Here is a 57,671-nt window from a genome sequence, read left to right on the forward strand (position 1 = left end):
CAGGCAAGCGTAAACAGACCGACAGAATAAACAGACACCATGACAACATTATCTGAAAATATTAGCCAATTAATAAGTTTGACAACAGACGAAAAAGCAATTGTTGAAAAGGCTTTTAAGCACATTAAAATTTCTAAAGGTGATCTTTGGGTGAAGGAAGGTAAGGTGTGCGACCATGTTGCATTTGTGCAAACTGGGAAGCTTAGAGTATTTTATAATGACGACTCAGGCAATGAAGTGACTTGTTACTTTGTAATGCCCGACAATTTTATTTCTTCATTCACAAGTTTTTTAACTAACACCCCGACAACGGAAAACATTTCAGCCATTGAAGACACTAATTTAATGACCATTTCTAAGAAAGAATTAGAATCATTATCGGACAGCATATCGAAAATTCATATTTGGCGGAGAATTATAGCAGAAAATCTTTTTATCACCATGGAAAAAAGAATTGCCATGCTTCAATCTCAAACAGCGAATGAACGCTATGAACGCATGATAAAAGAAAATCCTGATATTATCCTTAGCGTTCCATTGCAATACACAGCATCATTTTTAGGTATAACACCTCAACACCTGAGCAGACTAAGAAAAGAATCCTTAAAGTGATTTCTTAACATTTGTTCAGTAGTTTAGAAAATTACTGGCGGACTTTTGTAGCGTAAATATTAATAAATAAAACGCAACAAAATGAAGCAAATAATCTTAATTACAGCAATGCTGATTTCTGCAGCATCTATTAACGCACAGACAAGTCCCGAAAAGCCTAAAAAGACAAAAGAACTTGTCTTTTTAGCAGGAACAATTCAACCACTTTTACTACAAGGCGGGAATTTTGAAGTGGACTTTTATACGCCAAAAATGGTGTTCAATTATTCCCATGGTTTCTCCCTAGAATTGGAAAGTAGTGCAGGCACAACTGTAGGTGAAGCCAAAGAACAGTCAGTAGCTTATCACCTTCCTTATTCAACAGGTTTTGGCGTAGGATATCGATTGAATAAATACTTCGATATTCGCTTTGAACCAAAACTTCATAAGTTTGAAGCTTACTACGATGGCACCGACAGAAAGGAATCCATTAACCAAATTGTAGATTACAACACAGTTACTTTAGGTGTTGGAGCATACTTTAGATGGAAACCTTTCGAAAAACAAAATAATTTTCTCAAAGGTATTTTCACTTCAACCAGCATTAGATATTGGCAAAATGTGTGGTCATCTCTCGACAACAATGAGTACAAATATTTTAACACCATAACAAACCAAAATGAAACATTAAAAGCCTCTAATATTGGAATTGCTAATACGCCATTTTTATTCAATGTTGCATTGGGCTATAGTATTATGTTCTAATTCTTAAAAAATAAAATCATGGAACGCAGAGACTTCATCGTAAAAAGCGGAACCGTTTTGACCGCAGCAGCATTCTTTGGAATGTTCGGAAATTCAAACAATTTATTTAGTGCCACAACCAATTCAATCGATAAACAAGACAATAAAAAACGTCCAGACCCAAATGCTTTTAGCCAACCAATTTTAAAAGCAATTGCTATCGGGATAAATGCTCCAAGTCCTCATAACACACAATCATGGAAATTCAAAGTAATCAATGACACAACCATGTATTTGTATGTGAATGAAAATATATTGTTACCTGCAACTGATCCACCAAGCAGACAAATACATATGGGAGCAGGCTGCTTTATTGAAACATTAGTCATTGGAGCTACTACTTTGGGCTACAAATCTAACGTTACTTATTTTCCTGAAGGTTACGAATCTCAAAAGGACTTTGGCGTAAAACCTGTTGCAAAAATTGAATTGCTGAAAGATTTAGAAAGTATAGATTCACTTTCAAGTTACATTAACAAAAGGCAAACAAACAGAAGAGAATATAAAGGCGATTTGATTTCAAAACAGGAATTTGTAACATTGAAAGAAATTGCAGGCAATTCACATTCTCAGTTGATTTTTATCAATGAAAATTTCAAACCTTACTTTGAAATTTTTAACAAAGGCTTTGAAATTGAATCAAGAACTTTCAGAACAAATGAAGAAACCAGAAATCTATTTCGTTTTTCCGAAAAGCAAAGAGCAGAAAAGGGAGATGGAATAAGTATTCCGCAAATGGGATATCACGGCATTATGAAATATCTTGCGGAAAGTTCATTAGACAATGGAAACAAGGAAAAATGGCACAGCGACAAATCCATAAGCTTGTCAATGAAAAATGTAGCCAAAGGAATTGAGAGTAGTAAGGGCATTGTAATTTGGGTAACCGAAGCTAATACATTCGAAGACTGGATTAAATCCGGGAGAGATTATGTTCGCTTTAGCCTTGCATTGACAAAACAAAATCTGTATGCTCATCCTTACAATCAAGCTATACAAGAGTATAACGAGATGAAAGCAATTCGTGACGAACTTGATAAGTTATTGAACATTCAAGGAAATCAAAAAATACAAATGGTTGTTAGAATTGGTCGAAGTTCAGAACCATATCTTTCATACAGACGACCGCTTGACACTTATATTATTAAGTAATATTGACCTGAATAATTGCACGACCGACACTAGCGCCAGCCTGTAACAAGGGCTTGGCGTAATGGCGGGTGAAGTGCTTCGTATGAACATTATTGCTAAATTTGAACTTTGGTGCTTCGTATCAACGGCAGTGCTATAATGCCGCCACTACGCCAAGCCCCGAACCGTTATAGGCAACCCCACTATTGAAATTTGAGATTAAATATAATTACTGATAAAAACTTAATATATTGAAAGTAATTGACTTAATTTGACATAAATCGGAACATAAAAAAATAAAGCATGAAAATAATACTAAGTCGTAAGGGATTTGATTCTTCGAGTGGAGGAATACCGAGTCCAATTCTTCCAGATGGAACGCTGTTGTCGTTGCCAATTCCAAATGATGTAAATAGATATGAAGATTTAGAATATAAAGGGAAAAATTATTTTGAAATCATATATGAGTTAAGTAATGGAAAAATTAGGAATAAAGAATGCCATTATGACCCTGATATTAGAGAAAATGCAATAAAGGCAAATCTGAGACCCAAAAATTGGAGAGCAGCTTTTGGACAAGTGGGGGCATCCTTAACACATTTACAAAATTATGAAATACAAAAAGGAGATTTATTTTTATTCTTTGGGTTATTTCGGGAATGTGAAATTAAAAATGGAAAATACCAATTTATCAGGGGTACTAAACCCAAACATATTATTTGGGGCTATTTACAAATTGACGAAATATTACAAAATCCTACTGAAAAGGAATTTCCTTGGTTAGTGGAAAAAGGAAAAAACAAACACCCACACATTGATAGAGAGAACAAAAATAATGCAATTTTTATAGGAGCTAAAACACTATCTTGGGATAAAAGTATGAAAGGTGCCGATTGCCTAGAATTTAATCATATGCGTGTTTTGACAAGAGAAGGGATGAGTACATCTCGTTGGGAACTACCCGATTTTTTCAAAGAAATAGATATATCTCATCACAAACGTTCCGACTGGAAAGATAATTATTTTCAATCTACTGGTAGAGGGCAAGAATTTGTTTTCTCTACAGAAAATCGTTTGGATGTTATGAATTGGGTAAGTGATTTAATTGGTGCTGAACGAATACACGATAAAAGAGGTCAAATTTCTTCAGATAATATTACGTCTTTAATGTATGATGAGATTTTTGTTTTTGGTAGTAATAAGGAGGGAAACCATGCAGGAGGAGCAGCTAAGCAGGCTTTAAAATGGGGTGCCATACAAGGACAAGGTGAAGGCATTCAAGGAAAAACTTATGCTATTCCAACAATGTTCGATTCAGTAGAGGAAATAAAACCTTATGTTGATAGATTTATTGAATATGCAAAGGCAAATCCATATAAAAGATTTTTAGTTACCAGCATAGGCTGTGGCATTGCAAATTTCACACCGGATCAAATTGCTCCACTTTTTATTGAGGTTGTAAGACAAAGCATAACTAATATTTGTTTACCAGAGGAATTTGCAATTATAAATATTAGTTTTGAAGCCTACGGAAAAGATTAAATTACTGCCTATAACATGCTATTACTCGCAAGCCGAAATAATCGCTTCGATTAACATTTCTCTTTAGAAAAAAGTCTTATCTTCGTATCTAAGTTAAATGCTAAAAATCGGCCAGCGAGTAGTAGCTTCCCGTTATGAGAGAGTTAAGAGAAACGCTTCGTAACGGATTCAGGCAAGGACGTGAACCACCGTTACATTATTTAAACAGTCAAATTCGAGGTCAATTTCTGACTTCGAGTAATCAATCATTTTATCAAAAAATTAAAATGGAGTTCAGAAACCATTTTAAAAAACGGAGCGGAATCCGAAAAGCTAACGAGTAGGAAAATTTTAATTTTTAAGAATATGAAAGTAATGAAATACTTAACAATGGGATTATTGTTTATTGGAATTACAGCTTTAGTGAGTTGTAAGAAAGAAGATATGTCAAAATATGTCACAAAAGATGAATTGAGTCAAGGACAAGTTTCAAGTGATCCGAAAATTGAAAATATTGACTTGACAATCAAACCCTATGAATGGACATGGAATAGTTTGTATAAATGTTGGGAATATAAATATCCCCACTCTTCTATTTATCAAGGAGTTCTGGTAGGTTATGTTATGAATGGTCAAGGAAAACAATTCATGCCATATTATGATGCACAGACAGGAGTAACTTATGGTCTTGCTGATGAGACCTTCAGTGGTAATATACGGATTACATATTATGATGGTACCACTTCTTTACAAAAACCTTCTTATGATAAATACGTATATCTTAAAATTATTCCTTCAGCTGGTTTGAAAACCCATCCTAATTTAGATTTAACAAATTACGAAGAGGTGTCAAAAGTATTTAAGGTAGAATAACAAAAAACTCTCTCTTTAACTTTAAAGATGGGCTATTTAAAATTGGATAGTCCATCTTATTTTAATAACTTAGCATGACAAATTAAAAAAAATGAAAATGAATAAAAACTTACCTATATATGTTTTAAGTTTTGCGATATTGGCATTATTAGTTGCCTTAATTATTCAAAACAATAATATCTCTCAATTGATTACTAATTTAAAAAAGAGCAATCAAGATGATGAGTTAGCATTAGAGAAAATACATGAAAAAGAGCTCGAAAATAATATCCACAACTCCAAAAGAATCCCAATTGGCTATCAATTAAATACCAATACCCTCTCATAACCTGTCGTTTTGCGTCAGGCGGGTAAATCGCTTCGTACTTGGGTTTTACATTAAAGAAAAAGTCTTATCTTCGTATCTAAATTTAACGTAAAATCCGCCCGAACGCCAAGCCCCGAACCGTTAGCAAACATGCAAAAACGGGTACTATGAGGATTTATACTACACTACGAACAAAAATTAGAAGAATTGAGCCTCCTTAAAATTGATTATCGAACAAACAATAATTCAATAATTACTTTAAAAAAAAATCTAAATGAAAACAAAAATTATAATTCTATTCTTTATTGCCCTGACCAAATTAACTTTTGGGCAATATCAACAGTACATACAATATGTATCACCTTACCTCTCTGACTCGATTCAGAGCGGTTTCTTCTATTTTAACACACCTAACAATTTTCAGGCGGGTCAACTTTATCAACTTTATAGACAGAATGCTCCTGATTTAAACAACAATATGGTGCTTATCGATCAACATGTAGATAGCTTAGCTGGATTAACACATTTTAAATATCAGCAAACTTTTATGAATATACCGATTGAAGGTGCTGGCTGCATTGAGCATTATGATAAATATGGCTCGCTTCAATTTATAAATGCAAAAATAGCTGATTCAATAAAAAAAGACCATAGACCAAGATTAAGTGGTGATGAAGCAATCAATATTCTAATTGAATATTTGAAAAAGGATGAAAAGCTCATTTTTGCATGGAATGATGAAGATTGGGAACAGCAAATAAGACTTGATTATGCTGATAGCAATGCAACATGGTATCCAAATTCCGAACTTATCTGGGCTATAGATACCGTCAAGAACATTCAATTAATTAACTCTGGAAACAGATATAATCTTGCGTACAAAATCTCAATTACAGTTATCCAGCCTGAATTTGAAACATTTATTTATTATGTTGACGCTAATACTGGTATAGTATTAAAATTCAACTCTACTCACATCAATGATGGACCTGCTGGAGTTTATGGCTATGGTTCTAAAATCATTGATACTCAATGGAAAGGTGGTTTTACTCAAAAGTACATTTTACAAACAAATGATGCAACTAGAGTTGTACACACCAAAAAGAATCCAAATGGAAGTACTGCTTGGGGATTGTTAGACAATACCAAAGACGATGACGATAATTGGGGGAATACGTATTTAACGGAGACATCAACACACTACCATGTTTCAACTTGTTGGGATTATTACAGAAATGTTTTCGGAAGAACAGGTCAGAATAATGCTAGTAGAGAAGTGCGCGTCAGAACGCAATGGAATGCTTATAATGCTCAATTTATTCCAGGCGGAAGTGATCACAACGATTTAAGATTTGGAAAAGATAATGGTTGGGATTTCGGTTTAGAGCCGTCGATTGTAGCTCATGAATTTGCTCATGGTGTTACTCATCATTCATCAAATTTAACCTATTCTTATGAATCAGGCGCATTAAACGAAGCATTTAGCGATATATTTGGAGTAGTTATACAGGCAGTAATGCTTGATGGAGGTTCTACAGATTGGGTTATAGGAAATTTTATTCCAAATATGCCTTTAAGATCTTTGAAAGACCCCAATCTTTACAATCAACCTGATACATACTTAGGCTTAAATTGGTATACTGGTGCAGGAGATAATGGTGGTGTACATGTCAACTCTGGAGTTCTTAACAAGTGGTTTTATGTTTTAGCGCATGGTGATAATGGAACAAATGATTTGTCGAATTATTATGATGTTGATGGAATTGGTATAAATAAGGCTTCAAGAATTGCTTATTATGCACAAACATCATTATTATTAAGTTCTTCTCAATATTCAGATGCCAGACAGGCTACAATTCAAGCAGCAAAAATTCTTTACGGTGAATGCTCTGTCGAACATCAAGCAACAATTGATTCTTGGTACGCAGTTGGAATTGGTAATTTGAATAATTGTACTTACACTGCATCTGTTGAAGACTTATCAAATCAAAACATTCTAATATATCCAAATCCTGCTAATAATTCAATTTCAATTGAACTGCCAATGTCAACAGCTAGTCCGATTAGAATAATTGATTTATCTGGAAATTTGATTAAAGAATTTGAAACCAATCAGGTGTTTTTTCAGACTGATATTTCAAACCTTTCGAATGGAGTTTACTTGATAAATTTCGATTTTAATGGTAGTCAAATTGTGAAACGAATAATTGTTCAGAACTAATGACTTGTCGTTTGTATATGTTAATTATAATGGTACTTGGGGCTTTCACCCCAAGTACCATTTTTGCTCAGAATAATAGAATTTCTATCCATTCGGGACTTTTTCATAGTTTTTTCGATGAATCTCCGGTTCTAAACACAAATCACCCGAACAAAGCAGTTAAGCCTTTTAGTGGTTTGTTTTACAATTCGCTTGGTATTCAATATGATCGAAAACTCAATTCAAAATCAAGATTTTCTGTTGAATACAACTATTATTATGAAATTTATCAAAACGTTTATAGTGAATTAGTTAAAAACGTTGTTTCTGAAAGACAATCTAACATTTTCAACCTAAATTACTCTCAATTGATTTACTCTAAACCGAAAATTAATGTTCCGATAGGTATTGGTTTAAATTATCGACATGGAGCAGAATTTATTGTTGTTAATTATGGATATTTCCAATATTTAGATATATATGAACCACTAATCGAAACAAGAATACAACGAGACTTAGGATTGAATTTACGGGCTGGTATAGAATATAGTCCTATAAGATGGTTAACATTATATTCAAATTTTGATTTAATTGGATTTGTTTATTTGCATGATAAAAATGCAATAGAACGAATACAAGATACTTACGGCTATAACAAATATCCACATCGCTTTGATTTGTCATGGAGATTTGGAATAGGATTTAATTTTTAAGGGTGGCTCTAAAAGGAAAAACGCACGATTTGCTAACAACAAACAAGCGCAAGCGGCAAATGTACACACGTGTTAGCCGCCTAGCGCCTGTTTGTGGGCCGTTATGAGGGAATAGTCCACCACAGATAGGAACGTCCCCACGTTATTGTACGTGGATTTTTTATTTTTTTCAACATTTCATCCGTTTTGTAGTAAGTTATTAGCAGAAAATATTTTATCATTTTTCTGCTCTAAAATCTGTGCGGGTAAACCGTGCAAATATCTCTTTTAGAGTATTTGTGACGTTGACACGTCCACAGATTTTAGTTTAAATTAACGAAAATAAACTAGAAAGTCAATAGTTTACTAAAAATAAAAAGTACATCATTGATTATTTTTCTTGTTCTATCCTTCGTTAATTAATCACTTACCAAAACGGATGAAAGTTGTTTTTATTAATCGGTAAAATCCCCTACCGAGTTCAAACAGACTCCTATGTCAAACATAAGAGCAATTCGACCTCGGAACAATAGCGTGAGGTCGGCTGTATTTATTTCTGGGTGAACTACTACGTACAATTCAATAGATGGATTTCATTTTATCAAAGACTATAGAATTGTACTCCCCATAACTGGCTGTTTCGCACCATTCTGGATAAATCAAATCAATTATTATATATCCTAGGAAAATATTTATTACATTTATATTGAATTATCAAAAGGATCAGAACGGATGCGAAGCAGCCGCAACGTTAGCGGGCAGGTAAATAAAATCAGTAAATGAAACAATGTTAAAAAAATATTTTAATTCACATAGCTTTTTGAAAATGGAGGAAATAGAATCTGCTTTACCTTTATTTAAAGAAGTACAATTAAATAAAGGAGAATATTTTATTACTGACACTATAATTTGTAATCAAATAGCATTTGTTGTAAAAGGCTCTTTTCGGGGCTTTGTAGTTGACGATAAAGGGAATGAGGTAAATATCTGTTTAAAGTTAGAAAATCAATTTATTACCTCATATGAAAGTTTTTTAAATCAACAACCATCTAAAAAGAATATTCAAGCAATGGAAAAATGCGATTTATTAATCATAAACAGAGATTCTTTAATAAATCTATTAGATAAATTCCCTTCATTTAATTTTCTAATTAAAGCCGTTGCAGAACAAGAATTGATAGAAAAAGAAAACTTTTTGATTCATTTAAATAATAAATCAGGAAAGGAAAAATATCTGTTCATTTTAAACTATTATCCCGATTTTATTCGAAGAGTTAAACTTAGTGATTTAGCCTCCTTTATAGGTGTTACCCCTCGAACGGTTTCAAGGATTAGAAAAAATTTATCCGGCAATTAATTATAGGACAAATGTCCTCTTTTGCGATTAGAAGTGTGTTTAGTTTTGCATAATAAAATAAGAAGAATATGCAACAAATTGCAAAAGACATATATCACATACCTTTAATGCCAAGAAATAGTATTAACTGTTACATTGCTGAAGGTGTTTTGATAGATGCAGGAATTAGAAGTTCGTATAAAAATATTTCCAAACATCTGCAAGAAATTCCTGTTCACCTACACATTCTAACACACGCCCACGCAGACCATCAAGGTAGTAGCGACAAAATTTGTAACGATTTCAACTTACCTCTATATTGTCATCAAAAGGAAGTCTATCGTGCAGAAACAGGGTTTGTAACCAAAGATTATCCGTCAAACAAAAACATTATTGCCCGATTGCAACAAAAATATTGGGCAGGTCGAGGACACAAAATTGATAAAACAATCAAAGAAAATGATATGATTGGTAACTTTAGGGTAATAGAAACACCGGGACACTCTGATGGTCATATTTCACTTTTCAGAGAAAAAGATGGTGTTTTGATAATCGGAGATGTCGCAACAAATATGAACTTATTGACCACCATAAAAGGGTTACATCTTCCACCCCATATTTTTACAACCAACAAAATTGAGAACATCAATTCATTGCAAAAATTATCTGAATTAAGTCCGAAAATTATTTGTTTTGGACACGGTCCCGTTCTCCTAAATAAGAATAAAGAGTTTGAAAAATTTGTTGAGAGACAAAAGAACTACGGCTAACACTTAAGACTTAAACGCCCTGTAGCGCAGCGGAATGGCGACTTAAGTCGGGGTTGACATTTCTATTGGCAATGGACTAAAAATTAAAAAACTCGAATAAAAATAAAATGAATAATAAAGGCATATATCTAATTCAATTAAACTTATGAATTATACAGTATTGGTTACCGGAGGAACAGGTTATATTGGTTCTTGGGTTGTTAAAAATTTATTAGAAAGAGGATACAATGTTCGTCTAACAACAAGAAATAAAAATAATCTTTCCAAAATCCAATTTTTAGTAAACTATGCGGAATCTTCAAAGGGTAAACTTGAAATATGGGAAGCAGATTTATTAAAAATGGGTTCGTTTGATGAGGTTGTAATGGGTTGCGATTATGTTATTCATATGGCTTCGCCATTTCAAACCAAGATAAAAAATGCACAAAAGGAACTTATAGAACCAGCTCTAATAGGAACAAGAAATGTTCTTCGTGCAGTTAATCTCTCACTATCTGTTAAAAAAGTCGTTATGACTTCAAGTGTAGCGGCTGTTTTTGGAGATAATATAGATATGAAAAATTTGAACCTCTCAGAATTTGATGAAAATCAATTTAATACAACTAGTTCTATTAAGCATCAACCCTATGCTTATTCCAAATTATTAGCTGAAAAAGAAGCTTGGAAAATATATGAATCTCAACAAAGATGGCAATTAATTACTATAAACCCCTCATTTGTTATGGGACCTCCTCTGTCTAAATATGCAGATTCTGGGAGTATTATATTGATGAAAGAGTTTTTAAAAGGGAGTTATTGTTTTGGCGTACCCAATTTAGAATTTGGTTTTGTTGATGTTCGAGACATAGCTAAAGTTCATATACAAGCTATGGAAGACATAAATGCAAAAGGAAGATATATTATATCAGAGAGAGTAGCTTCTTTATTGAATTTTGCTAAAATAATTCAAATCGAATTTAAAAATAAATACCAACTACCTAAGAAAGAGGCTCCTAAATTATTACTTTATCTGTTTGCGCCTATTTTTAATTTAACAAGACAATTTGTAGAAAAAAATGTTGGTTATTCTATAAAAATTAATTCTCAAAAAGTCATAAATGATTTTAACCTTCAACTCACTCCTCTCGAAAAGACTTTAAAAGATATGATAATTGAAATGGAGGAACTGAAAATGTTATAGAACATTACCCGACCCGCTAACAAGCGGTTTGAACGCAAGGCGGGCAAAGTGCTCCGATTGAACATTTTCGGTAAGAAAAAAGTATTATCTTCGTATCAACATTTGTCGGTAAAATCCGCCCTGCGTCAAGCCGCCAAAACGTCAAACTGTCTAAAAACCCCCAACCTATTAACATTCTAATTGTCAATAACTTACATCCTTAAATATTTATCATCTAATTGATTTTCAGTATATTCATCCTATGAAATACATCATCGGAAAAGACAGAACTCAATTCGAGTTATTTTGCTTAGAGGAGCGAATTGATGAAAACAATGAAGTTCGGTTGATTGAGCTTTTTGTGGATAGTTTACCCTTGGCAGACTTTGGTTTTGTAGAAGACAAAGTCAATCCACAGGGAGGAAGACCTGCTTATCATCCAAGTGTTTTATTGAAGTTATTTTTATATGGCTACATGAATCGCATCCGCTCCTCTCGACTTTTGGAAAAAGAGTGTAACCGAAACTTGGAAGTAATGTGGCTTATGCGAGGACTCGCCCCCGACCACAATACCATCTCTAATTTCAGGAAGGACAATCCTTTAGCAATCAAAAAAGTGTTTCGAGCTACTGTGGAGCTTGCCAAAAACTTTGATTTGATTGGCGGAAAACTACTTGCTGGCGACGGCACAAAATTACGTGCCCAAAATTCTAAAAAGAACAACTACAACCAAGCAAAAATTGATAGACATCTTGCTTATATTGAAACAAAACTAGAGGAATACAATGCAGTTCTTGCAAGTGAAGATGGGGATGTTGAACAAAAGTTAAAAGCAAAACAAAAGATAGAGCAACACCTCCAACACCAACAGAAATATAAGGATTTAGAAAAACAACTAGAAGAAACAGGAGAGGTTCAAATCTCTACATCTGATCCTGAGAGTAGGCAGTTAATTATTCGAAATGTCATTACAGAGGTAGCCTATAATGTTCAGTCAACAGTGGATGAAAAACACAGCATTCCAATCAATTACGAAGTAACCAATGAAAACGATTCCAAAGCAATGGGCGGAATGCTTGAACAAGCTGTGGAAGTTTTAGGTCACAATGAATTTACAGCCATATTTGATAAAGGATATTACACCGGAACAGAGTTTGAAAAAGCAGAAGAATTAGGAGTTGATGTATTGGTTGCTGTTCCCGATTTACCCACCTCTTCCATGGCACCTGATCCTGCTTATAACATTTCCGAATTTACCTATAACCAAGAAACTAACTCTTACACCTGTCCACAGGGAAACACATTAAAATCCAATGGGAAATGGTATTCCAAAAGTAGAAATCATCCAGGAAGAAAGAAGCAAGAATCCATCCGAATGAAGCAGTACAAAACAGATGCCTGTAAAACGTGTCCCGTTTACGATTTATGCACCAAAGCAGCCAATAAACGTGGGCGAGTCATTGAACGATTAATCTATGCCCATTTGCTAGAAAAAAACAAGAAGCGAGTAAGAGAAAATTATGAAATCTATAAAAAACGACAGGCAATCGTGGAGCACCCCTTTGGAATCATAAAGAGACAATGGGATTTTTATTATATCGTAACAAAAAAAGGCAAAGAAAGGGCTTCGGCAGACGTAGGACTCATCTTTACAGCTTTCAATTTACGTAGAATATTCAATCTTCTTAACCAAAATGCACTCAAAAAGTATCTAAGAGAGCTTGATTTGAATTTTTCGTATTATATAAAGCATTTAGATGCGTTTTACAGGTTTTTGTTTTCTTATTTAACGATTGGTGTTTTTAAAAAAGAGTATTCTAAAGTGGTTTAAAATGAAAATAAATGAGTAGTTTAGTAGAGAGTATATAGATAAAGACGGTATTTAGACAGACTGCCGTTATTTGCAAGTTAAAACACCACTCAACAACATTATCTTCTTCAAATCTTAAACTTCTCTTAACCAGCTCGTAACATCTCTTTCTGACTTTTGCATCATCAAAAAAAACAATAAAAATGATGAACACAAAAGTAAAGAGACAAACTCCAAAAACATTATTAATCTGTGGATTGGGATTGTTAAATTTCATCCCAACTTATGCCCAGGAATCGGACTCCATCCGTTTGGAACGATTGGAAAGTAAAGTAAGTAAATTAGAAGTTCTAAACGGATTAAAAATTTCAGGATACATTCAAGGGCAATTTCAATACGGACAGGAAAATGCTTCTTTGAAAGTGGGTGCTCCCAACACCGATATTACCGAAGATTTTAACCGTATGGGCATTCGCAGAGGTCGGCTGAAATTCACCTATGAAAAGAGTATAGCCACTGCTGTTTTCCAAATGGACATGACCGAAAAAGGCTTTGGAATTAAAGATGTCTATCTCCAAGTCAAGGATTCCGAATGGAGTGCAAGTTCACTTAAAATCGGAGTTTTTAACCGACCATTTGGCTATGAGATTGAGAGGTCTTCATCTTCAAGAGAGTCTCCTGAAAGGGCAACAATTATCACTACCCTATTCCCGGAAGAAAGAGATTTGGGTGCGATAATGACCTTGCAGGCAAAGAAATCATCACCTTGGCATTTCCTAAAATTGGATGCAGGATTATTTGCAGGAAATGGTATTAAATCAGATATTAAAAACAAAAAGGACTTTATCAGTCATTTATCAGCCAATAAAACCATTAAAAAAGGAATTAAGCTCAGTGGCGGAATATCCTACTACCGGGGGACAGTTTATCAGGGGTCAGAAAACAGATATACATTTTCCGGTAATGCGTTTATACTCAATAACAATCCCACCAATATCGGTGCATTTGCCAAAAGAGAATACTTCGGAGTAGATGCACAGTTTAGTTTTACCAGCAATCTCGGGTTGACTTCATTATCAGGTGAGTTTATCACGGGAACTCAACCGGGTGAAAAAGGTGGAAGTAAAAGTCCGAACAGTTCATCTGTAGGAAACTCCGATATGTATATCCGCAATTTCAGCGGTGGCTATATTTCTTTTGTTCAGGATTTTGGAAAAATTCCACTCTCAACGGTGATTAAGTACGATTGGTATGATCCCAATACCAAAATGTCAAAAGATGACATTGGACTTAATCAAACCGGAAAAGGCGATATCGCTTATCAGACAATTGGTTTCGGATTGCTTTGGAAAATTAACGATGTCCTGAGAATGACAGCCTATTACGATTTGGTGAAAAACGAAACTTCAGTAAATCTTACTGGATATGAAAAAAATATTAAAGACGATGTTTTTACACTTCGACTTCAATACAAATTTTAAAATTGTAACCAAATTGTAACCAAACCTAAAAAAGTACTTAACAATCTATCAGCAATTTTGCATCAAATAAATAAAAAGAGAAAATAATGAAAAAACACATTTTAATACTATTGACTGGAATATCCTTGCTATCGTGCAATTCCAAAAGCGAAGAAACAAATTCCACAGGCATTGAGCCAAAAACAAAAGTTGAAACTGTCCAAATAAAAGGTTCGGAAACCGTTTTACCTCTAACCCAAAAGGCGGTGGAAGAATTTGCAAACGTGGATTCCCAACTGAAATTAATTGTCACGGGGGGTGGCAGTGGTGTCGGAATAGCGGCCTTGCTAAATAATACGACAGACATTGCACAAACCTCCAGAGCCATCAAATTTGGCGAGAAACAAAAAATCGAAGAAGGCGGAAATACTGTCAAAGAAATCATTGTAGCTTATGATGCCTTGGCGATTATCGTCCATCCGGAAAACAAAGTTTCCAACCTTACGAGAGAGCAATTGGAAGATATTTTCACAGGAAAAATCACAAATTGGAAAGAAGTAGGTGGCGAGGATTTGAAAATTGTACCTTATGCAAGGGAAACTTCATCTGGGACTTATGAGTTCTTTAAGGAAAGTGTTTTGTTGAACAAAAACTATCTGTCCGGCATTATGAGTATGCCTGCCAATGGGGCGATTATTCAGTCCATCAAACAAACCAAAGGTGCAATTGCTTATGTGGGATTGGCATATCTCAACAAAGATGTGAAAGCTGTACATGTTTCTTATGACGGTGGAAAAACATTTATAGAACCTTCTTTTGCCAATGCGAAAAATAAAACCTATCCTGTTGTCAGACCTTTGTTTTACTACTATCTCGGCAACTCTGAATCCAAAGTGAAACCGTTTATTGACTTCCTTCTTTCTCCTACCGGGCAGGAAATTGTGGACGAAGTGGGTTATGTGGATTTAAGATAATTTTTTCAAAAACAATTTCAAAAAACAGAGATGTTTCGAAAACTTTCAAATCGGTTTATCAAACAACTATTGACTTTTAGCGGTGCGGTTACGGGTATCGCTATCCTGTTTATCTCTTTTTTCCTTTTTAAAGAAGGTGCAGGACTTTTTAAGACTTCAACCATCGAAAAAGGATATGTTTTGATTGTTCATTCGGCAAATCCTGTTGGTAAATTAAGCTCTCATCAAATCAAAGAAATTTTTGATACTGAAATTACAAACTGGAAAGCTGTTGGCGGTAAAAATCAGGAAATCCGTATTTTTAGAATTGACGATATTTTTAACGAATATTCCAAAACAGAAATCGGTGAAAACTACGAGCATCTTTCCGAAAAATTGGCGGAGGTAATCCAAAAAAACGAAGGCATCATTGCCTTTCTTCCTCATCAATACGCTCCGATTAACAGTCCAAGCGTAAAAGAATTACCGGCAGGAAACATCTCGGTTTCGGATTATTTTCTCGGAAAAGAGTATTTACCAACCGCAACACCAGCTCCTTTGTTTGGCGTATTGCCATTGCTATTCGGCACACTTCTGGTCAGCATCATGGCAATCGCATTGGCTTTGCCATTGGGATTGGGTGTTGCCATTTATATATCTGAATTAGCAGACGAGCGGATTCGGAAATTTTTAAAACCCGTCATCGAATTATTAGCCGGAATTCCATCCGTAGTTTATGGTTTCTTCGGATTGGTGGTATTGGCACCGATTGTACAGAAAACATTTCATTTATCCGTTGGAGAAACAGCATTTACGGGAAGTATAATTTTAGCCATCATGGCATTGCCAACGATTATTTCGGTAGCGGAAGATGCCATGCGAAACACGCCACGAGCCATGCGGGAAGCGAGTTTAGCTTTGGGTGCAACTCAATGGCAAACGATTTATAAAGTCGTTATTCCTTATGCAAAATCGGGCATTTCCGCTGCGGTGGTTTTGGGTATGGGTCGGGCAATCGGTGAAACCATGGCGGTGTTGATGGTAACGGGAAATGCGGCAGTGATACCCACTTCGATTTTCAATTCCGTCAGAACCATTCCTGCAACGATAGCAGCAGAATTAGGCGAAGCACCCGCAGGTGAAGCCCATTATCAGGCTTTGTTTTTATTGGGATGTATTTTGTTTCTGATCACCATGGTGATTTCCGTTGCGGCAGAAATGATTTCGAAGAAGAAAAATTTTAAACCGGTTTAAAAATGAATAAAAAAATAAAACAACAAATTGCATTTTGGATTTTTCGCTTGTTCAGCGTGTTGATTGTCGGGATTTTGTTAAGCATTCTCGGGTTTATAATTTTCAACGGAATTCAGGTCATCAATTGGGAATTTCTAACGACTGCACCGAGAGAAGGAATGACAGCCGGAGGGATTTTTCCTGCGATCGTGGGAACATTTTATTTAGTGATTGGTAGTTTGATTTTTGCAGTTCCGCTCGGGGTAATGTCTGCTATTTACACCATCGAATATGCAGGGAACGGCAAAGTCGTTCGCTTTATTCGAATGATGACCAATAACTTGGCAAGTATCCCGTCCATTGTATTTGGATTGTTTGGAATGGCATTGTTTGTCAATAAATTAGGCTTTGGCGATTCTATTCTGGCAGGTTCATTGACTTTGGGATTATTGACCTTACCCATTATTATCAGAACATCGGAAGAAGCATTAAAAGCCGTTCCTGAATCGTACCGAAGTGGCAGTTATGCTTTAGGAGCGAGCAAATTAATGACCATCAGAAAGGTCGTTTTACCGAGTGCGATGCCCAATATCTTAACTGGAATTATTCTTTCCGTGGGTAGAGTTTCGGGAGAAACTGCACCGATTCTGTTTACGGTGGCTGCTTATTTTCTGCCCAATCTTCCCGACAGCATTTTTAGTCAGGCAATGGCTCTGCCCTATCATTTGTATGTATTGGCGACCAGCGGAACGGACATTGAAGCGTCCCGTCCCATGGCGTACGGAACCGCATTGGTATTGATTGTAATTGTGCTTTTCTTCAATTTATCGGCAACGATTTTACGACAACGAATGAATAAAAAATTGAGACATAATTAAACCAAATTGAAAATGATTGAAACAAAAAATATAAACTTTTACTACGGCAATTTCCACGCACTGAAAAACATCAGCATGAAAATGGAAACCAATACCGTAACTGCATTTATCGGCCCGTCCGGTTGTGGGAAATCGACATTTTTGAGATTATTCAACCGAATGAATGACCTGATTGATGATACAAAATTGGAAGGAGAATGTTTGATAGGCGGGAAAAATATTTATCACAAATCGATTGATGTAGATGCACTGAGAAAAAATGTCGGAATGGTCTTTCAAAAACCAAATCCGTTTCCCAAAACCATCTTTGAGAATGTCGCTTATGGATTAAGGGTAAATGGGGTGAACGACAAAAAGAAAATCGCCCAAAGAGTAGAAGAATCGCTTATTGCGTCTGCTTTGTGGGATGAAGTAAAGGATAAACTTCACAAATCTGCTTTTGAATTATCGGGCGGACAACAGCAACGATTGTGCATTGCAAGAGCCCTGGCGATAGCACCGACCGTTTTGCTGATGGATGAACCTGCATCGGCATTGGATCCTATTTCAACTTCAAAAATAGAAGAGTTGATTCATCAATTGAAAAAAGAGTACACCATCGTCATCGTTACGCACAATATGCAACAGGCAGCAAGGGTTAGCGACAAAACAGGATTTTTTATGTTGGGGGAATTGATAGAATACAGCGATACCAAAAAGATGTTCCTGAACCCTGACAAAGAAACCACTCAAAACTATATAACAGGAAGGTTTGGGTAAAACTAAAAGTGAAAAATGAAAAGTGAAAAATGATGAAGAAAAAAACTTAGAGCATTCGTGTCTTCGTGCCTTTGTGGCAATTAAAAAAATAAAAAAATATGAAAAAAAGAAAAAGAATCGCATTGGTTGCACATGACAACTGTAAACAAAAACTACTCGAATGGGTAGAACTTCATTGGGAAATATTTGCCCGGGAAGACTTGATTTGTACAGGAACAACAGGTCAGTTAGTAGAGAAAAAACTAAACGAATGTATGGAGCAAAATGCAAAAGAATTTCCAATACATATTACCAAATTGAAATCGGGACCTTTAGGCGGAGACCAGCAATTGGGAGCCATGATTTGTAATGGCAAAGTGGATGTTTTGATTTTCTTTTGGGACGCCATGGAACCACAACCACACGATGTGGACATCAAAGCATTATTGCGGATAGCAACTTTGTACAATATCGTTTATGCTTGTTCTCGTTCTACGGCTGATTTCATCATTACATCTCCTTTGTTTGATGAAAATTACAATTCCGTACTTTCCGAACAAATCGATCAATACCAAAACAGAGTATTGTTATAGAACAGAATTTCTAAAAAACAAAAAAACTTTGTGCCTTCGTGTCTTCGTGGCAAACAAAAAATAAAAAAATATGAAACAAAACGAAATAGAAATCCAATTTCTAAAAGATGAAATCAACGAAATGTGGCGTTTGGTCATTTCTCAGGTAGAAAAAGCCAAAAAATCCTTGCTAAACAACGATGTTGAGCTGGCTTTGGAAATTATCAGTTTGGAAAAAAGAGTGGATGCTTTTGAATTGAAAATCGACAGCAACTGCGAACATTATATTGCGTTATATAGTCCGGTGGCCATTGATTTGCGCTTGGTTTTATCCATTATGAAAATCAGTATCACTTTGGAACGAATTGCAGATTACGCAGCCGGAATTGCCCGGTATGTCGTGGAAAGAGATTGTCATGCATTTACATCCAAAATGAAAGAAGTTTTGGAACTGGAAAAAATGTTTGATGTTTTACTGAATATGCTGACCGACAGTTTGGTTTCTTTAAATTCAGAAAACGCCAAAAATGCAGGTAAAATCATGGCGAAAGACAAAGAAGTAAACGAAATTTATCTCAATGCCTTCAACCTGCTTTCCGAACATTTAAGAAAAGAAAGTGCCGATGTAAGATGCGGATTGGAAATGATGATGTTGATACGAAAAATGGAACGAATTGGCGACCATTGCAAAAATATCGTAGAAGAAATTGCTTTCTTTATTGAAGCAAAAGTATTGAAACATAAAGGCAAAAAAGAGTAATAACAGAAAGGTTTTTATCTTTGTGTTGAGAAATCGGATGATATGAGCGAACGCATTTTAATCGTAGATGATGACAACAGCATTTCAGAAATTTTAGAGTTTAATCTGAAAAATGAAGGTTATGAAGTAGATACTGCTGTTTCTGCCGAAGAAGGATTGAAAAAATCGCTTCATGAATTTGATTTGATGTTATTAGATGTGATGATGGGCGGAATGTCCGGCTATAAAATGGCAGAAAAAATCAGAAAAAACGGAGTTTTGATTCCAATCATTTTTTTGACTGCAAAAGACACTGAAAACGATATGCTTACAGGCTTTTCTGTCGGTGGTGATGATTATATTTCTAAGCCGTTTTCTATCAAAGAAGTAATTGCGAGAGTGAAAGCAGTATTGAAAAGGGCAGAAAAACAAGGAATATCTTCTGCACAAGATGAAAAACTGATTTTTGGTAATCTCGTTCTGGACTTTAATTTGAAAGAATTATTCATTGATGAACAAAAAATAAAACTGACAAAAACAGAATTTGAACTCCTAGGTTTGCTCGCCAAAAACCCCAACCGAATGTTTTCAAGGGAAAGTATTATCGATAAGTTATGGAGTGAAACGCCCTATATCACAGAACGAACGGTAGATGTACATATTACCCGACTAAGAAAAAAAATGGGAAGCTATGCTACTGCAATTTCCAATAAAATGGGTTATGGTTATTGGTTTAATACCGAAGAATTATGAAATTAAGCTACCGACAGAAACTGTTTTTATATTTCGGGTTGTTATTTACGCTCTTTACGATTGGTATTATCATATTTGACCAAATCCGGGAAAGAAATGACAAAACCTTGGCACTGGAAGAAAAGTTGGAAGCTTACACGGATATTATCCAATCCGGTTTATCCGAAAGTCAGGACAGTATAGATTTAACAATTATTCGGTTACAAAAATTATTACCCAAAGATCTGAGAATTACTATCATTAATCAAGTAGGTCAAGTTCTGTATGACAACTCAATTGAGGATTTCACACACCTTACCAATCATAAAAACAGACCGGAAATAGCAAAAGCACAACAAATCGGAAAAGGCTCGGACATTCGGCTATCAAATTCGAATCAACAGAAATATCTCTATTTTGCAAAAGTTGCCGATGATAAATTCATTCGGGTAGCCTTGCCTTATAATATTCAACTGCAACAAATTCTAAAGCCAGACAACATTTCGCTCTATTTTATGATTTTGTTTTTTGGTATTTTCCTTTACTTCATCCACATTACGACCAAAAGATTCGGAAACACCATCAAACAATTGCGTGATTATGTTTTAAATTCGGATAAAATGAATGTTGCTCAATTAAAATTTTCAAATGATGAATTAGGCGAAATTAGCAGCAAAATAGCCGATAATTATCATCAGCTCAAGGAAAGTCAGGAAACAATCTTGTTGGAAAAACAAAAACTTTTGCAACATATTCATGTTTTGGAAGAAGGAATTTGCTTTTTATCGTCCAATCAAAAGGTAGAGTTTTACAACGGCTTGTTTATTCAATATTTGAATACCATTTCAAACGAAACTTCCAGCGATGCGTCCATTATTTTAAAAGATGATAATTTCAAAGAATTACAACACTTTTTGACACAAAAGGAAAGACCTTATTTTGAAAAAACAATCAGCAAACAGGGAAAAGTGTTTTCCGTCAGAGCCAATATTTTTGAAGATGAAAGTTTTGAAATCATCCTCAGTGACATCACAAAACAAGAAAAAACAAAACAGCTTAAACAGGAGATGACCGGCAATATTGCACACGAATTGCGCACGCCGATTACCAGTATCAGAGGTTATTTGGAAACGGTTTTAAACACATCTTTGGACGATGAAAAGAAACAGTATTTCATTGAACGAGCATTTCAGCAAACGCTTGCACTGTCCGACATTACGCAGGATATGACGCTCATTGCGAAGATGGAAGAGGCTCCCGATAAATTTACCTTATCGAAAGTTAACATTGTGCAGTTGCTTCGTAAAATTAAAGAAGATACGGGTATTCAGTTGAATGAAAAACAAATAGAGATGAACTGGCTATTGCCCGATAATTTAGAATTGACAGGAAGCGAAAATTTACTTTATTCACTGTTTAAGAACCTGACTGAAAATGCCATCCGCTATGCCGGAGAAAATATAGAAATCAATATCAGTGTTTACAATGAAGATGCCGATTTTTATTATTTCTCTTTCTATGACACCGGAATTGGTATTAAAAATGAAAGTCAATTGAACCGTATCTTTGAACGCTTTTTCCGTGTCAATGAAGGTCGCACCCGAGATACAGGCGGAACCGGCTTAGGTTTGTCTATCGTGAAAAATGCCGTGCTGTTTCACAAGGGAAAAATTACAGCAAAAAACAGAAAAGAAGGTGGTTTGGAGTTTTTGTTTTCTATTAAAAAGGATTTGATGAATTAAAGACTAACCAGCAAATAACAAGCGGTTTGAACGCAAGGCGAGATAATTGCTTCACTCGAACATTTTCGATAAAAAAAAGCATTATCTTCGTATCAACATTTGTCGGTGAAATTCGCCCTGCGTCAAGCCGCCAAAACGTGTGTGACTTGAACAATCAGCTGTCTGCTGATTGGTGCTTTAAAACAGATGAGAGTAGGTCTCTCAATGGCGATTTTCAGGAATAGCCATTAAACCACTTTGTGCTGCAAGATTAGGAAACGGTTTTGTGGTGAGCGACAAAGAAAAACGGAAGCAACGACTTCTGTAGGTGTGTGTATGTGAGTTGAACGAAAGTGAACCCAACGATGAAGCCTCGTAAGGGCAATAGACGATGTCAAAAATAGGTAGTTACGTTTGTACCTATGATAAGAGTGTACCGGACACCTGATTTACTGGGTACACGGCATCCGGGGTTAAGTGGGCAAGACGCATACATAGGCTGTTTTAAGGAACAAGTGAACTCTACATCGTTCTGTAAAATAGAAATAGGAAGCAGACAAGAGGGGATGTGCTTGAGATGTAGGGGGCAGACTTAGCCGTAGTAGTGTTGAAGTGTTTGTAATGAACATGGAGCGAAGGGCTAAGCATGTTAGGTTTCAAACGAATTTACAACCGTAAAAGGGATGATTAATTATTATGAAACAAAATCACAGCCAATAACCAGATTAATGGTTTGGCAAGCATACAAGGAGGTAAAATCCAATGCTGGAAGTGGTGGAATAGACAAAATGAGTTGGGAATATTTGCAGAAAAACGCAAGTACGGAACTTTATATGCTCTGGAACCGCCTAAGCTCAGGGAGTTATTTTCCGAAAGCTGTCAAACAAGTTGCTATACCAAAGAAAGGGGGAGGAGAACGATTACTCGGTATCCCGACGATTTTAGACCGTATAGCACAACAAGTAGTACGAAAACACTTGGAACGAATAGTAGAACCAAAATTTCATTCCAGTTCATTTGGTTACCGACCCAATCGGAACTGTCATCAAGCCGTTGAACAAGCATATACAAATTTATACAATCATGATTTTGCTATTGACTTAGACATCAAAGGTTTCTTTGACAACATCGACCACGAACTGATGATGAAAGCATTAAAACACTACTGTTCAGACAATTGGGTTTTGTTATATGTGGAAAGGTGGTTGAAAGCAGGAATTGTACAGAAAGAGGGAGATTTTAAACCAACCCTTTCAGGAACTCCACAAGGTGGCGTTATTAGTCCGCTTTTAGCAAACTTATTTCTACATGTAGTCTTCGATAAATGGATGGATAAGTTCCACCCTGAAAAGCCATTTGAAAGGTATGCAGATGATATTGTAGTGCATTGCAAAACCGAGAATCAAGCGCAATTCATGTTGCGCCAAATTAAAGAGCGCATGGAATCGTGTAAATTACAGTTGCATGAAGTCAAAAGTAAAATAGTCAATTTGAGAGGGTTTTCACAAACGAAATACTCCAAAGGGTTCGACTTTCTTGGCTTTACAATCCGTCCACGAGCCTACAAAACAAAAGGCACAGGAAAAGTGAAATCTATTCCATGTATCTGCGTAAGTCAGAAGTCGAAGACAAGCATCATGCGAAAGTTCAGGGAAATGAATTTACACAAGCGCAGAAAATCCTTGGAAGAAATCGCCAAGGAAATCAACCCCGTCATTCGTGGGATTATCAACTATTACCACAAGTTTTGGAAAGATGATATGCGAATGGTGTGGAATCAACTGAACGCACGACTACTGAAATGGACAAAATGGGAGAAAGACTTATTCAAGAAAGCCTCTGTGCGCTACTTGAAAACCAAGTACAAAGAAAACCCCAATTTATTTGCGCATTGGTTATTGGTATATCCGTAAAAAGTTATTACTTTTGATGTGATTTAGTAACATGAAGAGCCGTATGAAGGGAGACTTTCACGTACGGTTCCGTGAGAACGTAGGGGTGAAATTCCCTTACGTGACTCGATTACCTACAACCTTACGAACAAATCTTCAAATAAAAATTTGGATTATATACCAAGTCTTGGTATATTTGTGTTAAACTAAATTAATAGCCATGGCGAAAAATACATCAATATTATTAGGCGATTATTTCGAGAACTTTATAAACAAACAAATTAAAAGTGGAAAATACTCTTCAGCGAGTGAAGTTGTGCGAACTGCATTAAGAATGTTTGAGTTTGAAGAATCTAAAAAAATGAAGCTAGTAAACGAACTGAAAAAAGGAGAAAAATCAGGTTTTGTAAAAGAATTTAATAGAAAAGATTTTAGAATGGAACTTCATCAAAAATATCTCGCTGAAAAATGAATTATAAAATAAGCATTGAAGCGAAAGAAGACATTGAAAAAATTTGGCTTTACACTTTTAAAAAATGGTCACTTGAACAAGCTGACCGATACCTTGACTTTATAATGGATGAAATCGAATACATTGCCGAAAATCCTAATTCCGGAAAAGATTTTAGCTATGTAAGAAAAGGATACATGAGAACTCAAATAAAATCACATTTAATATTCTATAAAGTGAATAAAAAGCAAGATATCATTGAAATTATTAGAGTTCTACACCAAAAAATGGACATTGAAAATAGGCTGAAAGATTAATAAAGATATCGCTGCAGATTACAAGTGGTTTTGCGTCAGGCGGGTTAATCGATTTAATTTAAATTTTTTAGTATATTTGAAAGTTGGTGCTTCGGTTCAAAATTTACGGTAAAAATCCGCCCGAACGTAAATCCGCCAACCCGTTAGAAAAAACAATTTGTTTCCTACCCCTCCACCACTATCTCTTGGAAATCTCGCGCTATCTCATCAAGGGTCGCATAAATTTCATCCAAATCATAGGTAGTAACAAGTTTTGAGCGTAAAGGTTTGATATTAGCTATTCCTCTAAAGTAGTTTGAATAATGACGTTTCATTTCATTGATAGCCAATTTTTCGCCTTTCCATTTTATACTTAAATCCAGGTGTCTTCGTGCCACATTTACACGTTGTTCTACAGTCGGTGAAGGAAGATGCTCGCCTGTCTTTTGGAAATGTTTAATTTCATTAAATATCCATGGATATCCAATAGAAGCACGACCAATCATCAATCCATCTACGCCATACCTGTTTTTGTATTCGACGGCTTTTTCAGGAGAATCAATATCTCCGTTCCCAAATACAGGAATATGCATGCGCGGATTATTTTTTACCTCACCAATAAGCGTCCAATCAGCCTCTCCTTTGTACATCTGCTTGCGCGTTCTTCCGTGAATAGAAATCGCTTCGATTCCCACATCTTGAAGTCTTTCTGCTACTTCTACAATGTATTTAGAGTTCTCATCCCATCCCAAACGTGTTTTAACCGTAACAGGTAAATGCGTGGTTTTGACAATTTCTTCTGTCAGTTTGACCATCTTTGGGATATCCAATAAAATTCCAGCTCCTGAGCCTTTACAAGCAACTTTCTTAACTGGACAACCATAATTGATGTCAATAATATCAGGGTTTGTTTTCTCAATAATTTCGGTAGCTTGACGCATACTGTCAAAGTCATTTCCAAACACTTGGATTCCTACAGGACGTTCTGCTTCGTAGATGTCGAGTTTCATGACACTTTTTGCTGCATCTCGAATTAAGCCTTCAGCAGAAATGAATTCGGAGTACATTAAATCACATCCATTCTCTTTGCATAATGCACGGAAGGGAGGATCACTCACGTCTTCCATCGGAGCGAGTAATAATGGAAAATCTCCTAAGTCTATGTCACGTATTTTTGCCATCGTGATTGCAAAAGTACGTGGAAGTTTGCGTTTCACAAAATATTATTGATAAACAGTATGGTTTATTTAAGTTATCTTTCTTATTTTTGGTCAACTGATCTACTATATGACGGAAATAGCTGGTATTATATCTATCCAAAAGCAAATTAATCCCGACAAATGTTTTGTGTTGTCGGATGTATTTAACAATGTGTTTGAAAATGAGATATCATCTTTTCTTGATCAGTCCCAGAATAGTGGTTTTTGCTGTAAAGATTCTACTCATTTCTATCATGCAGAAGAAGAGAATATTACAATTTCCTATTCGGGGAATATATATAATACAGATGAAATTAAAATAGCTTTAGTAAATGAAGGAGTTAGTATTGAAACATCTGAAATTACACATATTCTTGTAAAAGCCTATCAGCATTGGGGTGAAAATTTCATTCAACATGTGAATGGAGCATTTGCTCTTGTAATATGGGATGGAGTTAAAAAGGAAGGATTCGTTTATCGAGATAGAATAGGTGAAAAACCTTTATTTTATATCTGGGATGGAGAGGCTTTACATTATTCTTCAGAGCTAAATTCCTTAACACGATTTATCCAAAAAGATAAATGGGATTATGAAGCGATACAACATTTCTTTCGATTGGGTTATATTCCGGCTCCACATACTATTTATCAGGATATTAAGAAACTAGAACCTGGAAACTATATACATGTTTATCAAGATATTGGAGAATTAAAGTCATATTGGATTTTAGAAAATCAGCTGACGGAAGAAACAGTCCAAGATGAGGTATATGCTAAGAAAGAATACCATGAATTATTGCAATCAAGTGTCCAAATGCGCTTAGGTGATAAGACAGGGATTTTCTTTAGTGGTGGTATTGATTCTTCTTTGATTGCTGCTGTTTCCCAATCTCTTTCAGATCAAAAGATATCCACGTTTTCAGTGAAGATAGAGGGAGCGCCTCGTGACGAAAGTAAGTATGCAGAAATGATTGCAGGGAAATTAGAAACTAATCATTATGAAATTCCTTTTAATCATTCCCATGTGATAAATCATATTAAAAACTTTGTACAATGGTATGAAGAGCCTTATGCTGATGCATCTGGATTACCATCATTTATAGCTTCAAAGCAAGCAAAGATGATTGTTGAGAATGTGTTTTTAGGGGATGGAGGTGATGAGCAGTTTTTAGGGTATGGAATGCACTTATGGGCTGAGCGATTACATAAATATACTTTCTTCCGAAATATAGTTAGAGACATATTGAGTTATTCAGTTAAGTTGAACCATCAGCGTGTTAGTCAGTATTTTGATTTTAAGCGAGGTGAGAGTTTTCCAGCACATATATTTTCTGTTGATCAGGGATTCTTTTCTGGTAGGGAACTAAGTAGAAACTTTCATTTTGAAGAACATTATAAAGCCTTAGAATTACTACCAACAGCCCGAAAACTGTCTCCTGGAGAGTATCAAAGTTTGTATGATTTAAAATTTTATCTACCCAATGATTTAACCCGTAAAGTAGAACGTGTTAGTAGTCAGGTAGGGTTAAATATTCATTCCCCTTTATTGGATTATCGCCTAGTTGAAAAGAGTATTAATTTCGATAAGAATTTGAAGTTAAAAGATGGTGGGAGTAAATATTTATTGCGCCAAATCTTATTTGATTATCTGCCAAAAGAAATGTTTGAACGCCCTAAATGGGGCTTTGGAATCCCACTAAATAAATGGCTTTCTAAAGAATTGAGAGAGATTCTGGAAGCATATGTAAATAGAGAAGTGCTTAGTAAATATGATTTTTATAATGTAGAAGCAATTTTACATCTAAAAGAAGAGTACCTCAACGGGAAGACCTATCTCTATAATCAATTATGGCTCGTTATCTTATTCAATATTTGGGCAGAAAAACAAAAGAGTTGAAACGCTCTATGAATTATCGTGAGCTATAATTAAAATGCAGTACTTTGATAAGTCTTTTCGAAGAGCCATCATCTTCACTGTAATAAGAGAGAGATTTAGGGAGTAATTGATTGTATATAATATCAGCTTGTTCGGCATGTATAAAAGTGTTATCATTGGCATATAGACTATCCGTAAAACCTGTTATTAGTCCATCTTCATTATAATTAAAATCCTTTTTAGTATAAAATCCATCTGTATAAAATCGTTGTGATTTTATTAAATCATTTGAATAATAGGATTGTTCTAGAAACATTACCCGTTCTACAAGATTCTGAATGGAGAAAGATGATATAAAGTTTTTGGGACATCCAAAATAGATAATATCGTCTGCTTCAGGTTGAAGCACTTTATCTATAAAAGTTACATTCCATTTAGAAGAATCTGTTATGAAATAATGATATATGTCTCGATTCCCATCTAAATATGCTATGTATGTAGAATCCCTATTCTCAAGCACCAATCTTCTATATTGTTGTAGATCTTCTAATGTACTAAGATATGATACTGGGTTTCTTTTTTTGTTTTTGTATTCAATTTTACTATTCACTTCAGGAATGGAATATCCGTCTTCATCTACTTTCTTATGGTATAAGAAATGATGTGTGGCTATTACTTTCCCCATATTTAGTTCGGAAATAGATATTTTTTCAATAAACCCAGATTTATCGAAAGCAAACTTAATTTTTTGATAAGGAAGTGTATCTACTACACTTAATAAAGTATCCGTTTGGTTAAAATTTGAAAATGAAACTTCAATATCTTGAATCTTTAGTGAGTCAACTAAAGTAGGGGAGAACCAAATAGGGAAACTTATATTATTTAGGTTATTTTCATTGAAACTCCCCCAGTCAATGAGTTGCTCAGTAACTGGGGGAGTAATTTCTTTTATTTTCTTCTTTTTGTGGTTTTCTTGACAACCTAAACTAGATATGATATATATACCAAGTACTATGATTGTCCATTTTTGCATATCAGCTATTTTCCTGGTTTATGCCCCACCTTTTTTAAGCGTACTTTTTTTCATTGCCTCTCCCAATTGATTAGAAGTAGCAAATGCAGTAACCATATTATTTAACATATCAGTACCTGCTTGTGGAGAGTTTGGCATTAAAATCAAATTGGTATCTGTCTTTTCACCAATTGATTGGAGCGTATCGTAATGTTGAGTTACAACAATTAATGCAGAAGCCTCCTGAGAGTTGATTCCTACATTGTTCAATACGTCAACACTTTCTACCAATCCACGAGCAATTTCTCTTCGTTGATCTGCGATACCTTGTCCTTGTAAACGCTTACTTTCTGCTTCTGCTTTAGCTTTTGCAACAATTTTAATTCTTTCTGCCTCTGCTTCAAACTCTGCAGCTACTTTTTCTCTTTCTGCTGCATTAATACGGTTCATCGCTTGTTTTACCTGCTCATCGGGATCAATATCCGTTACCAAAGTTTTGATTATATCGTATCCATAAGTTTTCATGGCTTCATTTAATTCAGATTTTACCGCAATCGCGATATCATGCTTTCTTTCAAATACATCATCCAATTTCATTTTTGGAACTTCTGCACGAACTACGTCAAAAACATAGGAAGTGATTTGAGTTCTTGGATTTTCTAATTTGTAAAATGCATCGTAAACAGAACCTTTATCTACTTCAAACTGAACAGATATTTTTAAACGAACAAATACGTCGTCCTTTGTTTTTGTTTCAACCAATACATCTAATTGTTGAATCTTAAGGTTTACAATTCCTGCTTTTTTATCAATTAAAGGGATTTTAAATTGAAGACCGGAATGACGAATGGAAGCAAATTTTCCAAAACGTTCTATAATTACTGCAGATTGTTGTTTTACTAGGAAAAATGAAGCTAAAATGATAATTAATATAAATGCTGCAAAGGCAAATTCAACGGGAGTAAATGGCATAATAGTATTTTTTTAAGTTAATAATGAATAAAGATACAGAAATCTATTTTAAATAATGTGTTTTTAAGTTAAAATTAATTTACAATAACAGTTCTCACTTCACTTCCTCTAGCTTCTTTCAGTTTATCAATTGCTTCGTTAATCAATGCTGCCTCCAAAGGAATACGATTCGACACTAATTTTGAAGTATCAAATCTCCCGTTTCTTGAATATTCAAGTAAAGTGTAAATTTCTTTTAAATGATGATCATTAGCACCGATAAGTTCAACTTCATTCCCTAAAATTTCTTTATAGGTATTCACTTCAATATTTTGGGTAGTAAGTCCAACAAAAACAACTCTTCCCATCACACCAACTGACTTTATAGCTTGCTTTTGTGTTAAAGGAAGGCCTGCCAATTCTAAAGCTACATCTACTCCTTTTCCGTTTGTTAAACGTTTTAATTCGGTTACAACATCCAATTCAGCTGCATTTACAGGAATGGCCCCATATTTTTGTGCAAAATCTAATTTAGCTGGATTAATATCTACTGCAAAGACCTGGTTTGCTCCAAAAATTTTTGCTAATTGTACGGCTGATTGTCCTAAACCTCCCACTCCAAAAACAGCCACATTATCTCCCACTTGAATACGCCCTTTTATCAAAGCATGGAAAGATGTCGCTGATGAACACATCATGATGGCACCCTCTTCAAAAGATATTTCTGCTGGAAGTGGAACTGCATTCCGTGCTGGAACAGCTATGTACTCTGCAAAACCTCCATCCCTCTTACAACCAATCATTTGTCCAGATGGACAAAATTGTTCTTGTCCAGAAGTGCAATACACACAATTTCCACATGTTACCACGTAATGAACGCACACTCTATCTCCAATCTTAACATTTGTTACTTGCGAACCTACTTTCTCAATAATCCCAGAAATTTCATGTCCCAAGGTAATAGGAGTAAAAGCAGTTGGTAAAATTCCTGCCTTATAATTTACATCAGAATGACAAATTCCTGCTGCTTTAATTTGAATTAAAACATCGTTTGCACCTATTTCTGGAATAGGAATTTCATGATTTTCTAAGGGTTGATTTTTTCCAACAAATCGGACTGCTTTCATAGGAGACTCATATTATTTTTCAAGTACTAAATTAGTATTTACTCAAAAACTCTGAAAGAATTTATAGACTATTATTGGCTAAAAAATTGCTACTCTATAGTCCGCAACAAAATAATTTCTAAATTTGGTTTTATGAAATCAAAAATAGTATCTCTCCTCATAATAGGATGTAGCTTAAATTTATCTCTATTTTCACAAGAGATTTTTATACCTAGAAGCGTACAAAAAGCATATTCCAATAAAACCCGTTCATTAGATGGAAAACCAGGGGAGAATTATTGGCAAAATAAAGGAAAGTATGATATTCAAATCAGTATAAATCCACCTAGCAGAACAATAACTGGTGTCGAAAAAATTATTTATACGAATAATAGCCCGGATACACTGAAAAAATTAAGCATTAAACTCATTCAAAATCATCACAAAGCTGAATCACCACGTAGCAGACCTGTTCCCGATACTTATCTAACACCAGGAATCAAAGTGGATTATTATGCAGAAAATGGAGCGCAACGCCCTTGGAATGAAAGTTTTTGGGATGGAACGGATAAATGGATGGAACTCAAAACGCCGCTCTTGCCAAAGCAAAAAGTAGAATTAACTTTTAAATGGAATTACGAAGTTTCCAAACAAAGTGGTCGTGAAGGAGCTATAGATTCTACTACTTTTTTCTTGGGATATTTTTATCCTCGCGTAGCTGTTTATGATGATTATGAAGGATGGGACAGAATGCCACATATCACCGCACAAGAATTTTATAACGATTTTAATGACTATACACTTGAAGTTACCGTTCCAAAGAATTATTTGGTATGGGCAACAGGAGATTTACTAAATCCAAGCGAAGTATTGCAGGAAACTGTGGTAAAAAATCTTGAAAAATCTATGACATCAGATGAAACAATGCGTATTGCTAGTTTCCAAGATGTATTAGCTGGTAAAATTACTAAACAACAAGAAACGAACACTTGGAAATGGAGTGCAAATCATATTTCAGATATTGCATGTGCCATAAGCAATCACTATAACTGGGATGCTGCAAGCGTTGTAGTAGATGAAAAAACGGGAAGACGTGCTAGTACACAGGCAGCATATAATGAAGAAGCAAAAGATTTTCAAGGAATGGTAGGATTTATTCAACATGCTTTAGGGTGGTTTTCTACTCAATATCCAGGAGTACCTTATCCATATTCTAAGATGACTGTTGTGCGTGGACAAGCCGATATGGAATTCCCTATGATGGCAAATGATAATTCACAAGATGATCCTATGTTAACTCAATTTATCGCACAACATGAAATTGCTCACACTTGGTTTCCTTTCTATATGGGGATTAATGAAACTCGTTTTGCCTTTATGGATGAAGGGTGGACTGTATTTAATGAGTATTTTATAGGAATTGATGATGTTGGCAAAGAGAAAGCAGATACATTTTTTAAAGAATTTCGAGTACAAAGATGGATTGATAATGATGATTTTGAAAAAGATCTACCCATTATGATTCCTACCAATAATTTAACTCGAAATGCTGCTGGAGATAATATCTATGGAAAAGCTGCATTAAGCTATTTGGCTTTGAGAGATTATTTGGGTGACGAGAGATTTAAAAAGGCTTTACATGGATTTATGGATAGATGGAATGGGAAGCATCCAATCCCGTGGGACTTCTTCTACTCTTTTAATGACTTGACAGGTGAAAACCTCAATTGGTTTTGGAAAAAATGGTACTTTGATTATGGATATATTGATTTGGCCATTAAGAATGTTCAAGTAGAAGATGAAAAGGTTACTATACAAATTGAAAATAAGGGAGGAATACCTGCCCCAGTAGATGTAATACTCATCACAAAAGATGGCAAAGAACAACGTTTTCACCAAACTCCTGAAATTTGGAAAAGCATGGCTAATACAGCTAGCTTCCAAGTAACAGGTGTTAAGGATTTAAAAGCAATCATCTTGGATACAGGCATCTGGATGGATACAAATGAGCTAAATAATACGTGGGAATTAAAGTAAAATTTTCCTTATTTTCTATCACTGTTCCCTATCTCCTATAGATTCCCTATATTTGCCAAAAATTAAAATTCTTTTGAATTAAAGTTATGATTGGATTTATTATTAGAGTGATTGTTGCCCTATCTGCTTTAGCATTTAATGTATATCTTTTTGCAGTTGGTTCTTGGGGCTGGGGTATTAGTATGATCTTCCTGACTGCCTTGATTTGGCTAAGTTTTTGGAGAAATGAGAATGTGATTATTGCTTTGTACCAAATGCGTTTTGGTAATCAAGACAAGGCTTGGAAATCGTTGAATCGTATCAAATCAGAACGATTTTTACCAAAAAGTCAACGTGCATACGTGTTTTACCTAAAAGGAATGTTGGGATTACAACAGAATATTGGTATGGCTCAATGTGAACAATTGGTAAGAAAGGCTTTAACTACAGGATTACGTACTAAGCAAGATCAAGCGGTTGCAAAAATGCAGTTAGCTGGCATCTGTATGCAGACAGGACGTAAGAATGAAGCACAAATGTTGTTGTCAGAATCTAAGAAATTGGATACAAACAATATGCTTTCAGAACAATTGGGAATGATGAAAAAACAAATGGGTATGGTTGCTTCTCCTAATCAAATGCGCATGGCACAGATGCATAAAGGGAGAGTGAAGATGCCTAGAAAAAGATAATGGCTGAAGATTTATTTATAGCAGAAGGAACAAAGCTTGATAAATATGAGATTTTACTTCCTCAGTTAAAATCTTTATGTGAAAACGAGCCAAACTCGATTGCAAATCTGGCAAACATAGCGGCTGCTATCAAGGAAACTTTTCAATATTTCTGGGTTGGTTTTTACCTTATTGAAAAAGAGGAATTAGTTTTAGGACCTTTTCAGGGTCCTGTAGCTTGTACGCGTATCCAAAAGGGAAAAGGAGTCTGTGGAACAGCTTGGGCTCAGAAGAAGGCTTTACTTGTTCCCAATGTAGATGAGTTTCCTGGACATATAGCATGTAGTAGTCTCTCCAAATCAGAAATAGTACTTCCGTTGATAGTAAATGATAGCGTTATCGGAATATTAGACATTGATCATACAGAATATAATGCCTTTGATGAAACAGATTTAGCATATTTAACTGATATTTGTACATGGCTCGCTCCATTATTATAATAGCATTATTGGCAGGATTACTTGTGTCTTGTGGTCAGGTTGGTGAGATTACTGGCGGTGATAAAGATACCCATGCTCCTCGTGTGCTTACTCAAAAGGTAAAACCTGCCAATAACAGTTTACATATTGCACCTAAAGAAATTGCTATTCCTTTTGATGAATATGTTGAGTTTAATAAACCTTCTGAAAATATCCGTGTGACTCCTGCAGATGTTAAACTTAGCTATAAAATAAAACGTAAAACGGTTCTTTTAAAAGTCATTGATGGTGAATGGAAACCAAATACGACCTATACAATTTATCTAAATCGAGCAGTAAAAGATATTACAGAGGGGAATGACTCAATTATGTCGTATGTTTTCTCTACAGGGGGATTCATTGATTCCTTACAAACGGCTGTTCAGATTATTGACGCATATACGGGAGAGCCAGCCAAAAATGTTACGGTGGGTTTATATGAACAACTCTTATTAGATGACACGAGTAAAATAGATCCACGTTATTTTTCATCTACCGATAAGGATGGAGTGGCTATCTTTAAGAATATTAAAAATGAATCATTTTATCTGTATGCTTTCCATGATGAAAACAGAAACAATCGTTTAGATGCAATAGAAAGTAGAGCTGCCCTAAGAAAACCAGTCGAACTTGATATTATGCTAGATTCTATCATTCCACAAATTCGTTTGATGCCGACGAACAATATACCATTAAAAATCAAGAATAATAATGTATTTCCCGCAACACGTTGGTGTTTAAGTTTTACCCGTCCTTTTGAACAAACAGAAACTATTGAGTTTATTGACCCACAACCTGAATATGTTATATGGAATGCAACTAAAGATTCCCTAACAGCATATTACGATATGAATGAAACTTCTGGGAAACTGAAGGCTATTTGGAGTAAATCAACTTTGATAGATACCATTTCCAAACCTTATTTCTTTAAGAAATCGAGTCAATTAGAATTTACAAATAATTTGGACAAAGGGAAATTATTGGCAAATGACACCCTACAATTTATGGTAAATACTCCCATCCAAACAATAGACACTTCTCTTATCGAACTTACAACTATCTATGAGAAAGATAGTGTTCCAAACCATTTGAATTATCAATTCATCCAGTTATCTCCTACTGAAATTGCTTTCTATTTTGAAAAGAAAAAAGAAATTACAAAAGCTCAAATGAAGTTATCTCCAGGTGCTTTTTCAAACCAAAATTATAGTGTAAAGGATACTGTAAAAATTAATTTTGAAGTGCAGCAACCACGAGAAACAGGAAGAATGATTTTGGAGTTTGATACCATTCCTCCGTATGGAATCCTTTTTATAACAAGTAATAAAAAGATGGTGTATCAGGTGGTTTTTGATGGAATTTCCAAGAACACTCATGATATTGATTTTGTACAACCTGGTCAATATGGCTTTTACTATCTATTGGATGAAGATAGAGATGGAAAATGGTCCACAGGTTCTATTTTTGAAGACAAGGAAGCTGAAAAAATTATCTGGATTCCCGATGTAACTACTATTCGGGCTAATTGGGATGTGAAATCAAAGCTAGATTTGCACTCTGTCAAAAGAAAAGAGTAGTTGAGATATTCCCTCTCTAAATTTTTATTCTCTCCTCTTTCTATTTTCTAATAAATTTCTAACTTTGAACATCACTAAAATAACAAATTATGGGAAGAGCGTTTGAATACCGAAGAGCAGCCAAAGAAAAAAGATGGGATAAAATGTCAAGATTATTTCCTCGTCTTGGAAAAGCAATCACATTAGCAGCTAAAGAAGGTGGTGGTGATCCGGAAACAAACGCACGTTTACGTACAGCTATTCAAAATGCAAAGGCTGAAAATATGCCTAAGGTAAACATTGAAAATGCGATTAAAAGAGCAACTGAAAAAGACATGGCTAATTTTGTAGAACTCACCTACGAAGGTAAAGGACCTCATGGATCTTTATTCTTTGTAGAATGTACTACGGATAATCCAACTCGTACAGTTGCTAATGTAAAATCATATTTTAATAAAGCAGGTGGACAAATTGTTCCAAATGGTTCAACTGAATTTATGTTTACTCGTAAGGCTGTTTTCTTTATTCAAGATGCAAGTGCTTTAGATTTAGATGAATTGGAATTGGATTTAATTGATGCAGGATTAGATTCTATTGAAAAAGGAGAGGAGAACAGCGTTACACTTTTAGCTGATTACACTAGTTTTGGAACCATGCATGAGGCATTAGAAGCAAAGAACGTAGAGGTAACCAAAGCCGAATTAAAACGTTTCCCAACTTCCCCATTGGAATTATCTGACGAACAAATGGATGAAGTTGAAAAACTTCTAGATAAACTAGAGGAAGATGACGACGTTCTCAACGTATTTACTAATATTGAATAATTCATAGCTTGATTTAAACTGTTAAATCAAGCCTACACATGCAAAAAATCCTCATCATACGACTGAGTTCTATCGGTGATATTGTCTTAATAAGCCCGGTGATTCGTTGTGTGAAACAACAATTGAAAGATGTAGAGGTTCATGTTCTAACTAAAGGACAATACCAAACACTTTACAATACCAACCCGTATGTATCTAAGATTTATACATGGGAGGAAGAGAATGCAACTAATTTTGCTGGATTAAAAGCCGAAAACTATGATTTTGTAGTCGATTTACATAAAAACATTCGTACTTCTAAAGTCAAAACAATACTCCATAAAAAAGGAAAATCTTTCCCGAAATTAAATTTCCAGAAATGGTTGTTGGTGAATTTTAAAAAAGATATACTCCCTAATATTCATATTGTCGATAGATACTTTGAAGCGGTAAAGCCTCTAGGAGTAATAAATGATCAAAAAGGATTGGATTTCTTCATTCAAATGGATGAAGAAGCATTTAAAAAGAAATTCACTTTCACCGACAAATATATAGTTGTGGCAGTCGGAGCAAAATTTGCAACCAAACGTATGCCTCCCAAAAAACTGAGTGAAGTTTTAGATGGTTTACCACTTCCTATTGTTCTTATCGGGGGAAAAGAAGATCAAGACAGTGCTCAGCAAATTGTAGAATTACTTCCCAATCAAAAAATTACAAATACCTGTGGATTACTTTCCTTTCAAGAATCAGCACAAGTGATTAAAGATGCTCAAGTTATTGTAACGCACGATACAGGTATGATGCATATTGCATCTGCTTTTGAATTACCCATCGTAAGCATCTGGGGAAATACAGTACCCGCTTTTGGTATGTACCCATATAGACCACAAGCACCTAATTCTTATTCTATCCATGAAGTTTTAGGATTGGATTGCCGACCTTGTTCTAAGATAGGTTTTGATACTTGTCCAAAAGGACATTTTAATTGTATGATGTTACAAGACACTGTTGCCATCCAGAAGCAGATTCTACAGTTTCTTAAAAATAATTAGAGGGACAAACTGGCGCTCATCCCTCTAACCTAAAAAACTAACACTACTACTTATGAAACCTAACACTAATATAAACGATCCTAATCTCATATTGTTTTATTGGAAAACTTAAAGAATGTTAAAAGAAATCTAAAAGGCAACACGATTTATCTTAGGACATTTTCTCAACTCTTTTATTATTTTTGCACACAATGAGCCAACAGCCTTCATATCATTCTAGAAAATGGACTCTTGCCTATAGTGCAGTGGTGATTTTTATTGTAGTACTCATTATCTTGTTTTACGCATTTACTGAATATTTCTCATGAGCGCAATAGATTGGATTATATTAGTGGTAACACTATTGGCCATCATTGGATATGGTATTTATAAAGGGCGAACTGAGAAGACTTTAGAAGGATATTTCAAAGAAGGAAACTCAACAGGATGGTTTCTAATTCTACTTTCCATCATGGGAACCCAGGCAAGTGCGGTTACCTTTCTATCTGCGCCCGGACAAGCCTATACAGATGGAATGCGCTTTGTACAATATTATTTTGGCTTACCCTTAGCAATGGTTGTGCTGTGTATTACTTTTATTCCTATTTACCACCGATTAAAGGTTTATACAGCGTATGAATATTTGGAAGGGAGATTTGATTTACGAACACGCTCATTAACTGCATTTTTATTTCTACTGCAACGAGGATTATCTACCGGCTTAAGTATTTATGCTCCTTCTATCATTTTATCTTCTCTTTTTGGATGGAACATCTATCTCACCAATATTGTTATGGGAGGGTTTCTTATCATTTATACTGTAACAGGAGGTTCTAAAGCGGTAACGCATACGCAAAAACTTCAACTGTTTATTGTGTTTATAGGGATGTTCTTAGCTGGTTATATGGTAGTCAATATGCTTCCCGACGGCATTAGTTTTAAAGATTCACTTCATGTAGCTGGGAAAATGGGGAAACTCAATGTGATTGAAACCAAAATCGATGTAACTAGTGCCGAATGGTGGAAGGATAAATACAATATTTGGAGTGGATTAATAGGCGGTTTTTTCTTAGCTCTTTCTTATTTTGGAACGGATCAATCTCAGGTAGGACGTTATCTAACTGCAAAAAGCATTAAAGAAAGTAGAATAGGATTGCTACTTAATGGAATGGTTAAAGTTCCTATGCAATTCTTAATTCTATTGATTGGTAGTTTGGTATTTGTTTTTTATTTGTTCTATCAATCACCTATGTTCTTTAACCAGAAAGAGGTACAAAAAGTAATGGTGACTGAATATGCCCAGGATTATCGGAACTTACAAACCATAAATGACTCTTTGAATCTTGTACGAAATCAGCAAACGCATGAATTAGTTGATGCCATTCACTTTGGGGATAGTCAGCAAATCCTACAAGCCCAAAGTGCCTTACAAAGTAGTGTAGATAAATCAGATGAGATTCGTGCAGAGGGTATAAAGTTGATGAAGAAGGCAAACTATACCGCAGATACGAATGATACCAATTATATCTTCCTTTATTTCGTAATACAAAACCTCCCGAAAGGACTAATTGGATTGTTGATAGCTATGATTTTCTTATCGGCCTGGGGAAGTATAGCAGCAGCACTCAATTCTTTAGCTTCTACAACCGTTGTTGACCTATACAAACGAACATGGGTACCAGATAAAGATGAAAATCATTACTATAAAGCATCTAAGTGGTTTACGTTTGCATGGGGTGTCTTCTCTATTATAGTTGCAATGTTTGCAAGTAAACTAGGTAGCTTGATTGAGGCTGTGAATGTTCTCGGCTCACTCTTTTATGGAACTATATTAGGAATATTCCTTGTTGCATTTTACTTCAAAAGAATACGTGGAAAAGCCGTTTTCTATAGTGCACTAATTGCAGAAGTACTGGTAATTGCAATCTATATTGCAGATGTGATTTCATTCTTATGGCTTAACGTAATAGGCTGCTTGTTGGTGGTTGTGATTGCAGTGGTTTTAAAAGATATTTTCAAGATTGAGAAGAGGGAACTTCGACAAGTTTAGAGCAGGTAATTGAATACCGATAGCTATCAGTAGAAAAATATGGATTCCCCCACTCCCCCTTTGGAGGGGGGCAGGGGGGAGGACCCTATACCCAATCAAGGAGGGAGGACCCTATACCCAATCAAGGAGGGAGGACCCTATACCCAATCAAGGAGGGAGGACCTTATACCCAATCAAGGAGGGAGGACCTTATACCCAACCAAGAGAGGAGGACCTTATACCCAACCAAGTGCCAGATTCCTCACCTCAACCAAGAAATAATTCTTATATAACTTATAAAAAAAGACTGCTCAAAACATTTGAGCAGTCTTTTTTTATAAACCTAATATTATTTTTATTTATTTGCTTTCATTAACTCTTCAGCCATGCGAACATAGTCATCATTGCTAGCTGCTTTAGCTGCTTCGATGGTTTGCATTGCTGATTTGTTTCCTGCTTCTTTATCTCCAAGTTTATATTCTATCTTTGCTTTTAAAAGAATCATATAATATGCTTTTGGATTCTCTTTAACAGCGTTTTCAGCCCAAACTAATGCTTTCTTTAAATCCTTGTCATTGTTATAATAATATGTTGCTGCTTGGAAGTAAGCTGGTTTCTTAGATTCCATTGATTCATCAATGCTTTTCATAACACGAGAATCAATCTCTGTAGTTATTTCAATACTAGCTCTTGTGTTCTCCCATGCAAATACCAAATTAGCAGAAGTAGGTTTAATATTATCCAAATTGATGGTGAAAGATTCTACCTTATCTCTTAATTCGGTAGTTTCTGTTTTAAAACGTGCTACTTCATTCTTTTTATCGTAGTTATTTACATTCCCTCCTAATTTAAGATCACTGTATAAGAAAATCTCCCATGCGCCTGCATGTGGAATGGTGTAAATTGCATAAGTTCCTGGTCTTATATGCTGACCTTGTATGGTAACTACATCTGAGAAAGTGATTTGAGTAGAACCATTTGCTCCTGTTCTCCATAATTTATCAAATGGAACTACTTCTCCAAAAATCTTTCTATCGTTAGCTACTGGGCGTGAATATTCTATGTTAATTTCACCTAAACCAAACTTTTGAGACACTGTTGCTAGTGGGCTTGGTGCTGGCATTTGAATTTGTGCAGTTGCTAATGCTGTTGCGCTGATTGCTACTGCTCCTAATAAATACTTCAATTTTTTCATTTGTTTTTAATTTTAAAGAATTCCAAAGATACGATTTTTAATAACATGTCTAAAGATACTATTCGCAAACAGAAATATTCTTATTGTAGAAATAATTTGTTAGAATATTGATTTTAATACTCAAAAACTCGCCTTATTCCCTTTGATTTTCTACTTTTGTCGAAAGGTTTGATATGTTACAATCAATGACAGGATATGGAAAGGCATCTAACACTTTCCAAAATAGAAAAGTTAGTGTAGAAGTTCGCTCTTTGAATAGTAAAGGGAGTGATATTTATTTAAAGACCCCTACTGCTTATAGACAATATGAATTGTCGATTCGCAAAAAGTTGCAGGATGTCCTTTTAAGAGGAAAGATTGAATGTACAGTATCAATTGAAACTTTGGAAGGAAGTGAAATCCCAAGCATTAATAGAGACCTTGCTATTGCATATTATAAAGAGATGAAAGCAATTGCTGAACAAGTTGGAGCTACTTCGCAAGACATCTTAACTTCCATCTTTAGATTACAAGACGTAATGCAAGTTAAAGAAGAAGATGCAAGCGAAGAAGAATGGAAAGTATTAGAAAACACACTAAACGAAGCGCTGAATAAACTTATTCAATACCGAAAGAATGAGGGACAAACATTAGAAAAAGACTTTACAATCGCAATACAAGAAATCGAAAATCGCTTAAATGAAGTCCCTAAATATGAAACTCTCAGAATTGATACTATTCGAGATCGTATGAATAAATCATTCGAGAAGATCAAAGATGCAAAAGATGAAAATCGTTTTGAGCAAGAATTGATATATTATATTGAGAAACTAGATATTACAGAAGAGAAAACACGTCTCCAACATCATCTAAATTATTTCAGAGATACAATGAAAAGCGATGAAGAGGTAGGTCGTAAATTAGGTTTTATTGCTCAGGAAATGGGGCGAGAAATCAATACACTTGGCAGTAAATCTTATCATGCAGACCTGCAAAAGATAGTAGTTGAGATGAAAGATTATCTTGAAAAAGTGAAAGAACAAGTTTTAAACGCTTTATAATTTTATGAGCATATCGTTGGCAAAAGGGAAATGTATTATTTTTTCTGCACCATCGGGAGCAGGTAAAACAACTATTGTGCATGCTTTGCTCAAACGCCTTCCTCAATTATCTTTCTCTATTTCCGCATGTTCCCGTGACGCTCGGGAGAGTGAGATTCATGGAAAGGATTACTATTTTATGGGTATAGAAGGGTTTAAGAAGAAAATTCAAGAAGAAGCTTTTATCGAGTGGGAGGAAGTTTATCCCGACCATTTTTATGGCACCTTGAAAGAAGAAGTAGAGCGTGTATGGAACGAAGGAAAAACGGTTATTTTTGATGTAGATGTATTCGGAGGTATTAACCTTAAAAAATATTTTGGTGAAAATGCATTGAGTTTTTTTATTGAACCTCCTTCTTTTGAAATCTTGGAAGAACGATTGAGAAAACGTCAAACGGAAACTGAAGACCGTATTCGAGTTCGTCTTTGTAAAGCAAAAGAAGAAATGCAACAAAAATCAAAATTCGATAAAATTATTGTAAACAACGATCTTGATATCGCCATTCAAGAAGTGGAAAGCATCGTTAAAGCATATTTGAATCTATGAAAATAGGATTGTATTTTGGAACTTTTAACCCTATCCATGTTGGACACTTGATTATTTCCAACTATATGGCTGATTATACTGATTTGGATCAGGTATGGCTAGTTGTTTCTCCTCAAAATCCTCTAAAGAAAAAAAGCTCCTTATTGGAAGATTACCATCGTTTAGCAATTGTGCGAGTAGCCATTGAAGACAATGACAATATTCGAGAATGTGATATCGAATTTTCTATGCCCAAGCCTTCTTACACTTCAGACACCTTAGCATATCTAAAAGAGAAATACCCAACGTATGAATTTCATCTTATCATGGGTGAAGATAATTTAAGAACCTTTCATAAATGGAAGAATTATGAGTATATTCTCGAAAACCATAAATTATATGTTTATCCTCGTGTATTAACGATTCAGGAAGAACAAGAAGTATCTCAGATAGGTGATTTACCAAATAATGAATTAAGTAAACACAAAAATGTGATTTATTGTGATGATGCGCCAATTATGAAAGTTAGTTCCAGTTTTATACGCCAGGCTATTCAAGAGAATAAAGATGTCCGTTACTTACTTACAGAAGCGGTTTATAAGTATGTAACAGATATGAACTTTTATAAGAAATGACTATTAATATGGGACAATCAACATTACATACCTTTTCAGCTGCGGGTAAACTGCTATTATTTGGTGAATATTTGGTGCTGAGAGAGAGTAATAGTTTAGCCATTCCTATCAAATTCGGACAAACACTTACAGTCACTCCAATTTTGGAGAATGAATTGGTCTGGGAAAGTAAAGAAGAAGGGCAGCCTTGGTTTTTTGCCCGTTTTTCTGATGAATTAGAACTTTTAGAGACTTCCGATGCAGATAATGCATTAAAGATTTTGTCTTTGATTCAATCTATTAAAAATTTGCAACCTACTCACACCTTTACAAAGATAAGATTGGGATGGGATACTAATTTTAACCGTCAATTTGGTTTTGGAACTAGTTCTACGCTTATTTCTTTGTTAAGTCAATGGTCAGGAGTGGACGCATATACACTATTGGAACATAGTTTTGGTGGATCGGGGTATGACATTGCAGCAGCTACAGCGGTAAAACCATTTGTTTATAATAGAATTCAAAAAATCACTGATTTTATTACATTATCTCCAAAGATTACAGATAATTTACTTTTTATCTATCTTGGACAAAAGCAACATAGTTCAAAAGAAATTGCTAAATTTAAGAATATGGTAACTTCAGAAAATCAGATTACACGAATGAATACACTTATAAGGATGGCTAAACAATGTGATAAAATTGAAGATTGGGAAAGACTTATGCAAGAAAGTGAGCAACTATTATCACCTATTTTAGGAGTTTTACCTGTGCAGGAAAGACTTTTTCAAGATTATCCTTATGCTGTGAAATCGTTGGGTGCCTGGGGAGGAGATTTTGTGATGGCTACCAGCAGAGATTTTGCAGCAGCTAAATTGTATTTTAAAGACAAAGGATATTCCCCTGTTCTTTCTTATAATGAATTGATACGATGAAAAAAAGCACGAAAGTCAGATTCCCTTCCAATATTGCACTAGTAAAATATTGGGGAAAACATGGAAATCAACTTCCTATGAATGCATCATTAAGTTTAACACTTCAGCATGCATATACAGAGTTAGAATTGGAAGCAATAGAAAAAAATGGTGCTGATGCAACTTTCGAATATTTTTTCGAGGGAGTTCAAAATGATGCTTTTGGACAACGTGTGCTGACTTATCTTCAAAATCAACCTGAGTTTGCAGAGTTCTTACACCAACACACCATCAAGATAAATTCCCACAATAGCTTTCCACATTCTACAGGCATTGCTTCTTCAGCATCGGCTTTTGCGGCAATTGCAGCAGCTTTCGCGAAGACTAGTGGGATTACTAAAAATTTTTCACAAGAGATTAGTCGTTTGGCACGTTTAGGAAGCGGAAGTGCTTGTCGTTCTATCTATGGCCCTTTTGCCTCGTGGGGTAAATTGGATGGAATAGATGGAACAAGTGATGAATATGCGTCACCTGTTCAACATATTCATCCAAACTTTCAAGATATGCAAGATGCTATTTTGATTATTGAGGATACTCCTAAGAAGGTTTCGAGCAGTGTAGGGCATGGTTTGATGAAAAATCATCCCTTTGCGGAAGCTCGTTTTAAGCAGGCTAACCAGCATTGTATCGAAATGTTTTCAACTTTAGAGCGTGGAGATTTTGAGCGATTTATTGGAATTGTCGAAAGAGAAGCCTTATCTTTGCATGCAATGATGATGACTTCGGAAGCGTATTATTTGTTAATTCGCCCGAACACCATTGAAGTGATGGAAAAAGTTATGCAATTTAGACAAGAGACCCAACTACCCATTTGTTTTACACTCGATGCAGGACCTAATATACATTTGTTATATCCATCGTCTATTCAAGATAAAGTGTTACTATTTATCGCTAATGAATTAAAACCATTTACCAAGAATATACTTTACGATCGAAACGGAATAGGTGGAATCTTCCTATAACATGGAACAAATCAATTCTAAAATATTATTATTTGGCGAATATGCAGTACTCCATAACGGAAAAGCATTGGTTATTCCATGTGAAAAATATGGAGGACGTTTTGAATTTTCTGATAATGCAGAAGACAAGGCCTATGCTATTCAATCCAATGAATATTTGAAGCGATTCTGTGAATTTATAGCAAATAGAACAAATGAAAAATTTGTGTTGGAGGTAAAACAATTTGAAAAAGAATTGGATCAAGGCTTGTTTTTCAGAAGTAATATTCCCCAAGGCTATGGATTAGGTAGCTCTGGTGCTATAGTTGCTGCCATGGTTTTACGTTATTTAAAGAAAGCAAAAAATGTAAAGGATGAAGTTAAATTGAAGTTGTTTGAATTGAAGGCTAATTTAGGAGAATTAGAATCTCACTTTCATGGTGTAAGTTCAGGGCTGGATCCTTTGAGTATCATTTTAAATGAACCTATTCTCTATAAAAATGCAGAAGAAATTGAAACTGCCAAATTGCCTGAATCTTCTCCTGATAAAAAAAATGTAGTCTTTTTATTGAATACAAACCTTCCACGTCAAACTGCCTCTTTAGTTGGAAACTTCAAGCAGATGTATAGTGAAGAAGGATTCAAGAAGAAATTTGATGAATATGTAATAAATTACAATAATAAGGCGATTGATAACTTCTTGACAAATGATCTGGATAATTTCTATAAATCTATGTATAGTTTAAGCTCTTTTCAATTAATGGAAATGGGCGGTTTCTTCCCACATAATATGCAAAAGCTTTTAGCAGAAGGACTGGAACATGGTGATTATTATTTAAAATTATGTGGAGCAGGTGGTGGAGGATTTATGCTAGGATTCACTAAAGATTGGGAAAAAACCCAAGAAATATTACACGAACACGAATTAGATGAGATTTATAGATTCTAATCTATAGCTAATAAACCTTCTACTTCTTTTAAAATATTTGATGTATTTCGATGATTAATAAATCCACTATGCAATATATCAGGATTCTTAAGAATATCGGAAATGAGTATACAATTCTGATCTAGTAAATAACCTTTTTCTCGTTTGGTAAGAGTGGTTAAACATGTAATAGGGTACAAGGCTTTTTGATCAACCAATGTCTTAATACTTTTACGTTCAGGATAATTCCAAGATAACATATTGAGTCCATAAAACTCTCCAAAAGCTATGGCATCTGATGTTAGGTAAACATTGGTAACCAGCCAACCTTGTGTGAACTTATAATCTCCTCCAAAAAGTGAATACGTTTGGGTGGAAATATCTTTAATTCTCGAAAGTAGATACATGGGAGTCGTCACAGGAATCTTTGCATCGGTTGAGTTTTTAAATTTACATTCTATCCAGAGTAATTCTTTTCCTTTCTTTGCGATAACATCCGCTTCATGACTTACGGCATCTCCTTGAATGGTTTGGTTAGTAATTGCCTCATAACCATAGCTTTCCAAGAATTTGGCTATCCATCTTTCAAAATAAAATCCTGCGGGACCTAAATCACGTAAAGCTCTTTTTAAACTATATCTTGCTGCAAAAGCTCCAGAATATTTCTTTAAGTATTTGTGAGCAAGTTTATAGATATGTTTGGTGGATATACCATCGTGAATTTGAGGTTGAATTCTATCGATAATCTCTTCAATTTCATCTATAGAAGCGCCAGAACGACTCAGCGAATCTCGTAGTCGATTAATATCGAAATCAATTAATTCACCGGATTGCTTTTTAATCTTTCGTTTCTGGTATTCCATGTTATAGCACCTTAACGCTTTTTATTTGCCGATTGTTTTGATATTTTGTAGATACCATGAATCAATAAGGTTAGTAAGGAAAAGATAATTACAAATATCCCAGTATATTTTAAAAATCCATCTCCCGTCAGATGTAAGAAGGTATCCATAGAGAACACTGCTATTCCAGTAAGCAGTAATATTATTAGTCGTTGATTGAATTTACTCATATTGTATTAAAAATTAAAAGATCTATCATTCCATAGGGCAGTACGAATACCAGCCATCACAAAGAAATAATTTTTAGTTGCGTTCCCCATTTGACGGATTTCCACCCCCGAATGTAAGAAGAAATCTGTTCGTAATAATTTTTCGATGCGATAGGTAAATTCTACTCCTGCATGATAGCGATTAACTTTTCCATTACCTCCAATTTTATATCCATACTCAAAAGATTTATCGTTATATGGCCAATAGATATTTGCTCCGTGATTTGGATATCCATATTCACCATTACTTCCTTGTTGTGTGAAGAAAAACTCAGGACGGATAATAAACGAATGGATATAAATCCCAAATTCGGTATAAACTTCAACGAAATTAGCTCCTAATGGATGTGCTAAAGAATTGCCTTGATGTCCATATACGGTAGAGGGATTTATATGTGAGTATGTGAAAGGTCGTGCAAAATTAAGTTCACCCAACCAACGTAACTGAATATTTTCATTTACTTGATGTTTCCATTTAGCTCCAATTTGGCCACTATATTTATTGGCCCACCAACGTGTCCTTTTGATTAATTCCTTTAATACAAAATCGTCAAATGCAAATTGTCCGTATAGTAGCCATGAGTTAAATTGATAACTGGTATTCAACCCAATTAATAGCCTATCTTGAGAACCTAGTCCATATTCAGTTGGGCGATAAAATAAAAAGGGATTTAGGTAAGCCGCTTCATATCCACGATTCATGAGAGTATCCTTTGCTGCAAAAATAACTGATTCGAATAATCCTATCTTAAAACGAGAGGTAGCATTTAGATTAAAGAAATGTGTAGATCCAAATTTATTGATTTTCTTTCCTTTTACTTGTTCATCAAAGAATTGATATAAGTTGGTTATTTCTAATTTCCATATTTTTGTTCGTAATTGAACAAAAGGATATGGAGCGCTGTAATCACTTAGCAACATAGATCGTTTACCCTGACCTATGAAATTTTGATCTATTCCAGCTTGAATATTTATAAATTCGTATGGTGTATAGCTTAAACGAATCTGAGGTTGTAGCGTATATAGATGTTGCTTAAAAGCAGGAAACTTCCAATAATCATTTGCAAAAATACGTGTATATTTATCCCCCGTACCGTCTCTGAAGAGTATATTCCCAGTAAATAAGATGCGGGCATAGAAATGTTTACTTAATTCTGTTTCTAAACCAAATCCAGCTCCTATATTCAGATCTGCTACTTGATTATAATATAAATTGCTAAATGAGCCTTTTGTATTTAAAAGAGGAAATATACGGATATGATTTTTTCGATTTTCTTTGGTTAGGTTGAAATATCCATACTTCCAACCAATCGCATAAGGTATGCCCATACTAGGAAGTACAGGATCAGCAATTAAACTATCACTTTCGTAAAAAGCATCAAAGTTGAGATAATTGACTTTAGCGGCAATCTCTTCTTGTCCAACAGCAATAAAAGCCCAACTAAATAATATAAGAAGTAATCCTTTTCGCATTAAAAGTCAAAGTAATTATTGCGTAATGTGGAACGAAGTCCAATAGATACTAGTCCGTAATTGATATTATTTCCAAGAGAACTCATCCTTTGATAGTAATTTGCCATCACAAAAACACGTAAATGAGTGGCAGGATTAAATTCATAACCGATTTCTAAGGTACCATTCAATACACGGTTGGGATGTAAGATATTTGGGTCAGTTGCAGAAGGGATAAAGAGTTTTACCTTATTATTCATCAATTGATCGGCATGGTAATACACTACACTTCCCTCTACATAGAGTCCTTTCCATAGGTAACTAGCACGAACAAGTACTTCTTTAAATCCATTCCCTAAGGTATGAGCTAAAGGTAAATTAAAATGTGTATAATTCATGCGGATATCATTTGCTCGATATAAATCTGAGGAAGCTATATTTCCTTCTAGTTGGAAAAATAAATTTTGCACGTTGAAGATATTCCCTGCTCGATAACCAAACTGAAAACCGTATTGAAAATGTTTAAATTGGTCACTAGCAGCTTGGGCATAAATCATATGTTGTGAATGAATCTGCCAAGCAATATTTAGCCCAATCATGTTTTTCATATCCTTACTTTCTCCCCCTTTTGTAATGGTATTTATCCCTATAATAGGATTATAGAATAAGGGATTCACACGTTGTGTCCCTGAAGGAGTGTCTCTTAAATAAATGGTTGATTCAAAAAGCCCAATGACTAAGGAGGGAATGGGTTTATAACTTAAATAATGAACCCCTATTCCTTTTCTTTCGTACGGAGACTCTACCATATTAGTGGCAGACTTTCGGATAAGATTGAGTTGTTTTCCTCGCATAAGTGTATAGGTTAGCCCCGGAATGATTTCAATATCTATGGCTAGATTTGTATAATTGTAGGAATTATCAGAAAGTAACATAGAACGGTATCCCCAACCAAAAAAACGAGGCATATTTCCAAATTGGATTGCTAGTTGTTTAATAGGTTTAATACGTACATAACTAACGGCCGAGGCATAATCAAAACCGCCTATTTTGAATGGTTTGGTTCTTCCCCCATTAGGAATAGTAGCATTGTCTTGGATATAGTTACCATTTTGGGTATAATATTCACCCCTACTTATGAAATAATCACTTTGATAATCTACAAAACGTGCCTGATTTTCATAAAAAGCAGTATAAAAAGAGAAGATACCGCCAATTTCACCAAGTGCTTGAGCTCCTTTTGTATTTTGATAGGTATATGGATAAGTACGTTGTAGCATCTCTTTCCCAAACTGCATGTCGAGTAGCGGGTCAATGGCTAAAAGGAATTTTTTCCCAGCCTGATGAACAAAATGCTCTTTAAATAATTTTCTGTAAAATATGTTCCTAGTCTTAGCAGTATCTTTTTGAGGAAATTGAAGATGAGCTTCTGTATAACTGATGGGGAAAAATCCCATACCTACTACTTTCTTTTCATTGGTAGCAAAGAGAGCCTTATCTTTTGAATATGAAGTTAATGGGATTAAAATTTCTTGTCCCAAACTCGAAAAAGAAAGGAATCCGATCCCAAAGGATAATATAATTCTAAACCAATTCAATAATAATAATTAGAAGAGGTAAATATAGGAATATTTATCTATTCAGAATTTAACAATAAATGATTACATTCGACTTTTAAAAAAGATATGAGCTACCGTATATATTGGATTTTTCTTTTGAATTTTGTGTTATATACCACGCATTTATTTTCACAAGTTCCTCTTCCTGAGAATGGTTTAAAAGCTTCTCAAACTTCGGTTTATGCGTTGAAGAATGCTACTATTCTAGTTGCTCCTGGTAAAATCTTGAAAGAAGCAACGTTGATTATCGAAAATGGAAAAGTTCAAGCAGTTGGTAAAACAATCCTAATTCCTAAGGGTGCTTTTGAAATCGATGTTAAAGGAAAGACAATCGTACCTTCATTTATTGAAATAAATTCCTCTATTGGTGTGAAGGATTTTAGGAAGGTGAGAGAGATGTCATATCCACAATTAGAGACTGGGAAAGAAGGAGCCTATTATTGGAATGAAGCAGTTCATCCTGAGATTCAGGCAAGTGAATTTTATAAACCTGATGAGAAAGCAGCGACAGAATTACAAAAGATGGGATTCTCTGTAGCCCTTGTACATGCAGCAGATGGAATTGTGAGAGGTACAGGAACGCTCGTATCCTTAGGGAAGGTATCCTCAGAACAATTAATCTTAAAAGAAAATGTTGCCTCATTCTTCTCTTTTGAAAAGGGAGCTTCCAGACAAGCCTATCCTTCCTCTCTAATGGGATCAATAGCTCTTGTTAGGCAAGCTATATACGATGCTAAATATTATGGTGAAAATAAATCGTTGCTCGATAAGAATATTTCGTTAGACGCACTCGCCTCACAACTTGATAAACCAATCTTCTTTCTTACAAATGATAAATTAGAAGCCATCCAAGTTCAAAAGATTGCCCAAGAGTTTAATTTACCTATTATCATAATTGGTTCGGGAAATGAATACGAAGAAATACGAAGTTTTAAAGACTGGAAAGAACCTATGGTAATGCCAATTAGTTGGAACACTCCGAAAGGAATGGAAGATCCATATTTGGTAGATAAAATTTCCTTACAAACGTTAAAAGAGTGGGAATTAGCACCTTCTAATCTTTATACCCTGAAAAAGAACAAATTAGATTTTGCTATAACCTCTTCCGGAACAAAGGATGCTAAAGAATTTCTAGAGCATTTAACCTTTACTATGAGAAGAGGACTCTTAGGAGATGATGCACTTGCAGCGTTGACTACTATTCCTGCAAAAATTATAGGAGTAGATAGTATTTTAGGGACATTAGAGGTGGGTAAATTAGCGAGTTTTTCCATTTTTGATAATAACCCTTTTGAGTATGAAAATGCAAAGGTTGTAGAGTCTTGGTCTGTTGGGAATAGAGAAGTTTTTGAGGATATAAATAGAGTAGATATACGAGGTAAATATAGAATTAATTTACCTGACATTTCGTATGTGATGGAGATTAAAGGAAAGGCGGAAAAACCTATGGGTTATATCTTAAGCAATACTCATTCAGATTCATCTAAACTTAAAGTAGAAATTCAAGTCGATTTTAGAGATGTAATATTAAACTTTGAAGTAAATGACAAAGAGAATAAAGGACGCATTTCCTTGCATGGAAATTATAGTCCTACTGTGAATGCTTTTTTAGGCAGCGGGTTAATGCCTGATGGCAGATGGGTTAAATGGTCTGCTATCCAACTTCAAAAGTTTACAGATAAGAATACAGCCCAAAAGATTGAAATAGATACCTTAAATCTAGGGAAAGTGTGGTTTCCGAATATGGCGTATGGATTTACAAAATTACCAGAAGAAAAAACGTATGCTTTACGTAATGCTACGCTTTGGACAAATGAAAAGGAAGGTGTAATAAAGGATGGAACGGTAATTATAAAAGATGGGAAGATAGATTTCGTGGGTTCAGGGAATTTCTTTATTCCTGCAGGAACACAAGAGATAGATTGCAAAGGAATGTTTATTACTTCAGGAATTATCGATGAACATTCTCATATAGCTATCTTAAAGGGAGTTAATGAAAGTGGACAGGCTAACTCAGCAGAAGTGAGAATTGAAGATGTTATACGCAATAATGATATTAATATTTATAGACAATTATCAGGTGGAGTTACTGTCTCTCAACTATTACATGGCTCTGCTAATCCAATAGGAGGTCAATCCGCTATCATTAAATTAAAATGGGGGTTTTCTCCTCAGGATATGTTGGTTTCAGATGCACCTAAGTTTATAAAATTTGCGTTAGGAGAAAATGTAAAGCAAAGTAATTGGGGTGATGCACAAACTAAACGTTTTCCTCAAACAAGAATGGGTGTAGAGCAACTCTTGATGGATGCATTTACAAGGGCGAAAGCGTATCAAAATAGATGGACAGCATATAACAAGCTATCTTCCACAAAAGCTAAAAAGAATAATATACTGCCACCTGCTGTTGATTTAGAATTAGAAACATTGGTTGAAATACTGAATAAAAAGAGATTCATTACTTGTCATAGTTATGTTGCCAGTGAAATCACCATGCTAATGGATGTGGCTGATACCTTTGGCTTTAAAGTAAATACTTTTACACATATTTTAGAAGGATACAAGGTGGCAAATCGTATGGCACAACATGGAGCTGGAGGAAGTACATTCTCTGATTGGTGGGGATATAAGTACGAAGTAAAAGATGCGATTCCTTATAATGCAGCAATTATGTCCCGCCAAGGAGTGACTGTATCCATTAGTTCAGACGATGCAGAATTGGGAAGAAGATTAAATCAAGAAGCTGCTAAGACTATTAAATATGGAGGTATGACAGAAGAGGAGGCGTGGAAGATGGTTACGTTAAACCCAGCGAAATTATTGCATATAGATGATAGAATGGGAAGTTTAAAAAAAGGTAAAGATGCAGATATTGTAATTTGGTCTGCCAATCCGTTAACCACCCAAGCCAAAGTAGTTAAAACATTTATTGATGGAATACTTTTCTATGATGCGAGTCAAACTGTTAACGAATTTATGCGTATTCAACAAGAAAAAGCGCGTATCATTCAACGAATGATAGGTAAAAGATAGGATGATATTTCATAAAAAAATTCCAACAATCACAGACTGTTGGAATTTACTTTTTAATGTATTGATGTGAAATTATAGTTTTCTTGCTACTTCTTTCTCTTCGTATGCTTCAATAATATCTCCTTCTTTAATATCATTGAATTTTTCTATATTTAATCCACATTCATAATTGTTTTTCACTTCTTTCACGTCATCTTTGAAACGCTTTAGAGAACCTAAGGTGCCTTCGTGAATAACGATACCGTCACGTATGATACGGATAAGTGAAGTTCGCTTGATATATCCAGAGGTTACAAAACATCCAGCAATAGTACCCACTTTTGTAATATTAAATGTTTCACGCACTTCTGCTGTACCTACAATCTCTTCTTTGATATCTGGAGAAAGCATTCCCTCGATGGCATCTTTTAATTCTTCAATTGCTTTATAGATGATAGAGTATAGTCGGATATCAATTTGTTCTTCCTCTGCCAATTTCTTAGCATTTGTTGTAGGACGAACTTGGAAACCAACGATAATTGCATCTGAAGCAGAAGCTAAGTTAACATCAGCCTCAGTGATTGCACCTACGCCTTTATGTACAATATTTACAGCGATTTCATCATTTGACAGTTTTAATAAGGAATCAGAAAGTGCTTCAATAGAACCATCCACGTCACCTTTGATAATTAAGTTTAATTCCTTAAAGTCACCAATAGCTAAACGTCTTCCAATCTCGTCAAGAGTGATGTGTCTTTGAGTACGTAAACCTTGTTCTCTTGATAATTGATCTCTCTTAGTTGCAATACTTCTTGCTTCTCTTTCATCCTCCATTACGTAGAATTTATCTCCGGCACTAGGCGCTCCATTGATACCTAATACAGATATTGGAGTTGAAGGAGGTGCTTCTTTTAGCTGTTGACCTTTTTCATTAAGCATAGCACGAACCCTACCTGTATATTTTCCAGCTAAGATAATATCTCCAATATGTAAAGTTCCAGACTCAACAAGCATATTTGTTATGTAGCCTTTTCCTTTATCCAATGAAGATTCAAGAACGGTACCTATTGCATTTTTCTTAGGATTAGCTTTTAAATCTAAAAGATCAGCTTCTAATATTACTTTTTCTAATAATTCTTCAATATGTAAACCTTGTTTAGCAGAAATCTCTTGTACTTGATATTTTCCACCCCAGTCTTCAACAAGAATATTCATGCCAGATAGTTGCTCTCTAATTTTATCTGAATTAGCTCCTGGTTTATCAATCTTATTGATAGCAAATACCATAGGAACATTTGCTGCTTGAGCGTGAGCAATAGCTTCTTTTGTTTGAGGCATCACTTGGTCGTCTGCTGCAACAATGATAATAGCAACGTCAGTTACCTGAGCCCCACGTGCACGCATTGCGGTAAATGCTTCGTGACCTGGAGTATCGAGGAAAGTAAGAATTCTATCTTTTATCTTCACAGAATAAGCCCCAATGTGCTGAGTAATACCTCCAGCCTCACCATCAGCAATATTTGCCTTTCTAATTCGGTCAAGTAGTGAAGTTTTACCGTGGTCAACGTGTCCCATTACTGTAATAATTGGTGGGCGAGAGACTAAGTCTTCAGGTTTGTCTTCTTCTACAGGAATTGCATCATGTACATCAGCAGAAACAAATTCCACTTCAAATCCAAATTCATCGGCAACAATCTGAATAGTTTCTGCATCTAATCGTTGGTTGATAGAAGCGAAAATACCTAAGGACATACAAGCAGAGATTACTTCAGTAGCTTGTACATTCATCATGGCAGCTAATTCAGAAACCGTAACAAATTCGGTAATCTTTAAGATAGATTCTTCTAATTTTTCTTTTTCTAGTTCCTTTTCACGTTTTTCAGCAATGAATTGACGTTTTTCTCTTCTTAGTTTAGAACCTTTTGACTTGGTTCCTTGACTAGAAAGTCTTGCCAATGTTTCCTTAATTTCCTTTTCAATATCTTTTTCAGAAATCTCTTGCTTTGGTTCAAACTTCTTTTTTGCATGAGGATTACCTCCTTTCTTTTCGAATTCTTTCTTAACAGGTTGTTCTTTTACATCAACCTTTTTGATTCTTTTCCTTTTACGCTTATTATCAGAATCATGTTCTTTAGGTTTCTTTTCTGCTTCTATAGGCAGTTGAATGGATCCTAATACTTTTGGCCCTGTTAATTTTTGCGTCTTAACTCGAATAAAATTATCCTCCTCCTTCTTAGGCTCTTCCTCCTTAACATGAACAGGCCCCTCTTTAGGAGTTTCTGGCTCTTGTTTAGGTTCTTCTTTAGGAGTTTCTGGAGTTGGGGTTTCTTCTTGCTTAGCTGGACGTGTTTTAGGATTTAACTCGTCTAAATTTATTTTAGCAATAACTTTAGGTCCTGTTTTTTTAACATCCTCCTCTATTATTTCTTCCTCAACTTTAATTTCATTTGTTTCAACAGGTGTAGGAGTGTCTGTTTCAGTGATCTCAGGAACATCTGATTCACTTTCTTCCTCTTCTGTTTTAATAGAAATAGTCTGTCTTTTTTCTCTCTTGATATCTTTCTTCTCAGCTTCTTCTTTAAGTGACTGATCAGCAGCAAAAGCATTCCTCAGAATTTCATAATGTTCATCTTCTAATTTGGTATTTGGATTAGAAACCACATCAATACCTTTTGAAGATAAAAATTCAACGAGCGTAGAAATCCCTACGTTTAATTCTTTTGCTGCTTTACTTAATCTAATGTTACTGGCCATATATCTCTCTTACGTCCTATTTCTATTTGGGTTCTAAATTATCTAAGTTAAGATTACTTTTTATCTATTCAAACTCTGCAGATAATATTTTAAGTACTTCCTTCACAGTTTCTTCTTCTAAGTCTGTTCTGTGTACTAATTCTTCTATGCTTAATTCTAATACAGATTTAGCTGAGTCACAACCAATCGCTTTTAATTCATCAATGATCCAGCTGTCAATCTCATCTGCAAATTCTTCTAAATCAACGTCTTCAACATCCTCAGCTCCTTCTCTATAAACGTCTATTTCGTATCCAGTTAAACGAGAAGCTAATTTAATATTGAATCCTCCCTTACCAATTGCTAAAGAAACTTGATCATTTTTTAAATATACATCTGCTTTCTTTTCCTCCTCATTAATTTCTACAGAAGATATTTTTGCAGGTGATAATGCTCTTTGGATATACAACTGAATATTGTTTGTATAGTTAATCACATCTATATTCTCATTACGCAATTCTCGTACAATACCATGAATTCTAGATCCTTTCATACCCACACATGCTCCTACTGGATCAATTCTATCATCATAAGATTCAACCGCAACTTTAGCTCTTTCTCCAGGTACACGTACAATTTTCTTAATAGTAATTAATCCATCAAATACTTCCGGAACCTCTAATTCAAATAATCTTTCTAAGAATTCTGGAGCTGTACGAGATAATATAATCACTGGAGTACTATTACGCATGTCCACTTTAGCTACTACTGCTCTAATAGGTTCTCCCTTCTTAAAGTAATCTGAAGGAATTTGCTCAGATTTTGGTAAAATCAATTCATTGCCATCATCATCCAAGATAAGAATTTCTTTTTTCCAAACTTGATAAACTTCTCCTGTCATAATTTCACCGATTCTATCTTTATAAAGTTTATAAAGCTGGTCTTTTTCTAATTCCATAATCTTAGAAATTAGATTTTGGCGAATAGAAAGAATATTTCTTCTTCCAAAATCTTCAAATTTAATTTCCTCAGACACTTCTTCCCCAACTTCAAAATCAGGTTCAATTTTCACAGCTTTAGAATATGCGATTTCTATGTTCTCATCCTCTACTTCTCCATCTGGTACAATTTCTTTGTTAACCCAAATTTCAAAATCGCCCTTATCAAGGTTGATAATGATATCACAATGCTCATCAGTTCCATATTTTTTCTTTAAAATAGAACGGAATACATCCTCTAACACACGCATCATTGTCTGACGATCAATGCTTTTGAATTCTTTGAATTCTGTAAAAGATTCAATTAGATTTAAACTATCCATAGTTTACCTATTTTTTATTAAATGAAATTATAATTTTTGTTTCTCTTATTTTGTCAAATGGAAGCTCAATCTCACGAACAACCAATTCCTTTTTCTTTTTTCCTTCAACCAATTCCTTAGAAGCTGTTTTGAGAACAATTCCCTTTTCATCTGCCTGGATGAGTTCTCCTTCTAGTACTTTATTTCCTTCTATAAGTACTACCTTTACTTCTCGGCCAATATTTTTTATATATTGTTTGATAACACGTAAAGGCTGATCTAATCCAGCAGATGAAACTTCTAATTCAAAGTCTTCTGTCTCACGATCTAAATTATGCTCGATATTGCGAGAAACAGATACACAATCATCAATAGTAACTTGTCCATTCATTTTATCAATTTCTAAATGAATTGCGTTACTTGCTGATAGGGATAGACTTACGATAAATAAGTCAGTATCTAACTCATTCATACGCTCTAACGCCAATGTTTCTATTTTCTTTTTTTCCAACATACTTTACAAAAAGAGGGGACTATTCGTCCCCTCGTTCTATCTTTTT

General features: G+C 34.9%; 51 protein-coding genes. 39 read left to right on the forward strand and 12 right to left on the reverse strand.

Annotated features, from left to right (window positions below):
- Positions 1 to 39: 39 nt before the first annotated feature.
- From M9897_11330 to M9897_11445, 24 genes are all read left to right on the forward strand, one after another.
- The gene (locus M9897_11330; GenBank protein ID MCO5269470.1) at positions 40 to 612 is read left to right on the forward strand and encodes a Crp/Fnr family transcriptional regulator; all 573 of its coding nucleotides are present in this window, start codon (positions 40 to 42) and stop codon (positions 610 to 612) included.
- A gap of 81 nt (positions 613 to 693) precedes the next feature.
- Complete coding sequence (locus tag M9897_11335; protein MCO5269471.1) at positions 694 to 1,356, forward strand: hypothetical protein; 663 nt, start codon at positions 694 to 696, stop codon at positions 1,354 to 1,356.
- Between the two features lie 18 nt (positions 1,357 to 1,374).
- Positions 1,375 to 2,547 carry a hypothetical protein gene (locus M9897_11340; GenBank protein MCO5269472.1) on the forward strand — a complete coding sequence of 391 codons (1,173 nt, stop codon included), beginning with the start codon at positions 1,375 to 1,377 and terminating at the stop codon, positions 2,545 to 2,547.
- A 282-nt stretch (positions 2,548 to 2,829) separates the two neighbouring features.
- Entirely contained in the window at positions 2,830 to 4,068 is a 1,239-nt protein-coding gene (locus tag M9897_11345) for a hypothetical protein (GenBank protein ID MCO5269473.1), read from the forward strand.
- A 354-nt stretch (positions 4,069 to 4,422) separates the two neighbouring features.
- Entirely contained in the window at positions 4,423 to 4,920 is a 498-nt protein-coding gene (locus M9897_11350; protein ID MCO5269474.1) for a hypothetical protein, read from the forward strand.
- Positions 4,921 to 5,017: 97 nt separating this feature from the next.
- Positions 5,018 to 5,248 carry a hypothetical protein gene (locus M9897_11355; protein MCO5269475.1) on the forward strand — a complete coding sequence of 77 codons (231 nt, stop codon included), beginning with the start codon at positions 5,018 to 5,020 and terminating at the stop codon, positions 5,246 to 5,248.
- A gap of 253 nt (positions 5,249 to 5,501) precedes the next feature.
- Positions 5,502 to 7,448 (forward strand): M4 family metallopeptidase, encoded by a 1,947-nt coding sequence (locus M9897_11360; GenBank protein ID MCO5269476.1) that lies wholly within the window; start codon positions 5,502 to 5,504, stop codon positions 7,446 to 7,448.
- A 29-nt stretch (positions 7,449 to 7,477) separates the two neighbouring features.
- The gene (locus M9897_11365) at positions 7,478 to 8,140 is read left to right on the forward strand and encodes a hypothetical protein (GenBank protein ID MCO5269477.1); all 663 of its coding nucleotides are present in this window, start codon (positions 7,478 to 7,480) and stop codon (positions 8,138 to 8,140) included.
- 766 nt (positions 8,141 to 8,906) lie between these two features.
- A complete protein-coding gene (locus M9897_11370) occupies positions 8,907 to 9,476 on the forward strand; it encodes a Crp/Fnr family transcriptional regulator (protein MCO5269478.1) in 570 nt (189 codons plus the stop codon).
- Positions 9,477 to 9,544: 68 nt separating this feature from the next.
- Complete coding sequence (locus tag M9897_11375; GenBank protein ID MCO5269479.1) at positions 9,545 to 10,225, forward strand: MBL fold metallo-hydrolase; 681 nt, start codon at positions 9,545 to 9,547, stop codon at positions 10,223 to 10,225.
- A 145-nt stretch (positions 10,226 to 10,370) separates the two neighbouring features.
- The gene (locus M9897_11380) at positions 10,371 to 11,405 is read left to right on the forward strand and encodes an NAD-dependent epimerase/dehydratase family protein (GenBank protein MCO5269480.1); all 1,035 of its coding nucleotides are present in this window, start codon (positions 10,371 to 10,373) and stop codon (positions 11,403 to 11,405) included.
- 241 nt (positions 11,406 to 11,646) lie between these two features.
- Positions 11,647 to 13,215 carry an IS1182 family transposase gene (locus M9897_11385; GenBank protein MCO5269481.1) on the forward strand — a complete coding sequence of 523 codons (1,569 nt, stop codon included), beginning with the start codon at positions 11,647 to 11,649 and terminating at the stop codon, positions 13,213 to 13,215.
- 182 nt (positions 13,216 to 13,397) lie between these two features.
- A complete protein-coding gene (locus M9897_11390) occupies positions 13,398 to 14,675 on the forward strand; it encodes a hypothetical protein (GenBank protein ID MCO5269482.1) in 1,278 nt (425 codons plus the stop codon).
- An 86-nt stretch (positions 14,676 to 14,761) separates the two neighbouring features.
- Positions 14,762 to 15,628: a PstS family phosphate ABC transporter substrate-binding protein gene (locus M9897_11395; protein ID MCO5269483.1), complete on the forward strand. Its 867-nt coding sequence runs from the start codon at positions 14,762 to 14,764 to the stop codon at positions 15,626 to 15,628.
- A gap of 30 nt (positions 15,629 to 15,658) precedes the next feature.
- Positions 15,659 to 16,861 carry a phosphate ABC transporter permease subunit PstC gene (pstC, locus tag M9897_11400; protein ID MCO5269484.1) on the forward strand — a complete coding sequence of 401 codons (1,203 nt, stop codon included), beginning with the start codon at positions 15,659 to 15,661 and terminating at the stop codon, positions 16,859 to 16,861.
- Positions 16,862 to 16,863: 2 nt separating this feature from the next.
- Complete coding sequence (gene pstA, locus M9897_11405) at positions 16,864 to 17,718, forward strand: phosphate ABC transporter permease PstA (protein ID MCO5269485.1); 855 nt, start codon at positions 16,864 to 16,866, stop codon at positions 17,716 to 17,718.
- A gap of 12 nt (positions 17,719 to 17,730) precedes the next feature.
- Positions 17,731 to 18,477, forward strand: coding sequence for a phosphate ABC transporter ATP-binding protein PstB (pstB, locus tag M9897_11410; GenBank protein ID MCO5269486.1), 747 nt, complete (start codon positions 17,731 to 17,733; stop codon positions 18,475 to 18,477).
- A 98-nt stretch (positions 18,478 to 18,575) separates the two neighbouring features.
- The gene (locus tag M9897_11415; GenBank protein MCO5269487.1) at positions 18,576 to 19,049 is read left to right on the forward strand and encodes a methylglyoxal synthase; all 474 of its coding nucleotides are present in this window, start codon (positions 18,576 to 18,578) and stop codon (positions 19,047 to 19,049) included.
- A 70-nt stretch (positions 19,050 to 19,119) separates the two neighbouring features.
- On the forward strand, positions 19,120 to 19,788 hold the full coding sequence (phoU, locus tag M9897_11420; protein ID MCO5269488.1) for a phosphate signaling complex protein PhoU: 669 nt from the start codon (positions 19,120 to 19,122) through the stop codon (positions 19,786 to 19,788).
- Positions 19,789 to 19,830: 42 nt separating this feature from the next.
- Positions 19,831 to 20,520: a response regulator transcription factor gene (locus M9897_11425; protein ID MCO5269489.1), complete on the forward strand. Its 690-nt coding sequence runs from the start codon at positions 19,831 to 19,833 to the stop codon at positions 20,518 to 20,520.
- Complete coding sequence (locus tag M9897_11430; GenBank protein MCO5269490.1) at positions 20,517 to 22,241, forward strand: HAMP domain-containing histidine kinase; 1,725 nt, start codon at positions 20,517 to 20,519, stop codon at positions 22,239 to 22,241. The genes M9897_11425 and M9897_11430 overlap by 4 nt, the downstream gene beginning before the upstream one ends.
- A gap of 662 nt (positions 22,242 to 22,903) precedes the next feature.
- Positions 22,904 to 24,133: a group II intron reverse transcriptase/maturase gene (ltrA, locus tag M9897_11435; GenBank protein MCO5269491.1), complete on the forward strand. Its 1,230-nt coding sequence runs from the start codon at positions 22,904 to 22,906 to the stop codon at positions 24,131 to 24,133.
- Between the two features lie 199 nt (positions 24,134 to 24,332).
- On the forward strand, positions 24,333 to 24,584 hold the full coding sequence (locus tag M9897_11440) for a type II toxin-antitoxin system ParD family antitoxin (GenBank protein MCO5269492.1): 252 nt from the start codon (positions 24,333 to 24,335) through the stop codon (positions 24,582 to 24,584).
- Positions 24,581 to 24,880 carry a type II toxin-antitoxin system RelE/ParE family toxin gene (locus M9897_11445; GenBank protein MCO5269493.1) on the forward strand — a complete coding sequence of 100 codons (300 nt, stop codon included), beginning with the start codon at positions 24,581 to 24,583 and terminating at the stop codon, positions 24,878 to 24,880. Before M9897_11440 ends, M9897_11445 begins: the two co-directional genes overlap by 4 nt.
- 164 nt (positions 24,881 to 25,044) lie before the next feature.
- Here the strand turns inward: M9897_11445 and dusB are convergent, their stop codons facing one another.
- Complete coding sequence (dusB, locus tag M9897_11450; protein MCO5269494.1) at positions 25,045 to 26,040, reverse strand: tRNA dihydrouridine synthase DusB; 996 nt, start codon at positions 26,038 to 26,040, stop codon at positions 25,045 to 25,047.
- Positions 26,041 to 26,146: 106 nt separating this feature from the next.
- On the opposite strand from dusB, the gene asnB reads away from it, so the two are divergent.
- A complete protein-coding gene (gene asnB, locus M9897_11455) occupies positions 26,147 to 27,955 on the forward strand; it encodes an asparagine synthase (glutamine-hydrolyzing) (GenBank protein ID MCO5269495.1) in 1,809 nt (602 codons plus the stop codon).
- Positions 27,956 to 27,968: 13 nt separating this feature from the next.
- On the opposite strand, the gene M9897_11460 is transcribed toward asnB, so the two are convergent.
- The 3 genes from M9897_11460 to M9897_11470 form a co-directional block, all read right to left on the reverse strand.
- Complete coding sequence (locus M9897_11460; protein ID MCO5269496.1) at positions 27,969 to 28,967, reverse strand: hypothetical protein; 999 nt, start codon at positions 28,965 to 28,967, stop codon at positions 27,969 to 27,971.
- 18 nt (positions 28,968 to 28,985) lie between these two features.
- Entirely contained in the window at positions 28,986 to 29,918 is a 933-nt protein-coding gene (locus M9897_11465) for an SPFH domain-containing protein (protein ID MCO5269497.1), read from the reverse strand.
- 74 nt (positions 29,919 to 29,992) lie between these two features.
- Positions 29,993 to 31,024: a zinc-binding dehydrogenase gene (locus M9897_11470; GenBank protein MCO5269498.1), complete on the reverse strand. Its 1,032-nt coding sequence runs from the start codon at positions 31,022 to 31,024 to the stop codon at positions 29,993 to 29,995.
- 132 nt (positions 31,025 to 31,156) lie between these two features.
- On the opposite strand from M9897_11470, the gene M9897_11475 reads away from it, so the two are divergent.
- The 7 genes from M9897_11475 to M9897_11505 all read left to right on the forward strand — a co-directional run bounded on the left by M9897_11475 (position 31,157) and on the right by M9897_11505 (position 39,648).
- Complete coding sequence (locus M9897_11475) at positions 31,157 to 33,040, forward strand: M1 family metallopeptidase (protein MCO5269499.1); 1,884 nt, start codon at positions 31,157 to 31,159, stop codon at positions 33,038 to 33,040.
- Between the two features lie 86 nt (positions 33,041 to 33,126).
- The gene (locus tag M9897_11480) at positions 33,127 to 33,711 is read left to right on the forward strand and encodes a DUF2892 domain-containing protein (protein MCO5269500.1); all 585 of its coding nucleotides are present in this window, start codon (positions 33,127 to 33,129) and stop codon (positions 33,709 to 33,711) included.
- Complete coding sequence (locus M9897_11485) at positions 33,711 to 34,190, forward strand: GAF domain-containing protein (protein MCO5269501.1); 480 nt, start codon at positions 33,711 to 33,713, stop codon at positions 34,188 to 34,190. The genes M9897_11480 and M9897_11485 overlap by 1 nt, the downstream gene beginning before the upstream one ends.
- Positions 34,169 to 35,785: an Ig-like domain-containing protein gene (locus M9897_11490; protein MCO5269502.1), complete on the forward strand. Its 1,617-nt coding sequence runs from the start codon at positions 34,169 to 34,171 to the stop codon at positions 35,783 to 35,785. Before M9897_11485 ends, M9897_11490 begins: the two co-directional genes overlap by 22 nt.
- A gap of 89 nt (positions 35,786 to 35,874) precedes the next feature.
- Positions 35,875 to 36,588, forward strand: a complete 714-nt coding sequence (locus M9897_11495) for a YebC/PmpR family DNA-binding transcriptional regulator (GenBank protein MCO5269503.1) — start codon at positions 35,875 to 35,877, stop codon at positions 36,586 to 36,588.
- Positions 36,589 to 36,626: 38 nt separating this feature from the next.
- Positions 36,627 to 37,619, forward strand: coding sequence for a glycosyltransferase family 9 protein (locus M9897_11500; protein MCO5269504.1), 993 nt, complete (start codon positions 36,627 to 36,629; stop codon positions 37,617 to 37,619).
- A gap of 304 nt (positions 37,620 to 37,923) precedes the next feature.
- Positions 37,924 to 39,648, forward strand: coding sequence for a sodium:solute symporter (locus M9897_11505; GenBank protein ID MCO5269505.1), 1,725 nt, complete (start codon positions 37,924 to 37,926; stop codon positions 39,646 to 39,648).
- 334 nt (positions 39,649 to 39,982) lie between these two features.
- Here the strand turns inward: M9897_11505 and M9897_11510 are convergent, their stop codons facing one another.
- Positions 39,983 to 40,822, reverse strand: a complete 840-nt coding sequence (locus M9897_11510) for a DUF2911 domain-containing protein (protein MCO5269506.1) — start codon at positions 40,820 to 40,822, stop codon at positions 39,983 to 39,985.
- A 173-nt stretch (positions 40,823 to 40,995) separates the two neighbouring features.
- Between M9897_11510 and M9897_11515 the strand changes: the two genes are divergently transcribed.
- Genes M9897_11515 through M9897_11540 form a run of 6 tightly spaced genes read left to right on the forward strand, consistent with a single transcriptional unit; the run spans position 40,996 to position 45,905 of the window.
- Positions 40,996 to 41,862 (forward strand): YicC family protein, encoded by an 867-nt coding sequence (locus tag M9897_11515; GenBank protein MCO5269507.1) that lies wholly within the window; start codon positions 40,996 to 40,998, stop codon positions 41,860 to 41,862.
- A 4-nt stretch (positions 41,863 to 41,866) separates the two neighbouring features.
- Complete coding sequence (gene gmk / locus M9897_11520) at positions 41,867 to 42,448, forward strand: guanylate kinase (GenBank protein MCO5269508.1); 582 nt, start codon at positions 41,867 to 41,869, stop codon at positions 42,446 to 42,448.
- A complete protein-coding gene (gene nadD, locus M9897_11525; GenBank protein ID MCO5269509.1) occupies positions 42,445 to 43,062 on the forward strand; it encodes a nicotinate (nicotinamide) nucleotide adenylyltransferase in 618 nt (205 codons plus the stop codon). Before gmk ends, nadD begins: the two co-directional genes overlap by 4 nt.
- Before the next feature lie 8 nt (positions 43,063 to 43,070).
- On the forward strand, positions 43,071 to 43,976 hold the full coding sequence (locus tag M9897_11530; protein ID MCO5269510.1) for a GYDIA family GHMP kinase: 906 nt from the start codon (positions 43,071 to 43,073) through the stop codon (positions 43,974 to 43,976).
- On the forward strand, positions 43,973 to 44,977 hold the full coding sequence (gene mvaD / locus M9897_11535; GenBank protein ID MCO5269511.1) for a diphosphomevalonate decarboxylase: 1,005 nt from the start codon (positions 43,973 to 43,975) through the stop codon (positions 44,975 to 44,977). The genes M9897_11530 and mvaD overlap by 4 nt, the downstream gene beginning before the upstream one ends.
- Before the next feature lies 1 nt (position 44,978).
- A complete protein-coding gene (locus tag M9897_11540; GenBank protein MCO5269512.1) occupies positions 44,979 to 45,905 on the forward strand; it encodes a mevalonate kinase in 927 nt (308 codons plus the stop codon).
- On the opposite strand, the gene M9897_11545 is transcribed toward M9897_11540, so the two are convergent.
- The 4 genes from M9897_11545 to M9897_11560 are packed head-to-tail and all read right to left on the reverse strand — an operon-like array spanning position 45,902 to position 49,988.
- Complete coding sequence (locus tag M9897_11545; protein MCO5269513.1) at positions 45,902 to 46,747, reverse strand: ATP cone domain-containing protein; 846 nt, start codon at positions 46,745 to 46,747, stop codon at positions 45,902 to 45,904. The genes M9897_11540 and M9897_11545 overlap by 4 nt on opposite strands.
- 11 nt (positions 46,748 to 46,758) lie before the next feature.
- Positions 46,759 to 46,956: a hypothetical protein gene (locus M9897_11550; GenBank protein MCO5269514.1), complete on the reverse strand. Its 198-nt coding sequence runs from the start codon at positions 46,954 to 46,956 to the stop codon at positions 46,759 to 46,761.
- 6 nt (positions 46,957 to 46,962) lie between these two features.
- Positions 46,963 to 48,468, reverse strand: a complete 1,506-nt coding sequence (locus tag M9897_11555; GenBank protein ID MCO5269515.1) for a hypothetical protein — start codon at positions 48,466 to 48,468, stop codon at positions 46,963 to 46,965.
- Positions 48,468 to 49,988: a hypothetical protein gene (locus M9897_11560; protein ID MCO5269516.1), complete on the reverse strand. Its 1,521-nt coding sequence runs from the start codon at positions 49,986 to 49,988 to the stop codon at positions 48,468 to 48,470. The genes M9897_11555 and M9897_11560 overlap by 1 nt, the downstream gene beginning before the upstream one ends.
- Before the next feature lie 144 nt (positions 49,989 to 50,132).
- Here M9897_11560 and M9897_11565 point away from each other — a divergent pair, with 144 nt between their 5' ends.
- Complete coding sequence (locus tag M9897_11565; protein ID MCO5269517.1) at positions 50,133 to 53,099, forward strand: amidohydrolase family protein; 2,967 nt, start codon at positions 50,133 to 50,135, stop codon at positions 53,097 to 53,099.
- Between the two features lie 72 nt (positions 53,100 to 53,171).
- On the opposite strand, the gene infB is transcribed toward M9897_11565, so the two are convergent.
- The 3 genes from infB to rimP form a co-directional block, all read right to left on the reverse strand.
- A complete protein-coding gene (gene infB, locus M9897_11570) occupies positions 53,172 to 55,832 on the reverse strand; it encodes a translation initiation factor IF-2 (protein MCO5269518.1) in 2,661 nt (886 codons plus the stop codon).
- A 64-nt stretch (positions 55,833 to 55,896) separates the two neighbouring features.
- The gene (nusA, locus tag M9897_11575) at positions 55,897 to 57,132 is read right to left on the reverse strand and encodes a transcription termination factor NusA (protein ID MCO5269519.1); all 1,236 of its coding nucleotides are present in this window, start codon (positions 57,130 to 57,132) and stop codon (positions 55,897 to 55,899) included.
- A gap of 7 nt (positions 57,133 to 57,139) precedes the next feature.
- Complete coding sequence (rimP, locus tag M9897_11580) at positions 57,140 to 57,625, reverse strand: ribosome assembly cofactor RimP (protein ID MCO5269520.1); 486 nt, start codon at positions 57,623 to 57,625, stop codon at positions 57,140 to 57,142.
- Between the last annotated feature and the right edge of the window lie 46 nt (positions 57,626 to 57,671).

Origin of the sequence: Brumimicrobium sp., from assembly GCA_023957385.1 — a bacterium.
Taxonomy (GTDB): Bacteria; Bacteroidota; Bacteroidia; order Flavobacteriales_D; family Crocinitomicaceae; genus Brumimicrobium.

Excerpts from the sequence above, each read along its gene's own strand:
- M9897_11495 (MCO5269503.1), top strand. The coding sequence starts at position 35,875 with ATGGGAAGAGCGTTTGAATACCGAAGAGCAGCCAAAGAAAAAAGATGG.
- M9897_11475 (MCO5269499.1), top strand. The coding sequence starts at position 31,157 with ATGAAATCAAAAATAGTATCTCTCCTCATAATAGGATGTAGCTTAAAT.
- M9897_11510 (MCO5269506.1), bottom strand. The coding sequence starts at position 40,822 with ATGAAAAAATTGAAGTATTTATTAGGAGCAGTAGCAATCAGCGCAACA.
- M9897_11555 (MCO5269515.1), bottom strand. The coding sequence starts at position 48,468 with ATGCGAAAAGGATTACTTCTTATATTATTTAGTTGGGCTTTTATTGCT.
- M9897_11385 (MCO5269481.1), top strand. The coding sequence starts at position 11,647 with ATGAAATACATCATCGGAAAAGACAGAACTCAATTCGAGTTATTTTGC.
- pstB (MCO5269486.1), top strand. The coding sequence starts at position 17,731 with ATGATTGAAACAAAAAATATAAACTTTTACTACGGCAATTTCCACGCA.
- M9897_11380 (MCO5269480.1), top strand. The coding sequence starts at position 10,371 with ATGAATTATACAGTATTGGTTACCGGAGGAACAGGTTATATTGGTTCT.
- nusA (MCO5269519.1), bottom strand. The coding sequence starts at position 57,132 with ATGGATAGTTTAAATCTAATTGAATCTTTTACAGAATTCAAAGAATTC.
- M9897_11470 (MCO5269498.1), bottom strand. The coding sequence starts at position 31,024 with ATGAAAGCAGTCCGATTTGTTGGAAAAAATCAACCCTTAGAAAATCAT.
- phoU (MCO5269488.1), top strand. The coding sequence starts at position 19,120 with ATGAAACAAAACGAAATAGAAATCCAATTTCTAAAAGATGAAATCAAC.
- M9897_11515 (MCO5269507.1), top strand. The coding sequence starts at position 40,996 with ATGTTACAATCAATGACAGGATATGGAAAGGCATCTAACACTTTCCAA.
- M9897_11465 (MCO5269497.1), bottom strand. The coding sequence starts at position 29,918 with ATGCCATTTACTCCCGTTGAATTTGCCTTTGCAGCATTTATATTAATT.
- M9897_11375 (MCO5269479.1), top strand. The coding sequence starts at position 9,545 with ATGCAACAAATTGCAAAAGACATATATCACATACCTTTAATGCCAAGA.
- M9897_11355 (MCO5269475.1), top strand. The coding sequence starts at position 5,018 with ATGAATAAAAACTTACCTATATATGTTTTAAGTTTTGCGATATTGGCA.
- M9897_11445 (MCO5269493.1), top strand. The coding sequence starts at position 24,581 with ATGAATTATAAAATAAGCATTGAAGCGAAAGAAGACATTGAAAAAATT.
- M9897_11505 (MCO5269505.1), top strand. The coding sequence starts at position 37,924 with ATGAGCGCAATAGATTGGATTATATTAGTGGTAACACTATTGGCCATC.
- M9897_11425 (MCO5269489.1), top strand. The coding sequence starts at position 19,831 with ATGAGCGAACGCATTTTAATCGTAGATGATGACAACAGCATTTCAGAA.
- M9897_11440 (MCO5269492.1), top strand. The coding sequence starts at position 24,333 with ATGGCGAAAAATACATCAATATTATTAGGCGATTATTTCGAGAACTTT.
- M9897_11390 (MCO5269482.1), top strand. The coding sequence starts at position 13,398 with ATGATGAACACAAAAGTAAAGAGACAAACTCCAAAAACATTATTAATC.
- asnB (MCO5269495.1), top strand. The coding sequence starts at position 26,147 with ATGACGGAAATAGCTGGTATTATATCTATCCAAAAGCAAATTAATCCC.
- M9897_11530 (MCO5269510.1), top strand. The coding sequence starts at position 43,071 with ATGGGACAATCAACATTACATACCTTTTCAGCTGCGGGTAAACTGCTA.
- M9897_11365 (MCO5269477.1), top strand. The coding sequence starts at position 7,478 with ATGGTACTTGGGGCTTTCACCCCAAGTACCATTTTTGCTCAGAATAAT.
- M9897_11370 (MCO5269478.1), top strand. The coding sequence starts at position 8,907 with ATGTTAAAAAAATATTTTAATTCACATAGCTTTTTGAAAATGGAGGAA.
- M9897_11565 (MCO5269517.1), top strand. The coding sequence starts at position 50,133 with ATGAGCTACCGTATATATTGGATTTTTCTTTTGAATTTTGTGTTATAT.
- M9897_11460 (MCO5269496.1), bottom strand. The coding sequence starts at position 28,967 with ATGCAAAAATGGACAATCATAGTACTTGGTATATATATCATATCTAGT.
- M9897_11345 (MCO5269473.1), top strand. The coding sequence starts at position 2,830 with ATGAAAATAATACTAAGTCGTAAGGGATTTGATTCTTCGAGTGGAGGA.
- rimP (MCO5269520.1), bottom strand. The coding sequence starts at position 57,625 with ATGTTGGAAAAAAAGAAAATAGAAACATTGGCGTTAGAGCGTATGAAT.
- M9897_11540 (MCO5269512.1), top strand. The coding sequence starts at position 44,979 with ATGGAACAAATCAATTCTAAAATATTATTATTTGGCGAATATGCAGTA.
- M9897_11500 (MCO5269504.1), top strand. The coding sequence starts at position 36,627 with ATGCAAAAAATCCTCATCATACGACTGAGTTCTATCGGTGATATTGTC.
- M9897_11480 (MCO5269500.1), top strand. The coding sequence starts at position 33,127 with ATGATTGGATTTATTATTAGAGTGATTGTTGCCCTATCTGCTTTAGCA.
- ltrA (MCO5269491.1), top strand. The coding sequence starts at position 22,904 with ATGATTAATTATTATGAAACAAAATCACAGCCAATAACCAGATTAATG.
- infB (MCO5269518.1), bottom strand. The coding sequence starts at position 55,832 with ATGGCCAGTAACATTAGATTAAGTAAAGCAGCAAAAGAATTAAACGTA.
- M9897_11335 (MCO5269471.1), top strand. The coding sequence starts at position 694 with ATGAAGCAAATAATCTTAATTACAGCAATGCTGATTTCTGCAGCATCT.
- M9897_11350 (MCO5269474.1), top strand. The coding sequence starts at position 4,423 with ATGAAATACTTAACAATGGGATTATTGTTTATTGGAATTACAGCTTTA.
- M9897_11360 (MCO5269476.1), top strand. The coding sequence starts at position 5,502 with ATGAAAACAAAAATTATAATTCTATTCTTTATTGCCCTGACCAAATTA.
- dusB (MCO5269494.1), bottom strand. The coding sequence starts at position 26,040 with ATGGCAAAAATACGTGACATAGACTTAGGAGATTTTCCATTATTACTC.
- M9897_11330 (MCO5269470.1), top strand. The coding sequence starts at position 40 with ATGACAACATTATCTGAAAATATTAGCCAATTAATAAGTTTGACAACA.
- M9897_11485 (MCO5269501.1), top strand. The coding sequence starts at position 33,711 with ATGGCTGAAGATTTATTTATAGCAGAAGGAACAAAGCTTGATAAATAT.
- M9897_11490 (MCO5269502.1), top strand. The coding sequence starts at position 34,169 with ATGGCTCGCTCCATTATTATAATAGCATTATTGGCAGGATTACTTGTG.
- M9897_11340 (MCO5269472.1), top strand. The coding sequence starts at position 1,375 with ATGGAACGCAGAGACTTCATCGTAAAAAGCGGAACCGTTTTGACCGCA.
- nadD (MCO5269509.1), top strand. The coding sequence starts at position 42,445 with ATGAAAATAGGATTGTATTTTGGAACTTTTAACCCTATCCATGTTGGA.
- pstC (MCO5269484.1), top strand. The coding sequence starts at position 15,659 with ATGTTTCGAAAACTTTCAAATCGGTTTATCAAACAACTATTGACTTTT.
- M9897_11395 (MCO5269483.1), top strand. The coding sequence starts at position 14,762 with ATGAAAAAACACATTTTAATACTATTGACTGGAATATCCTTGCTATCG.
- M9897_11415 (MCO5269487.1), top strand. The coding sequence starts at position 18,576 with ATGAAAAAAAGAAAAAGAATCGCATTGGTTGCACATGACAACTGTAAA.
- M9897_11430 (MCO5269490.1), top strand. The coding sequence starts at position 20,517 with ATGAAATTAAGCTACCGACAGAAACTGTTTTTATATTTCGGGTTGTTA.
- M9897_11545 (MCO5269513.1), bottom strand. The coding sequence starts at position 46,747 with ATGGAATACCAGAAACGAAAGATTAAAAAGCAATCCGGTGAATTAATT.
- pstA (MCO5269485.1), top strand. The coding sequence starts at position 16,864 with ATGAATAAAAAAATAAAACAACAAATTGCATTTTGGATTTTTCGCTTG.
- M9897_11550 (MCO5269514.1), bottom strand. The coding sequence starts at position 46,956 with ATGAGTAAATTCAATCAACGACTAATAATATTACTGCTTACTGGAATA.
- gmk (MCO5269508.1), top strand. The coding sequence starts at position 41,867 with ATGAGCATATCGTTGGCAAAAGGGAAATGTATTATTTTTTCTGCACCA.
- mvaD (MCO5269511.1), top strand. The coding sequence starts at position 43,973 with ATGAAAAAAAGCACGAAAGTCAGATTCCCTTCCAATATTGCACTAGTA.